The 57671-nt window shown below is 39.9% G+C and carries 55 protein-coding genes (1 of these 55 running past the window's edge); 31 read left to right on the top strand and 24 right to left on the bottom strand.

Annotation, left to right across the window (positions count from 1 at the left end; translation table 11 throughout):
• The 3 genes from ACRD64_RS08550 to ACRD64_RS08540 all read right to left on the bottom strand — a co-directional run.
• Positions 1-543: the 5' portion of a DUF4097 family beta strand repeat-containing protein gene (locus ACRD64_RS08550; RefSeq protein ID WP_430932891.1), read on the bottom strand. 501 nt of this gene lie to the left of the window's left edge; only the first 543 of its 1044 coding nucleotides appear in the window; the start codon lies at positions 541-543; the stop codon falls past the left edge of the window.
• Between the two features lie 171 nt (positions 544-714).
• Positions 715-2112, bottom strand: coding sequence for a NupC/NupG family nucleoside CNT transporter (locus ACRD64_RS08545; RefSeq protein WP_430932890.1), 1398 nt, complete (start codon positions 2110-2112; stop codon positions 715-717).
• Between the two features lie 33 nt (positions 2113-2145).
• The gene (locus ACRD64_RS08540) at positions 2146-2742 is read right to left on the bottom strand and encodes a bifunctional nuclease domain-containing protein (RefSeq protein WP_430932889.1); all 597 of its coding nucleotides are present in this window, start codon (positions 2740-2742) and stop codon (positions 2146-2148) included.
• 659 nt (positions 2743-3401) lie between these two features.
• On the opposite strand from ACRD64_RS08540, the gene rplU reads away from it, so the two are divergent.
• From rplU to ruvC, 5 genes are all read left to right on the top strand, one after another.
• Positions 3402-3716, top strand: a complete 315-nt coding sequence (rplU, locus tag ACRD64_RS08535; protein ID WP_430932888.1) for a 50S ribosomal protein L21 — start codon at positions 3402-3404, stop codon at positions 3714-3716.
• Positions 3717-3733: 17 nt separating this feature from the next.
• Positions 3734-3997, top strand: a complete 264-nt coding sequence (rpmA, locus tag ACRD64_RS08530) for a 50S ribosomal protein L27 (RefSeq protein WP_430932886.1) — start codon at positions 3734-3736, stop codon at positions 3995-3997.
• Positions 3998-4104: 107 nt separating this feature from the next.
• Complete coding sequence (gene serS / locus ACRD64_RS08525; RefSeq protein WP_430932885.1) at positions 4105-5379, top strand: serine--tRNA ligase; 1275 nt, start codon at positions 4105-4107, stop codon at positions 5377-5379.
• Positions 5380-5436: 57 nt separating this feature from the next.
• Positions 5437-5745, top strand: a complete 309-nt coding sequence (locus ACRD64_RS08520) for a DUF4286 family protein (RefSeq protein ID WP_430932884.1) — start codon at positions 5437-5439, stop codon at positions 5743-5745.
• An 8-nt stretch (positions 5746-5753) separates the two neighbouring features.
• A complete protein-coding gene (ruvC, locus tag ACRD64_RS08515) occupies positions 5754-6308 on the top strand; it encodes a crossover junction endodeoxyribonuclease RuvC (RefSeq protein WP_430932883.1) in 555 nt (184 codons plus the stop codon).
• A gap of 9 nt (positions 6309-6317) precedes the next feature.
• Here the strand turns inward: ruvC and ACRD64_RS08510 are convergent, their stop codons facing one another.
• The 3 genes from ACRD64_RS08510 to ACRD64_RS08500 form a co-directional block, all read right to left on the bottom strand.
• On the bottom strand, positions 6318-6740 hold the full coding sequence (locus ACRD64_RS08510; RefSeq protein ID WP_430932882.1) for an acyl-CoA thioesterase: 423 nt from the start codon (positions 6738-6740) through the stop codon (positions 6318-6320).
• 42 nt (positions 6741-6782) lie between these two features.
• The gene (locus ACRD64_RS08505) at positions 6783-7346 is read right to left on the bottom strand and encodes an L-threonylcarbamoyladenylate synthase (RefSeq protein WP_430932881.1); all 564 of its coding nucleotides are present in this window, start codon (positions 7344-7346) and stop codon (positions 6783-6785) included.
• A 214-nt stretch (positions 7347-7560) separates the two neighbouring features.
• Complete coding sequence (locus tag ACRD64_RS08500; RefSeq protein ID WP_430932880.1) at positions 7561-8379, bottom strand: 2,3,4,5-tetrahydropyridine-2,6-dicarboxylate N-succinyltransferase; 819 nt, start codon at positions 8377-8379, stop codon at positions 7561-7563.
• A gap of 231 nt (positions 8380-8610) precedes the next feature.
• On the opposite strand from ACRD64_RS08500, the gene ACRD64_RS08495 reads away from it, so the two are divergent.
• The 13 genes from ACRD64_RS08495 to leuB all read left to right on the top strand — a co-directional run bounded on the left by ACRD64_RS08495 (position 8611) and on the right by leuB (position 26895).
• Complete coding sequence (locus ACRD64_RS08495) at positions 8611-9372, top strand: hypothetical protein (protein WP_430932879.1); 762 nt, start codon at positions 8611-8613, stop codon at positions 9370-9372.
• A gap of 7 nt (positions 9373-9379) precedes the next feature.
• Complete coding sequence (locus tag ACRD64_RS08490) at positions 9380-10192, top strand: hypothetical protein (RefSeq protein ID WP_430932878.1); 813 nt, start codon at positions 9380-9382, stop codon at positions 10190-10192.
• A 167-nt stretch (positions 10193-10359) separates the two neighbouring features.
• Positions 10360-12591, top strand: coding sequence for a helix-turn-helix domain-containing protein (locus tag ACRD64_RS08485; protein WP_430932877.1), 2232 nt, complete (start codon positions 10360-10362; stop codon positions 12589-12591).
• A gap of 58 nt (positions 12592-12649) precedes the next feature.
• Complete coding sequence (locus tag ACRD64_RS08480) at positions 12650-13537, top strand: AraC family transcriptional regulator (protein ID WP_430932876.1); 888 nt, start codon at positions 12650-12652, stop codon at positions 13535-13537.
• Between the two features lie 202 nt (positions 13538-13739).
• The gene (ilvC, locus tag ACRD64_RS08475; protein ID WP_430932875.1) at positions 13740-15215 is read left to right on the top strand and encodes a ketol-acid reductoisomerase; all 1476 of its coding nucleotides are present in this window, start codon (positions 13740-13742) and stop codon (positions 15213-15215) included.
• Between the two features lie 682 nt (positions 15216-15897).
• On the top strand, positions 15898-17724 hold the full coding sequence (gene ilvD / locus ACRD64_RS08470) for a dihydroxy-acid dehydratase (protein WP_430932874.1): 1827 nt from the start codon (positions 15898-15900) through the stop codon (positions 17722-17724).
• A 104-nt stretch (positions 17725-17828) separates the two neighbouring features.
• Positions 17829-19538 (top strand): biosynthetic-type acetolactate synthase large subunit, encoded by a 1710-nt coding sequence (gene ilvB, locus ACRD64_RS08465; protein WP_430932873.1) that lies wholly within the window; start codon positions 17829-17831, stop codon positions 19536-19538.
• A gap of 32 nt (positions 19539-19570) precedes the next feature.
• Positions 19571-20125 carry an acetolactate synthase small subunit gene (gene ilvN / locus ACRD64_RS08460; protein ID WP_430932872.1) on the top strand — a complete coding sequence of 185 codons (555 nt, stop codon included), beginning with the start codon at positions 19571-19573 and terminating at the stop codon, positions 20123-20125.
• Positions 20126-20315: 190 nt separating this feature from the next.
• Positions 20316-21812 (top strand): 2-isopropylmalate synthase, encoded by a 1497-nt coding sequence (locus ACRD64_RS08455; RefSeq protein WP_430932871.1) that lies wholly within the window; start codon positions 20316-20318, stop codon positions 21810-21812.
• A gap of 111 nt (positions 21813-21923) precedes the next feature.
• Positions 21924-23321 carry a 3-isopropylmalate dehydratase large subunit gene (gene leuC, locus ACRD64_RS08450; RefSeq protein ID WP_430932870.1) on the top strand — a complete coding sequence of 466 codons (1398 nt, stop codon included), beginning with the start codon at positions 21924-21926 and terminating at the stop codon, positions 23319-23321.
• An 18-nt stretch (positions 23322-23339) separates the two neighbouring features.
• Positions 23340-23924 carry a 3-isopropylmalate dehydratase small subunit gene (gene leuD, locus ACRD64_RS08445; protein ID WP_430932869.1) on the top strand — a complete coding sequence of 195 codons (585 nt, stop codon included), beginning with the start codon at positions 23340-23342 and terminating at the stop codon, positions 23922-23924.
• A 171-nt stretch (positions 23925-24095) separates the two neighbouring features.
• Positions 24096-25652 carry an alpha-isopropylmalate synthase regulatory domain-containing protein gene (locus ACRD64_RS08440; protein ID WP_430932868.1) on the top strand — a complete coding sequence of 519 codons (1557 nt, stop codon included), beginning with the start codon at positions 24096-24098 and terminating at the stop codon, positions 25650-25652.
• Positions 25653-25836: 184 nt separating this feature from the next.
• Positions 25837-26895 carry a 3-isopropylmalate dehydrogenase gene (gene leuB / locus ACRD64_RS08435; protein ID WP_430932866.1) on the top strand — a complete coding sequence of 353 codons (1059 nt, stop codon included), beginning with the start codon at positions 25837-25839 and terminating at the stop codon, positions 26893-26895.
• Between the two features lie 196 nt (positions 26896-27091).
• Here leuB and gnd read toward each other — a convergent pair whose 3' ends face one another.
• Positions 27092-28543, bottom strand: a complete 1452-nt coding sequence (gene gnd, locus ACRD64_RS08430; protein ID WP_430932864.1) for a decarboxylating NADP(+)-dependent phosphogluconate dehydrogenase — start codon at positions 28541-28543, stop codon at positions 27092-27094.
• 115 nt (positions 28544-28658) lie between these two features.
• Positions 28659-29795, bottom strand: coding sequence for a 4-phosphoerythronate dehydrogenase PdxB (gene pdxB / locus ACRD64_RS08425; RefSeq protein ID WP_430932863.1), 1137 nt, complete (start codon positions 29793-29795; stop codon positions 28659-28661).
• Positions 29796-29947: 152 nt separating this feature from the next.
• Here pdxB and ACRD64_RS08420 point away from each other — a divergent pair, with 152 nt between their 5' ends.
• The gene (locus tag ACRD64_RS08420) at positions 29948-32128 is read left to right on the top strand and encodes a TlpA family protein disulfide reductase (RefSeq protein ID WP_430932862.1); all 2181 of its coding nucleotides are present in this window, start codon (positions 29948-29950) and stop codon (positions 32126-32128) included.
• 134 nt (positions 32129-32262) lie between these two features.
• Here ACRD64_RS08420 and ACRD64_RS08415 read toward each other — a convergent pair whose 3' ends face one another.
• On the bottom strand, positions 32263-32934 hold the full coding sequence (locus ACRD64_RS08415) for a DNA alkylation repair protein (protein WP_430932861.1): 672 nt from the start codon (positions 32932-32934) through the stop codon (positions 32263-32265).
• A gap of 47 nt (positions 32935-32981) precedes the next feature.
• Between ACRD64_RS08415 and ACRD64_RS08410 the strand changes: the two genes are divergently transcribed.
• On the top strand, positions 32982-33674 hold the full coding sequence (locus ACRD64_RS08410) for an SIR2 family NAD-dependent protein deacylase (RefSeq protein ID WP_430932860.1): 693 nt from the start codon (positions 32982-32984) through the stop codon (positions 33672-33674).
• Between the two features lie 62 nt (positions 33675-33736).
• On the top strand, positions 33737-34378 hold the full coding sequence (locus ACRD64_RS08405; protein WP_430932859.1) for a porin family protein: 642 nt from the start codon (positions 33737-33739) through the stop codon (positions 34376-34378).
• A gap of 54 nt (positions 34379-34432) precedes the next feature.
• Here ACRD64_RS08405 and ACRD64_RS08400 read toward each other — a convergent pair whose 3' ends face one another.
• Complete coding sequence (locus tag ACRD64_RS08400) at positions 34433-34948, bottom strand: ComF family protein (protein ID WP_430932858.1); 516 nt, start codon at positions 34946-34948, stop codon at positions 34433-34435.
• Positions 34949-35356: 408 nt separating this feature from the next.
• Here ACRD64_RS08400 and ACRD64_RS08395 point away from each other — a divergent pair, with 408 nt between their 5' ends.
• The 4 genes from ACRD64_RS08395 to ACRD64_RS08380 all read left to right on the top strand — a co-directional run bounded on the left by ACRD64_RS08395 (position 35357) and on the right by ACRD64_RS08380 (position 39111).
• Positions 35357-35710 carry a carboxypeptidase-like regulatory domain-containing protein gene (locus ACRD64_RS08395; protein ID WP_430932857.1) on the top strand — a complete coding sequence of 118 codons (354 nt, stop codon included), beginning with the start codon at positions 35357-35359 and terminating at the stop codon, positions 35708-35710.
• A 251-nt stretch (positions 35711-35961) separates the two neighbouring features.
• Positions 35962-36423: a toxin-antitoxin system YwqK family antitoxin gene (locus tag ACRD64_RS08390; RefSeq protein ID WP_430932856.1), complete on the top strand. Its 462-nt coding sequence runs from the start codon at positions 35962-35964 to the stop codon at positions 36421-36423.
• Positions 36424-36580: 157 nt separating this feature from the next.
• The gene (locus tag ACRD64_RS08385) at positions 36581-37495 is read left to right on the top strand and encodes a DUF362 domain-containing protein (RefSeq protein WP_430932855.1); all 915 of its coding nucleotides are present in this window, start codon (positions 36581-36583) and stop codon (positions 37493-37495) included.
• A gap of 5 nt (positions 37496-37500) precedes the next feature.
• Positions 37501-39111, top strand: a complete 1611-nt coding sequence (locus tag ACRD64_RS08380; protein WP_430932854.1) for a 4Fe-4S binding protein — start codon at positions 37501-37503, stop codon at positions 39109-39111.
• Positions 39112-39170: 59 nt separating this feature from the next.
• On the opposite strand, the gene ACRD64_RS08375 is transcribed toward ACRD64_RS08380, so the two are convergent.
• Entirely contained in the window at positions 39171-39839 is a 669-nt protein-coding gene (locus ACRD64_RS08375) for a DUF2461 domain-containing protein (protein WP_430932853.1), read from the bottom strand.
• 170 nt (positions 39840-40009) lie between these two features.
• Between ACRD64_RS08375 and ACRD64_RS08370 the strand changes: the two genes are divergently transcribed.
• Complete coding sequence (locus ACRD64_RS08370; RefSeq protein WP_430932852.1) at positions 40010-40681, top strand: 2-C-methyl-D-erythritol 4-phosphate cytidylyltransferase; 672 nt, start codon at positions 40010-40012, stop codon at positions 40679-40681.
• Here ACRD64_RS08370 and ACRD64_RS08365 read toward each other — a convergent pair.
• Genes ACRD64_RS08365 through ACRD64_RS08350 form a run of 4 tightly spaced genes read right to left on the bottom strand, consistent with a single transcriptional unit; the run spans position 40662 to position 43557 of the window.
• Positions 40662-41492, bottom strand: coding sequence for a metal ABC transporter permease (locus ACRD64_RS08365; RefSeq protein ID WP_430932851.1), 831 nt, complete (start codon positions 41490-41492; stop codon positions 40662-40664). The two genes, ACRD64_RS08370 and ACRD64_RS08365, sit on opposite strands and share 20 nt — an antisense overlap.
• 10 nt (positions 41493-41502) lie before the next feature.
• Positions 41503-42243: a metal ABC transporter ATP-binding protein gene (locus ACRD64_RS08360; protein WP_430932850.1), complete on the bottom strand. Its 741-nt coding sequence runs from the start codon at positions 42241-42243 to the stop codon at positions 41503-41505.
• A gap of 2 nt (positions 42244-42245) precedes the next feature.
• Positions 42246-43130: a metal ABC transporter solute-binding protein, Zn/Mn family gene (locus ACRD64_RS08355; RefSeq protein ID WP_430932849.1), complete on the bottom strand. Its 885-nt coding sequence runs from the start codon at positions 43128-43130 to the stop codon at positions 42246-42248.
• Positions 43131-43134: 4 nt separating this feature from the next.
• Complete coding sequence (locus tag ACRD64_RS08350; RefSeq protein ID WP_430932848.1) at positions 43135-43557, bottom strand: Fur family transcriptional regulator; 423 nt, start codon at positions 43555-43557, stop codon at positions 43135-43137.
• Between the two features lie 169 nt (positions 43558-43726).
• On the opposite strand from ACRD64_RS08350, the gene ACRD64_RS08345 reads away from it, so the two are divergent.
• Positions 43727-44164 carry a DUF4395 domain-containing protein gene (locus tag ACRD64_RS08345; protein ID WP_430932847.1) on the top strand — a complete coding sequence of 146 codons (438 nt, stop codon included), beginning with the start codon at positions 43727-43729 and terminating at the stop codon, positions 44162-44164.
• Here ACRD64_RS08345 and ACRD64_RS08340 read toward each other — a convergent pair.
• The 7 genes from ACRD64_RS08340 to ACRD64_RS08310 all read right to left on the bottom strand — a co-directional run bounded on the left by ACRD64_RS08340 (position 44161) and on the right by ACRD64_RS08310 (position 51822).
• On the bottom strand, positions 44161-45018 hold the full coding sequence (locus ACRD64_RS08340) for a LytR/AlgR family response regulator transcription factor (protein WP_430932846.1): 858 nt from the start codon (positions 45016-45018) through the stop codon (positions 44161-44163). The two genes, ACRD64_RS08345 and ACRD64_RS08340, sit on opposite strands and share 4 nt — an antisense overlap.
• A gap of 531 nt (positions 45019-45549) precedes the next feature.
• The gene (locus ACRD64_RS08335; RefSeq protein ID WP_430932845.1) at positions 45550-46023 is read right to left on the bottom strand and encodes an aminoacyl-tRNA deacylase; all 474 of its coding nucleotides are present in this window, start codon (positions 46021-46023) and stop codon (positions 45550-45552) included.
• Between the two features lie 222 nt (positions 46024-46245).
• Positions 46246-46932 carry an inorganic pyrophosphatase gene (locus ACRD64_RS08330; protein ID WP_430932844.1) on the bottom strand — a complete coding sequence of 229 codons (687 nt, stop codon included), beginning with the start codon at positions 46930-46932 and terminating at the stop codon, positions 46246-46248.
• 141 nt (positions 46933-47073) lie between these two features.
• Positions 47074-48615 carry a YifB family Mg chelatase-like AAA ATPase gene (locus ACRD64_RS08325; protein WP_430932843.1) on the bottom strand — a complete coding sequence of 514 codons (1542 nt, stop codon included), beginning with the start codon at positions 48613-48615 and terminating at the stop codon, positions 47074-47076.
• Positions 48616-48737: 122 nt separating this feature from the next.
• The gene (locus ACRD64_RS08320) at positions 48738-49457 is read right to left on the bottom strand and encodes a DUF6261 family protein (protein WP_430932842.1); all 720 of its coding nucleotides are present in this window, start codon (positions 49455-49457) and stop codon (positions 48738-48740) included.
• A gap of 591 nt (positions 49458-50048) precedes the next feature.
• A complete protein-coding gene (locus ACRD64_RS08315) occupies positions 50049-51356 on the bottom strand; it encodes an acetyl-CoA hydrolase/transferase family protein (protein ID WP_430932841.1) in 1308 nt (435 codons plus the stop codon).
• A gap of 139 nt (positions 51357-51495) precedes the next feature.
• Positions 51496-51822, bottom strand: a complete 327-nt coding sequence (locus ACRD64_RS08310; RefSeq protein ID WP_430932840.1) for a TraR/DksA family transcriptional regulator — start codon at positions 51820-51822, stop codon at positions 51496-51498.
• 393 nt (positions 51823-52215) lie between these two features.
• Between ACRD64_RS08310 and rluF the strand changes: the two genes are divergently transcribed.
• Together rluF and larC are read left to right on the top strand one after the other, a co-directional pair.
• The gene (rluF, locus tag ACRD64_RS08305) at positions 52216-52947 is read left to right on the top strand and encodes a 23S rRNA pseudouridine(2604) synthase RluF (protein WP_430932839.1); all 732 of its coding nucleotides are present in this window, start codon (positions 52216-52218) and stop codon (positions 52945-52947) included.
• A gap of 316 nt (positions 52948-53263) precedes the next feature.
• Positions 53264-54070 (top strand): nickel insertion protein, encoded by an 807-nt coding sequence (larC, locus tag ACRD64_RS08300; RefSeq protein ID WP_430932838.1) that lies wholly within the window; start codon positions 53264-53266, stop codon positions 54068-54070.
• Positions 54071-54130: 60 nt separating this feature from the next.
• On the opposite strand, the gene ACRD64_RS08295 is transcribed toward larC, so the two are convergent.
• Positions 54131-54838 carry a Crp/Fnr family transcriptional regulator gene (locus ACRD64_RS08295; protein ID WP_430932837.1) on the bottom strand — a complete coding sequence of 236 codons (708 nt, stop codon included), beginning with the start codon at positions 54836-54838 and terminating at the stop codon, positions 54131-54133.
• Positions 54839-55137: 299 nt separating this feature from the next.
• On the opposite strand from ACRD64_RS08295, the gene ACRD64_RS08290 reads away from it, so the two are divergent.
• Complete coding sequence (locus tag ACRD64_RS08290; RefSeq protein WP_430932836.1) at positions 55138-55557, top strand: OsmC family protein; 420 nt, start codon at positions 55138-55140, stop codon at positions 55555-55557.
• Positions 55558-55608: 51 nt separating this feature from the next.
• On the opposite strand, the gene ACRD64_RS08285 is transcribed toward ACRD64_RS08290, so the two are convergent.
• Entirely contained in the window at positions 55609-56679 is a 1071-nt protein-coding gene (locus tag ACRD64_RS08285; RefSeq protein ID WP_430932835.1) for a cupin domain-containing protein, read from the bottom strand.
• A 118-nt stretch (positions 56680-56797) separates the two neighbouring features.
• Here ACRD64_RS08285 and ACRD64_RS08280 point away from each other — a divergent pair, with 118 nt between their 5' ends.
• Positions 56798-57604 (top strand): hypothetical protein, encoded by an 807-nt coding sequence (locus ACRD64_RS08280; RefSeq protein WP_430932834.1) that lies wholly within the window; start codon positions 56798-56800, stop codon positions 57602-57604.
• The last annotated feature ends 67 nt before the right edge of the window (positions 57605-57671 follow it).

The following is a 57671-nucleotide window of genomic DNA, read 5'->3' as shown; positions in this document are numbered from 1 at the left end:
GCCTGACGAGGATATGCAAGTCAGGTCACCCCTTATATTATTAATTTTTAAACTTCCTGAGCTGGTTTTAGCTTCGAGATGGCTGTCAACATTTTCGACCCTAATGCTTCCGGAGCTTGCCTTGAGTTCAATCGTGCTTTGCCCGATATTGGCCACATACATGCTTCCCGATGAATTGTCGACATCTATATTGGTGTTGGTGGGCACCTTGAAATCAAGTACTCCTTTAAAAGAGCCTCTTAGCGTTTTGGGTCTTTCGATCCACACCACTAGTTTAGCGCCATTTTGTTTGTACTTGATTTTAATGTCATCACGCTGTTTGCTGGATTTAATTTCACCCTTAAAAAGAAGGTTGTCTGAGCTGTGGCTATCAATGTTTACGTTACAAAACGAACCGTTCACAACAAGGCTTGCCACGTTTTCAAAGTCTATTTCAGCTTGGTCGATAACTATATTCGCATGCCCGCTTACTTCATTGATTATGCAATTGTTCATACTTAAAAGCACAGCAGCAACGACAAAATAAATTTTTAGTTTTTGCATGATTATGAAAGTTATACTATTTGAATATTATAATGATTAAGGTATGCCGATAGATATTAGGTGAGACGCTTGTGAGTGAAGATAAGTTACAAGTACGCAAAAAAAAGTGACGGGGAAAATATTTGCACGTTGTAAATAATCTCCCTGTCGCTAAGAAAAATTTAAATGTCTTTAACCCAATATCATTCCAACAATAGTAGCAGAAAGAAGCGATGCCAACGTTCCTGCCAATAAGGCCCGAACACCTAACTGAGTTAATGTAACGCGCTGGCTTGGGGCTATTGCGCCAATACCTCCTATCTGAATACCGATGGATGCGAAATTAGCAAAGCCGCAAAGTACATAGGTAGCTATGTAAACCGATTTTTGTTGGGCAAAGGCTCCCGCCTCTTTCAATTCTCCCAGGCTCACATAACCAATAAACTCGGTCATAATCAGTTTCTCGCCCAAAACACGTCCTACCAGGTCTATATCCTCTTTGCAAACACCTATCAGCCACATCAAAGGAGAAAATAGATATCCCAGGATAAATTGCAGGTTCAATTCGGAATATTCACCATTAGTGCCATTCGCAATTATCTCGTTTAAACCGGAGTAATGACCTATTTTCAGGAAAATATAATTGGCCATTGCAATAAATGCAATAAATACCAATAGCATGGCACCTACGTTAACAGCCAGTTTTAGTCCTTCTGTGGTTCCGTTGGATATGGCATCCAGTACGTTTTTACCTATTTTCTCTTTGCCAACAATTACCTCGTTGTCAATTTTTTCTGTCTGAGGAAGCAGTATTTTTGAAATGACAACTACACCGGGTGCCGCCATAATGGAAGCAGCCAGCAGGTGTTTGGCATACATCACCTCCTGAGCAGGGTCTCCTCCGCCCAAAATTTTAATATAAACGGCCAGTACGCCTCCTGCCAGGGTAGCCATTCCTCCCGACATTACCAATAGCATCTCCGAACGGTTCATTTTATCGAGATAGGCTTTGATCATCAGTGGGGATTCTGTCTGGCCAAGAAAAATATTTCCTGCCACGGATAGGCTCTCGGCACCCGATAAGCGCATTAATTTGGTCATTGCCAAGGCTAAAACATATACCACCTTTTGAATGATACCGAAATAAAACAGAAGGCTTGTCAAAGCAGAGAAAAATACAATGGTAGGCAGAATAGTTACGGCGAAGTTCAATAGGGGAGACTCAATTTCTCCGGAACCAAAACTTTTAAATAAAAAGGCAGTACCGGCTTCTGTAAAGTTTAATACCTGAACAAAACCTCTACTAACAAACTCAAAAAAGGATTGAACAAAGGGGATGTTTAAAATAGAAATGGCCAATATCAGTTGAATAGAAACCCCGATACCAACCACCTTCCAGTTTATTGCTTTTTTATTAGTGCTGAAAACCCAGGCTATGCCAATTAAAACAATCATTCCAATAACCCCCCTGGCAACACCTGGAAAGGATATGCCACTGCCATGCGTTGTTTCAACAACCGAATTGGCCCAGGCGGGTTGTGTCACCGCCAGTAAAAGCATAGCAATGACCAGAATAAATTTTTTACTCATGAATCCCTGATGTATGAGGTTTATAATTGAATGTTAGGATGCACTTCTTTTTTGAATTTCGTCCCTTATTTCTGAAGCTTTTTCGTAATCTTCGTTACCAATGGCCTCATCCAATAGCTTATGAAGGTCGTCCAACGATTTTTTTGAATATTTTGACTCTCCTCCTTTGGCGGCATGCTCATCAACATCTAACTCCAACTCCTTGTCTTTGCTAACATCGAGCACGATACCCGCCGATTCGATAATTGTTTCGTACGTATAAATTGGACAATTGAAGCGTAAAGACAGTGCCACCGCGTCAGAAGTTCTGGAGTCAATTCTTAATTGTTCCCCATCCTTTTTGCAAACCAGCTCGGAGTAAAAAATACCTTCTTCCAGTTTATAAATAACTACCTCAATAATTTCGATGCCAAAAGCACGCGAGAAGTTTAAAAACAGATCGTGGGTGAGCGGACGGGGTGGTTCAAGTCCTTCTAATTTAATAGCAATAGATTGTGCTTCTACCCCTCCAATAATAATAGGAATTCTTCTTTCTCCTTCTTCTTCGGCCAAAACCAAAGCATACGCTCCCGATTGGGTTTGGCTATAGGACAAGCCAAGTATATTTAGTTTAATTTTCTTTTTGCTCATAGACTAACTTCGATATAGCGAAGACACGTAATGTTTATAATATTAAAACAAATATAACAAAATGTTTTTAACAAAGTTCGAACTTATATCAGCAGTTCAACAAAGCATATTGGTCAGTAGTCAAAAGTGGATTGTGATTTTGGGACAACTAACTTTTTGTAACATGGATAATGGTATAGTCAATTAAACCCGCAATATGCATTAGAAAATCTATTACACATTGAAATTGTTTTCAAAACAAGACACTCCGCTGCTTCGCTTCAACTCACCATAACGATGCGATGCCTCGTTTCAGTAAAGCCTTGTTTTATTGCACTTTCAATGTTCACGACGAAGTTCTAATGCATAATCCGGGTTAAAAGAAATATCTCATTTGTTATTATGCAGTCTTGTATGTTTTAACACGAAAGCGAATGTATCGACTAATGATACTTACAGCATTATCAGTTTTAGTATAGCCTAATTAGGTAATTTTAAGCGCTATTGGCCAATCAACTATTAACTAATCGTATTGAAATTCATGCTTTTAAATAAAATATTTTTGCAGGAATAAAATTAATGTGTACTTTTGCACTCCAATGTTTCTTGTGGGGCATGGTAAAGTGGCTGATTATGAGAGAGAAGCCCGCCTCCTGGATTAAATTTTTAAACAATTTGTGATGTACGCGATTGTAGATATTGCAGGACAGCAATTTAAAGTAGAAAAAGACAGCAAGATTTATGTACACCGTCTGGCTCAAGAAGAAGGAGCTGCTGTTGAATTTGAAAAAGTGATGCTAATCGACAACGATGGAACTGTTCAGGTAGGAGCACCAGTTGTAGAGGGGGCTAAAGTTACCGCTAAGGTACTTACACACGTTAAAGGTGATAAGGTAATCGTTTTCAAAAAGAAAAGAAGAAAAGGTTACAAGAAGAAAAACGGTCACCGTCAACAATTTTCTCAAATTCAAATTGAAGACATTTTAGTTGGATAATAAAAAATTAGAATAAGATGGCACATAAAAAAGGAGTCGGTAGTTCGAAAAACGGTAGGGAGTCCGAAAGTAAACGTTTAGGTGTTAAAATTTTTGGTGGCCAGTCTGCCAGAGCCGGTAACATCATCGTTCGCCAAAGAGGCACTCAGCATCACCCAGGTGACAATGTAGGTATGGGAAAAGACCATACTTTATTTGCACTTATTGATGGAACAGTAACATTCCGTAAAAAAAGAAACGACAGATCTTATGTTTCAGTTGAGCCTTTTGCTGCTGAATAAAAAAGATTTGTAATGATTTTAAGAGTCTCCTGTTTTTGTTACTTTCGTAACGGATTCAGGAGATTTTTTTTATCCGTAGACTAACAAACCAGAATACACGAAATATAATGCTTACGCTTAAATTTATCCGCGAGAACAAGGACGAAGTGATAAATCGTCTTAAAATAAAGCGCTTTGATGCTGCCCAGATAGTTGAATCTATCGTTGAACTTGACGATAACCGTAAGGCTACCCAAAGTGCGGTTGATCAAAAACAGGCCGAAATGAACACCTTATCCAAAGAGATTGGGATGTTGTTTAAGCAGGGGAAGGCGCAGGAAGCAAATGAGGCAAAATCAAAAACAGCCAATCTAAAAGAAGCCATCAAGGAATTAAACAGCCAGTTGAATGATACAACGGCTGCTTTAGATATTGAGTTGGTTAAGCTTCCAAATGTTCCGCATCCATCCGTACCTCAGGGAAATAGCGATGAGGATAACGAGATGGTGAAAGAAGGCGGTGTAATAAAAGAAATTGTAGGCGAGAAACTTCCGCACTGGGAGTTGATCGAGAAATATGATATTATAGATTTCAAGCTGGGTACTAAGATCACAGGGGCAGGTTTTCCCGTATATAAAGGTAAGGGCGCCCGGTTGCAACGCGCATTAATCAGTTTCTTTTTAGATGAAGGTGAAAAGGCAGGTTATTTGGAAGTGCTGCCTCCGATTGTTGTGAACGAAGATTCGGGTTTTGGTACTGGTCAGTTACCCGACAAAGAAGGTATGATGTATCATGCTACGGCCGATAATTTGTATCTAATACCAACGGCGGAGGTTCCGGTTACCAATATTTATCGCGATGAGGTTGTGAAAGAAGAGGATTTGCCCATTAAAAATATGGCCTACACGCCATGTTTTCGCCGCGAGGCTGGTTCATGGGGCGCACATGTCCGCGGATTAAACCGCCTGCACCAGTTCGATAAGGTGGAGATCGTGCAAATCTCCCATCCCGAAAAATCGTATGAAGCATTAAATAATATGGTAGCTCATGTTGAAGGATTGGTGAACAAACTAGGATTACCCTACCGTATTTTGCGTTTGTGTGGTGGCGATATCAGCTTTACGTCGGCATTAACATTTGATTTTGAAGTATATTCGGCGGCTCAAGAACGCTGGTTAGAGGTTAGTTCGGTATCCAATTTTGAAAGTTATCAGGCCAATCGTTTAAAATGCAGATATAAGGGCAAAGACATGAAAAAGCCGGAATTGGCGCATACCTTAAACGGAAGTGCTTTGGCATTACCTCGTATTGTGGCTGCTATTCTTGAAAACAACCAAACTCCTGAAGGAATTAAAATACCAGATGTATTGGTTCCGTATTGTGGGTTTGATAACATAAAATAGTAGACAATTTTATTTTTGTTCCCTGCCTGGACGGCAGGGGCAACATTCCTTAATTGAATGAATTATATGTTTATATTCAACACAACTTTTGTAATCAACATAAGCAAATTCGAAATGTGGGATAAGTGGGTCAGGGACACCTACAAGCCATTGATCAAGAACCTGATTCCTATGAGTGAGATAGGGATTTATGAAGTGATGGCAGCCGAAAAAAAAGAGGAGCGAACTGTTTCTGTGCAATGTAAGGTGGCGACACCGTCGGATCTGGAGGCTATTAACAAACAATCCCTTGTCGTACTTGGACAAATGAGCTCGGAATTTGGGCAGGATGCTTTATATTTCAGCACTATATTAAAATCTTTATAGTTAATTGAGTGGTCAAAGAACGCATTATATTAGGTGTTGATCCCGGTACAACGGTGATGGGCTATGGCGTTCTAAAGGTGCTGGGTAATAAAGCCACGTTGGTTTCAATGGGCGTCCTGGAACTGCAAAAATACGACAACCATTATATCAAACTCAAAAAAATATACGAAACAATTATCCGGCTTTGTGATAATTACCATCCCGACGAACTGGCGATAGAAGCCCCTTTTTTCGGTAAAAATGTGCAATCCATGCTTAAGCTTGGGCGTGCACAAGGGGTGGCTATGGCGGCCGCCCTTTCCCGCGACCTTCCCGTATTTGAATATGCCCCTCTAAAAATCAAACAGGCTATTACCGGCAATGGTGGCGCAAGTAAAGAGCAGGTGGCTAATTTCCTTTCGCGCTATCTTAAAATAGAATCAGAGCCTAAGTATCTCGATGCCACCGATGGTGTTGCTGCGGCACTTTGCCATTTCTTCCAGAATCAGAATCTAAAGACCGGGAAGTCGGTTAAAAGCTGGAAAGAATTCATCGGCAAAAACCCCGGAAGGATTAAAAAGTAGGGCATGGTTTTACCACCCCTCAACTTTCGCAATACTTAGTCTCCAAGTTTCCGGTATAACCCTGGAGGTATGAGTTTTAGGGTCATAGCCCACCATAACCGAACTGCATGTGGCTTTTATGGTACCCTTCTTGTCAACAATATGCTGTACCAGTTGCATACTTTTGTCACCAATCATTTTTATCTTGGTTTTTACAAACAACGTCTCATTTAAGAATATGGGCGCTAAAAAATCTGTTTTGATAGAAGCTACTACAGCACCAAATTCATTCCAGTTTACATGGTTGTCAAATACTTTATTAAAATAGCCTAATCGACCTAAATCAAAGTATTCCTGAACGGTAGCGTTATTTACATGCCCCAGGCCGTCAATATCATTAAAACGGATTTGAACCGGATCTTTGTGGTGGAATTCTATATTTTCTGTGCTCATTGAATAGTAATCCTTCGTGTTTTTTAGTGCCTTGGTGTTTTTTTATTCCCTAATAATTCTTACCTGACCATCCACTTCAAGTTTTACAATGCTTGATGGAGCAGGATTGTTGGTTTCATCCTGCCTGAACTCAACAATGTAGTCAACCCCATTTTTAACATCGTCAGAAATCTCACCAAAATGCTTAGGCGAAGGTTCCCCACTAATATTTGCTGAAGTTGAAACAATGGGTTTTTTAAATCTTTCGCACAATTTCTTTGAGAACTCTTCCTTGGTGATTCTTATCCCTACACTTTTATCTTCTGCCAATAAGTTAGCGGCCAGGTTTTTGGCATTGGGGTAGATAACGGTAATAGGTTTGGTGCTTAATTCAATCAAATCCCATGCGATCTCCGGAACTTCAGTTACATACGAATTCAGCCTGGCATCGTTATCCAACAATACCAACATGCTTTTGCTGTCTTCGCGCTTTTTGAGTTCGTACACTTTTTTAACAGCCTCTGCATTGGAGGCATCACAACCGATACCCCAGATCGTGTCGGTAGGATAAAGTATCAATCCACCCTGTTGTAAAACCTCAACGGCTTTTTTGATATCGTCTTGCATAAATGGGTCATTAGTATATTGGTTAATGGTCATTAGTACCTATTGACTAATGACCATTGACCAATTTTCTTTTTGTATAAGATGCACTGATTTCTTTGATAATAAAGTGTTAAAGACAAGGCTTATGAAGCCAGAAAAAACGTAGTTTAACATGTGTAAATGAGTATTTTCTGGCAAGCGTAACGCTGTATTTGACGCTTTATTGCAAAAAGATTTAGACTGCTACGTTGTTCTCACGCAGGGCATCATTCAACGAAGTCTTCTTGTCCGTCGATTCCTTGCGCTTTCCTATGATAAGTGCAGCAGGTACCTGGAAATCTCCAGCCGGGAATTTCTTGGTATAGCTTCCAGGTATAACTACCGAGCGTGGAGGAACGTAACCTTTGTATTCCACAGGCTCGTCACCGGTGACATCAATGATTTTGGTAGAACCAGTCAGTACTACATTGGCACCTAATACGGCCTCTTTTCCTACTCTACATCCTTCAACAACAATACAACGGGAACCAATAAAAGCGTCATCCTCAATAATTACAGGAGCGGCTTGTATAGGTTCCAATACACCACCAATACCTACACCACCACTAAGGTGAACGTTTTTGCCGATTTGGGCACAGCTACCAACAGTTGCCCAGGTATCTACCATGGTACCACCCTCAACATATGCACCAATGTTAACGTATGAAGGCATAAGCACAACCCCACTTGAAATATAAGCACCATAACGGGCTACAGCATGGGGAACCACACGTATACCTAGTTCGGCATAGTTCTTTTTAAGTGCCATCTTATCGTGGAATTCCATGGGGCCAGCCTCGATGGTTTCCATCTTTTGAATTGGGAAATAAAGGATGACGGCTTTCTTTACCCACTCATTTACTTTCCAATCATCACCGTTTGGCTCCGCAACCCTGATTTTGCCCTTGTCCAACATTTCCATTAACTCGCGGATAACGTCTTGCGTTTCAGTCTTGCTTAATAGATCCCTGTTTTCCCAGGCTTGCTCAACAACTTCTTTGTATTGTTCTAACATGATAGTACTTAATTTATAATTTGCTGCAAAAATATAATGAAAGCAACCTAATTGCAAATCATATGTGCCTATTGTATGATAATGTACAGGTAATATGTCTTCTGTTTTAAAATATGCTACCAATAGGTACGGTTGTTGTAACAATCCAATTAGGTTAAAGTTTTGTTAATCCCGTCTAATAAATATGTGTTGTTCCCCATTTGTTTCTATTTTTCGCTCGATTTCTGTTTTATGATGCGTTTGACTGTATTGGTTTTATTGATGCTGCCTTTTTGCTGGGCACATGCTCAAGATAGCCTGAATAACGAAGTTTGGGTGAAGCTATTTGTTTTTGACAAAACGGATGACAGGCCCATTGAGAACGCGCAGGTCATCAGTTATGAAACCATGCAGGTATTTGCTACCGATTCGATGGGTACTTTCAGGAATGTTTTTAATCCTTCAGATTCGTTAAAAGTATTTGGTTTAGGGTACGAAGCAAGGGTAGTAAAAGTGGCCAGGTTTAAAACAATGAGCGAAGGAATGGAGTTGAAATTGGCTCGGCGTACATATATGATTCGCTCGGTGGATGTTCCAGCAAAGCAAGAATTACATTTGCACTTACCCGAGGACATAAAAATGCGAAAGAAAAGTGAAACACCGATGGCGCTGCGAAGTAATGCTTTCGCGAGTAAGCCGCCAGTGTTGGCAGCGGTTATTAACCCAGTTAGTTATGTGCATTATTACACCAGCAAAAAAGAACGAAGAAAAAGAAACGCTATCAAAGAAATATCTAAAGCCAAGGATCAGGAGAAGATAAATGTTTTTTTTAATAGGGATGTTATAAAGGACGTTTCACGATACGTTGAAGGAGAAAAGCTCAACCGCTTTATTGTGTATTGTAATGTTAATCTTAAAGTGACATCAAGAGATAATCCTATGATTGTAAAGCAACGTATTCATGATTTATTGAAAAAATTTGAGTCGGAGCTACAAGCCCGAAAAAATAGATAATATTAAAATGAAAACTAAATATTTTATATCAATAATTGCTTTGTTGCTAATCGTTTCTGTTTCTTTTTCGCAGGATAGGGAAGAAAAAACGTTTGGTGTTTATTTAAATGAATCGAATTCTAAAGATGCGGTGCAATACGGAGCAGTAAAAAATATAAAGACAGGGGAGGTTACCTTGTCGGATGATGAAGGATATTTTGAAATCTCAGGCACGGTTGGGGATACTTTACGTTTTCATAGTTTAGGGTACAAAGACGCCACTTGGGTAGTCCCAGGTATTTGGTTCTCAATGGAAGGGACCATAGAGTTAAAGGTGCACCCCAATATATACTCTTTGGGTGAGGTAGAAGTGGTCCGATACTACTCCTATGCGCATTTCAAGCAGGCTTTTAAAGATTTAAAGCTGGAAAAAACGGACACTGAAAAGGCGAAGGAAAAAATAGATGCCTGGCAGGATAGCTTTGCCGAAGCCGTTGCCTGGGGTAAGTCAGATGCCAAAGCAGCAAACGGTACTTTTGGTGTTGGTATTTCGTTGGGAGGCAAGGATAAGGTAGTAGAACAACGTAACTTGGTACACAGATTGGAAGATATTCAGTATAAAAGCAAGCGCTTTAATTATTTTGTTTCCCGTGAAAACATTATGCATCTGACCGATTACCAGGGTACCTGTCTGGATTCTTTTATGGTGTTTTTAAATACGGGATATAATTTAGACTATCAAATGCCCGAATATGATTTGTTGGCCTCTATTCTTCGGGCTTCTACCGATTTTAAAAATCTTAAGGGCAACGAAGAGTGGTTTCTATTTTCTGAAGATTGAGTTTTGTGTATACATGGATTTTAAAACAAGATCTACAAGAAATAATATAGCATGTCAATCCTGTCAATGAAAAGATGGATGTATATATCTGCCATACTCTTTGAGAAATTCTGTTGACCTCTCCAAAATCTTTGCTTATTTTGCGAATTGAACAAATGTAATCCAAGATGAGCCAGCAGTACGATTCGTTACCACAATTGGTGGCAAAATTTATCAATAATACCAGCCAAAATATATTTTTAACGGGTAAGGCGGGTACAGGAAAAACCACCTTTTTAAGAAACATTAAAAATCATACGCACAAAAGTGTTATTGTTGCTGCACCCACCGGAATTGCTGCCATCAATGCAGGGGGTGTTACATTGCATTCGCTTTTTCAACTACCCTTTGGTGCTTTTGTGCCAGACAACAATGGGCTGGCAAATCAAACTATTAATACACAAGTAAATACGCCTCGTACTTTGTTAAGCTCTTTTCAGATGCATAAAACCAAGCGCAATATGCTCAAGAAAATGGAGCTGTTGATTATTGATGAGGTAAGTATGTTGCGTTCTGATTTGCTGGATGCTATTGATTTGATTCTAAGGAGTGTCCGGCGACAAAGAGATGAACCGTTTGGTGGGGTTCAGGTCTTGTTTATCGGCGATTTGTTGCAGCTGCCTCCAGTGGTTAAAGATGACGAGTGGAGGGTTATTGGGGCTTATTACCCGAGTGCATTCTTTTTCCATTCGCAAGTATTAAGGCAGATGCCACCCCTGTACGTAGAACTGGAGAAAATATATCGTCAGTCCGACAATACTTTTATTGGCTTATTGAATAACCTTCGTAACAACGTAATGACAGATGCGGATGCGCAACTGCTAAACAAATTTTACAAACCCAATTACCAACAAAAAAGCGATGAGGGTGTAATATTGTTGACAACACATAATCGAATAGCCAACGACAAAAACTTAAAGGCGCTTCAAAGCATTAAAGAGAAGTCCGTTTATTTTAAAGCGGAGGTGATTGGCGATTTTAAAGAATACAGTTATCCTATAGAGCCTCAATTAGAATTTAAAAAGGGAGCGCAGGTCATGTTCACTAAAAACGATTATTCGGGCCAGCAAAAATATTTCAACGGTAAAATAGGAACAATTACCAGATTACACAAAGATGAAATAGAGGTCAGTTTTAACAACGGAGATGAACCTGCTATTGCCGAACCTTACATCTGGGAAAACAAGAAATACTCCATAGATAAAGATTCTAACGAAATTGAGGAGAGTATTGTAGGAACATTTAAGCAATACCCCTTAAAGCTGGCTTGGGCAATAACAGTGCATAAAAGTCAGGGCTTGACCTTTGATAAAGCCATAATAGATGTACAGAATGCTTTTGCACCTGGTCAGATTTACGTGGCGCTTTCAAGACTTAGAAGTCTGGATGGACTGATACTTACATCTCCCGTTCCCAAGGAAGGTTTTCAGGTGGATCCGTCTTTAAAAACATTTTCGACTTTAAAGAAAAAGCAAGCGGAGCTGGAGCCCATTCTTCAGCAAGAATCCAGAAAGTATTTTAACAGTTTTGTGATGCGAGCCTTCGATTTTTCGGGTTTAATGCAAGATTTAAGTTTTCATGTTTCTTCCTACACCAAGGATGCCAAGCGCTCTGTCAAGCAGCAATATCATTTCAAGGCATTGGAATGGATGAAAGCATCGGAACCATTGCGCACAGTAGCTGATTCTTTCAGGGCAGAGGTAAATCGTATTGTTAATTCGGGACATGCCAATTATCTTCCCCATCTGCACGAAAGGGTTAGCAGGGCAGCTGGGTACTTTGAGCCCTTGATCAAAGCCATTCACGATAACATCAGGGATCTATGTGCTGAGCTAAAAGGTGTAAAAGGGGCCAAAGCATACCACACGGAACTGGTTGATCTTTCCAATTTATTCTACGGACAATTGCAGGTAATCTATAAGGCACAATCTTTAATTAACACAGCTATTGACGGAACAGATTTTGACAGAAATGCCATTAGAAAGCCTGACTTTGCAGAATCGAGAGATAACCTGAATCCCAATAAAAAGAAAAAACTACCCAAGGATAAAAAGGAAAAAGCAGACACCAAGTTGGTGTCCTACGAAATGTACAAAGACGGTAAAAACATTCAAGCCATTGCCAAAGAAAGGTCACTAACCGAAGGAACCGTGGAAGGACATCTTGCCCACTATGTTCAGTTGGGAGAATTGGATGCGTTGGATTTTATAGGCCAGGGAAAACTGGCCATGATCGAAAAGGTTATTCATAAACTGGATACTTTTGCTCTGACTCCACTTAAAAAAGAGTTAGGGAATGGGTTTTCCTATGGTGAGCTGAGACTTGGCGTAGCTTATATGATTTCGCAGCGGAAGGATTGAAATATTACAACGAGGTATGGTTCAAATTTCCTATCTTTAGCCATAACTTTTTCTCTACGTGCCAACAACAAAACAAAACATACCAACCTACGGGTTAAGATCCTTTAGTCATCCGCAGCATGCCAGCCGGCATTTTCATGTGGAGCCTTTTGATGCCAACCGTCATTTTAGGGTGAGCTATCCGCACCGCCACGATTTTTTTGAGGTATTGTATCTCACAAAAGGTTCAGGATTTCATGTGATTGATAGTAGTGAGTACAAAATTGAGCCGCCCTGTGTATTTTATATGTCGCCCGGGCAGGCCCATAAAATCGAATTTTCAAGCGATATTGAAGGCTACCTTTTTATTTTTGCCGCCGAATTTTATCTGTTCGATAAAAACAACCAGAATCGTTTGCTCGAATTTCCTTTCTTTTTTAATATTCATCAGGACAATCCGCCGTTGCAATTGGTAGACCGATCAGATTGTGAATTTTTAAAACAATTGTTTGTTAAAGGAATTGATGAAGTGGGCAGAAAGGATGGCGGCGACATTAACCTGCTTCGTTCTCTGTTAGATACTATATTAAACTATACGGCCAGATTATATCCTACCGAAGAAGAAGGGGTGTCATCAGGGAAAGGGCATCTGATTGTGAAGCGGTTTTTTCAGTTAGTAGAGGAAAATTACCACAACAATTTAAACGTGAACCAATATGCAGAGTTATTGGCCATCACTCCCAACCATCTAACCCAAACCCTTAAGCAATTAACGGGGCGTACTTCTAACGAAATCATCCAATCGAAACAAATACTGGAAATAAAAAGGTTATTGGTCCATACTAACCTCACGGTTACCCAAATTTCCGACCAGCTTAATTTTACCGATCAATCGTATTTTACCAAGTTTTTCAAAAAGCAAACCGGTGTTACACCCATTGTTTTTAGAAGCGAATTTGAACGGTAATTTTTTATTCATTGTTTCTGTATATTTATAAATCCATGAAAAGTACCTAATAAAAGTGCTTTTTTACGATATTTGTTAATGTTTTTATCTGTTGATTTGTAATGTGAAGTTCTGTAACTTGCTAATCCGTTAAAGGGAAGCTGGTTATTTTACTCGTTTTCAGTGTTTATTCTAAAAATATTTAATATCTAAATTTATTAAAATGGCTAATTATTTTAATACTTTACCGTTGCGTGAGCAGTTGAATCAATTGGGAGTTTGCGAATTCATGGACAGCTCGGAATTTGCGGATGGAGTTAAGAAGCTTAAAGGCAAAAAAGTTGTAATCGTAGGATGTGGGGCGCAAGGTTTAAACCAGGGGCTTAACATGAGGGATTCTGGCCTGGATGTTTCATACACTTTGCGTGAAGCAGCTATCAAGGAGCAGCGACAATCGTGGAAAAATGCTACTGAAAACAATTTTGCCGTTGGAACTTACGAAGAAATGATTCCAACCGCCGATATGGTAGTAAACCTTACTCCTGATAAGCAACACACGAACGTGGTAACTGAGGTAATGCCATTGATGAAACAGGGCGCCACACTTTCTTATTCGCATGGTTTCAATATTGTTGAGGAAGGAATGCAAATCCGTAAAGACCTTACGGTTGTTATGGTTGCTCCTAAATCCCCGGGTTCGGAGGTACGTGAAGAGTACAAAAGAGGATTTGGTGTTCCAACCCTAATCGCTGTTCACCCCGAGAATGACCCGAACGGTGATGGACTTGAAATTGCAAAAGCATATGCCGTGGCAACCGGAGGTCACAGGGCTGGTGTGCTTCGCTCATCTTTCGTAGCAGAGGTTAAATCAGACTTGATGGGAGAGCAAACCATTCTTTGTGGTTTGTTACAAACTGGTTCTATTCTTTCTTTCAACAAAATGGTTGAAAAAGGAATTGAAAAAGGATATGCCTCTAAATTGATCCAGTATGGATGGGAAGTAATTACCGAAGCTTTAAAAATCGGTGGTATCACTAACATGATGGATCGTCTTTCAAATCCTGCTAAGATTGAAGCATTTAAAATTGCCGAAGAGTTGAAAGTTATCATGCGTCCATTATTTCAAAAGCATATGGATGACATCATGAGCGGAGAGTTTTCTTCTACCATGATGGAGGACTGGGCTAACGGAGATAAAAACCTATTGGGTTGGAGAGCAGAAACGGGTGAAACTGATTTCGAAAAAACGCCTGCTGGTGATGTGGAAATCAGCGAGCAAGAGTATTTCGACAATGGTACTTTGTTGGTAGCATTTGTGAAGTCTGGTGTTGAACTTGCTTTTGAAACGATGACCGAGGCAGGTATCAAAGAAGAGAGTGCGTATTACGAATCATTGCACGAAACGCCCTTGATTGCCAATACTATCGCACGTAAAAAACTTTTCGAAATGAACCGTGTAATCTCTGATACGGCAGAATACGGATGTTACCTGTTCGATCACGCTTGTAAGCCATTGTTAACCGACTTTATGAAAAAAGTGGAGACTAACATAATTGGCAAAAACTTTAACGAAGGCGTTGAGGGCAGTGTGAGCAACAAAGAGTTGGTAGATGTTAACGAAGCGATACGATTCCACGATGTGGAAATTGTGGGTGCTGAGTTGCGCGATGCTATGACTGCCATGAAAGCTATTATCTAAAATTGATAATTCATTAATGATATAAACCCTGTTTTGATGATGAATTTAAAACGGGGTTTTCCTTTATCCAAACTATTGAAAAACGATAGGAGTTTTTCATACAAAGAATGAGTGAATAATAAAAATAATAGATTCGGATTATCTATTTAATTATTCGATGATCGAATAAGTTAACAATCTGCGTCGCAATGATTTTGTCTTATGTAAACGACCACACAATCAGGTGTTTAAAAGAAGATTGGAAGGTATTGTATAAACATGCAGTTGACTTGTTTGAAAATGAAAAAATATACGTTTTGGAATTGATGTTGCGTTGAAAGCCTTGCTATTAGATGAAAGGTAAACGCATAATTTTGCGTTTATTCTTTTGGGGATTGAAAAAAAACTCTACATTTGTAATCGTTGGTTTCAACAAAAGCAAAGCGAAATGAATAATATTTTTTCACTCATTCTCATTGACGTCATTCTCTTGGTCATTACCAAGCGAACGTGAGAATGCTGTGCAAAAAATAATCATATAGGATATTTTGTATAGGCCTTTCTCACAGTGTTGAGAAAGGCTTTTTTTTTGCTAAATTTTTATGGGCATAGTTTGATTTTAAAAGTGTAAAAAGGTTGAATAGACATTAGTAAAGATGTGATGATCTTGTGTCTGGATACTTGCGATTTGATACTAAAAGAAATGAAGAATAAATTAAGAAGTGCAACAACTACCGAAGGCCGAAGAATGGCTGGCGCACGGAGCTTGTGGCGGGCAAACGGGGTTAAAGAGGAGCAATTCGGTAAACCGATGATTGCCATTGTTAACTCATTTACCCAATTTGTTCCTGGTCACGTTCACTTACATGAGATTGGGCAGGAGGTAAAAAAAATGATTGAAGCCCAGGGGTGTTTTGCTGCGGAGTTTAATACCATTGCGGTGGATGACGGAATTGCCATGGGACATGACGGTATGTTGTACTCATTGCCTTCGCGCGATGTTATTGCTGACAGTGTGGAGTATATGTGCAATGCTCACCGGGCCGATGCCATGGTTTGTATTAGTAATTGCGATAAAATAACACCCGGAATGTTGATGGCGGCTATGCGATTAAACATTCCGGCCATATTTGTTTCAGGTGGCCCTATGGAAGCGGGTAAAGTGGGCGATAGGGCGCTTGATCTGGTAGATGCCATGGTGATGGCGGCGGACGATTCGGTTTCCGATGCCGAGGTAAGTGCGGTCGAAGAAAACGCATGTCCTACTTGTGGTTCTTGTTCAGGTATGTTTACAGCCAATTCCATGAATTGTTTAAACGAGGCCATTGGTTTGGCTTTGCCAGGAAACGGTACTATAGTGGCAACGCATGCCAACAGAAAACAATTATTCGAAAAAGCGGCCAAAATAATCGTTGAAAATACGTACAAATATTATAGAGATGGCGACGAATCTGTTTTGCCAAGAAATATTGGAACATTCAACGCGTTTAAAAATGCGATGACCTTAGATGTGGCCATGGGAGGATCTACCAATACCGTACTGCACATTTTAGCCATCGCACATGAGGCAGGCGTTAATTTTACGATGGACGATATCGACCAGATTTCAAGGAACACACCCGTTCTTTCAAAGGTTGCACCAAACTCGCATTACCATATCGAGGATGTGAACCGGGCTGGCGGTATTTTGGGTATTCTTGCAGAGTTGGATAAAGCCGGTTTGTTGGAGAATTCTGTTTCCAGGGCGGATGGACTTACCTTAAAAGAAGCAGTTGCCAAATACGATGTAACTAATCCAAACGTTTCGGATGAAGCTAAGGATATTTATACGAGTGCCCCGGCAGGTATAAGAAACCTGACTATGGGATCGCAAAAAACACATTATGCCAAGCTGGATTTGGATAGGGAAAACGGTTGTATCCGTTCTGTTGAAAAAGCTTACAACAAAGATGGTGGTCTGGCTGTTCTTAAAGGAAATATTGCCGCAGACGGGTGTGTAGTAAAAACCGCAGGTGTTGATGAATCAATTTTTATATTTAAAGGAAAAGCCAGAGTTTACCAATCACAGGATGATGCTTGTGAAGGTATACTCTCAGGGGAAGTACAGGCGGGTGAAGTTGTCGTAATCATATACGAAGGGCCCAAAGGAGGGCCTGGTATGCAAGAAATGCTTTACCCGACATCTTATATCAAATCGCGTCACATGGGTGAGAAATGTGCCTTGATTACCGATGGCAGATTCTCAGGGGGAACCTCAGGATTATCCATCGGGCATATCTCACCGGAAGCAGCAGCAGGTGGTGCAATAGGGTTAGTTCAGACCGGCGATGAAATAGAAATCAATATTCCGGAACGCTCCATCAACGTGCTTGTTTCGGATGAGGAATTATCTGTAAGAAGAAAAGCCGAGGAAGCAAAAGGTGATACTGCATTTATGCCGGAGCCGCGCGAACGCCAAGTGTCAAAAGCACTTAAGGCATATGCACATTTGGTAAGCTCAGCGGATAAAGGAGCAGTAAGATTAATTTAGAAATTAGACGATTATACATCAGATAAGAGTCAGAGAAGTCGATGATCTCTTATCTCAAAGTCAATCAATCTATAAATATTATGGAACCACAAAGCCAATTACTCATGGAAAAGAACAACAAGGGAAAAGAGAGAATTTCCGGTTCGGAAGCATTGCTTCGGTCATTATTATGTGAGGGTGTGGATTTAATTTTTGGATATCCCGGAGGCGCCATCATGCCGGTGTATGATGCCCTTTACGATTATCAAGACAAACTTCACCATGTACTCACCCGCCATGAACAGGGCGCTGTTCATGCCGCACAAGGATTCGCTAGAGTTACAGGCAAGGTGGGTGTCTGTTTTGCAACTTCGGGTCCCGGAGCCACAAACACGGTAACAGGTATTGCAGATGCGATGATCGATTCTACCCCGTTAGTAGTTATCACTGGTCAAGTCGCCTCGCCATTGCTGGGTACCGATGCTTTCCAGGAGATTGATGTGGTTGGTATCACCCAGCCTATTACCAAGTGGAACTATTTGGTGAAAACTGCGGAAGAAATCCCGGAAGCTATTGCAAGAGCTTTTTTTATAGCCTCGACCGGCCGCCCGGGCCCGGTAGTAATTGATATAGCTAAAGATGCTCAGTTTGGAGAGGTGGAGTTCAACTATAAAAAGGTGAACCACATTAGAAGCTATACTCCGGTTCCACTGACCAAACCGGAATCAATACACGATGCGGTCGACATCATCAATTCTGCCAAGAAACCGCTTGCGTTGATTGGTCAGGGAGTAATCTTAGGGCATGCGGAAGAAGAGCTGAAGGCATTCCTGGACAAAACGGGTATACCTGCCGCTTGGACATTGTTAGGTCTGTCCGCTATGCCTTCCGACTATGAATTGAATGTAGGTATGTTAGGCATGCACGGTAATTATGGGCCAAACGTTAAAACCAACGAATGCGATGTGTTAATCGCCATCGGAATGCGTTTTGATGATAGGGTGACCGGTGATGTTAGTACCTATGCCAAACAGGCGAAAGTTATTCACTTAGAGATTGACCCGGCAGAGGTAAATAAAATAATAAGGGCGGATGTTGCCGTATTAGGAAGTGTAAAAGATACTTTGCCTGCCTTAACAAAGGAGGTGAATGGTAATGCATACCCGGAATGGTTGGCAGAGTTTAAAACTTGCGACAAGATAGAAAATGAAAAAGTCATTGCCAACGAGGTTTTCCCAACACAGGAAGGTTTAACCATGGGCGAGGTGGTTCATAAAGTATCCAAGGCTTTTAATGATGATGCTGTATTGGTAACAGATGTAGGTCAACATCAAATGATGGGCTCACGCTATTTTAAATTTAAGCAATCCAGAAGTAACGTAACTTCTGGCGGTTTAGGAACCATGGGATTTGGCCTTCCGGCTGCTTTGGGTGCTAAACTGGGTGCCCCGGAACGTGATGTGTGCGTTTTTATCGGCGACGGAGGTTTTCAAATGACTATCCAGGAGCTGGGAACTATTTTCCAGACTAAAGCAGCGGTTAAAATCATCGTACTGAACAATAACTTTTTAGGTATGGTACGTCAATGGCAGGAACTTTTCTTCGATAGCCGATACGCTTCAACTGAGTTGCTGAATCCTAATTTCCAGATGATTGCCAACGGATTTGGAATTGATAGTGCGTTAGTTGAATCCAGGGATAACCTGGATGAGGCGATTGACAAAATGGTAAAACATGATGGCCCGTTTTTCTTGGAAGTAAAGGTTGAGAAGGAGGGTAACGTTTTTCCAATGGTACCATCGGGTAGTTCAGTTTCAGATATTCGTTTAGAATAGTAGTATTTATTTCAGCTTAAAAAGATTGAAACATGCAACAAGAATTCACAATTACCATATTTTCCGAAAACCATGTCGGGCTACTCAATCAGGTTACTACGGCTTTTACCCGTCGTAGTATCAACATTGAAAGTTTAAATACCTCGGAATCGGCCCTTGAAGGAGTACATAAGTTTACTATCGTAGTGTTTACAACCCGCGAGCAAATGGATAAACTGGTTGGCCAACTGGAGAAAAAGTTGGATGTGCTTAAAGTGTTTGTATTTACAACCGATGAAATAATCCATCAGGAGTTGGCTTTATACAAAGTGGCTACAGCAGCTCTGCTTAATGGCAATGAGATAGAAGAAATCGTACGTAAGTATGGTGCGCAAATTATGGAGGTAACACCTGAATATACCGTAATTCAGAAAACAGGCCATAAAGCCGAAACGCAAGAATTGTTTGTGAAGCTCGATAAGTATGGCGTATTGCAATTTGTGCGTTCGGGCAGAATTGCTATCACAAAACTAAGGACGGAATTGCTGGAAAAGTATCTCAAGAAATTGAGAACTGAAAATAAAATTAGAGGAATCGAGACATATTAAAAGTTTTTATATATTGGCTTTGATCAGATGGCTTCAAAGACCTGGTTTGACAATGTTATGTAACAAGGGGTCTGGCAGCCACCGGATAAATGTTTAAAAAGGTAACGCAGTAATCGGGGTCTGGTCACAAAGTTTTAATAATAGGCAAGAGGTCTTCCCGGCTTCTTCCATTAAATACGATAATAAAGTTATGGACAATAAAATTTATATTTTCGACACCACTTTGAGGGACGGGGAACAGGTCCCGGGTTGCCAGTTAAATACTATTGAAAAGATAGAAGTAGCTAAGCAACTGGAAAAACTGGGTGTTGATGTTATAGAGGCCGGGTTTCCGATCTCCAGTCCTGGAGATTTTAATTCGGTCGTCGAAATTTCTAAGGCGGTTACCAATCCAACTATTTGTGCTTTAACACGTGCGGTAAAAAAGGATATTGAGGTAGCTGCCGATGCACTTAAATTTGCAAGAAGAGGTCGTATCCATACCGGAATAGGAACTTCGCCTTACCATATCTACCAAAAATTAAATTCTAATCCCGACGAAATTATCGAACGCGCCATTGCAGCCGTTAAATATGCCCGTCAGTTTGTGGATGATGTGGAGTTTTATGCCGAGGATGCCGGGCGTAGCGACAACGAATATTTGGCCCGGGTAATAGAAGCCGTGATAGGTGCAGGTGCTACAGTGGTAAATATTCCGGATACAACCGGTTATTGTTTGCCTAAGGAATATGGAGAAAAAATTGCCTATCTGGCAAACAACGTGCCTAACATCGACAAAGCAATTATATCAACGCACTGTCATAACGATTTGGGCATGGCAACGGCAAACTCTTTAGCGGGTATTGTGAACGGTGCTCGCCAGGTGGAAGTAACACTGAACGGACTTGGTGAACGTGCCGGCAACACCGCATTGGAAGAGGTGGTTATGGCTATCCGTAGTCATAAAGATCTTAACTTTAGGACGGATGTTGATACAAAGCAAATCATAAGAACCAGTAAGTTAGTATCTACCTTAATGCGTATGCCGGTTCAGGCTAACAAGGCTATTGTAGGCCGTAATGCGTTTGCGCACTCTTCAGGTATTCACCAGGATGGTGTGTTAAAAAACCGCGAAACATACGAAATTATCGATCCGGCTGATGTAGGTGTTAAAGAATCAAGTATTGTACTTACCGCTCGCAGTGGACGTGCAGCTCTGAAGCACCGATTAGAGGTGCTGGGATATAAACTGGAAAAAGAAAAGTTGGATCACGTTTATAAGAACTTTCTGGTACTGGCCGATTCTAAAAAAGATATCAGCGATGAAGATATCGAGGTTTTGGTGGGGCATGAGAAGAAGGAAAAACGAGTGCTGAAGTTGGATAAATTCCAGGTGATATGTGGAAAATCATGCATTCCGTCAGCGACCGTTACGATTAACCACAACGGAAAAGTGATGACGCAAAACGCCATAGGTAATGGGCCTGTTGATGCGGCATATTCGGCCATAAAAAAAATGCTTAAGGTAGAAGATGTTGTATTGGAAGAATATTTGGTTCAGGCCGTTACACGTGGCACATCAGAAATTGGCAAAGTGCACGTTCAGTTATCTCATGATGGAAGAACAGTGCATGGTTTTGGCGCGAATGTAGATATCCTTACCGCATCGGTTTGGGCATATCTGGACGCACTATCGAAGATAGTTTAACAGAGACAAAAGTATAAAGGCGAAAGTATAAAGATTACTGTTTCTGATATCTTTTGTCTTTATTCTTAATGCTTTATAATAGAATAGTAATAACATATAAATATTAGAAAATTGGCAGGGAAAACGCTTTTCGACAAGATTTGGGATATGCACGAAGTGAAGACTATCGAGGATGGTCCTTCCGTATTGTATATCGACCGCCACTTGGTTCATGAAGTAACCAGCCCACAGGCATTTGCTGGGCTAAAGGCAAGAGGAATTAAAGTATTCAGACCGCAAAATACATTTGCTACACCTGATCACAACATTCCAACGATCAACCAACACCTACCCATCGCAGATGAGATTTCACGCTTTCAAGTGGATACCTTAACGAAAAACTGCGAAGACAATAATGTAACCTTGTTTGGTTTAGGACATCCTAAAAACGGGGTTGTTCATGTTATCGGACCGGAAAATGGGATCACTCAACCGGGTATGACCATCGTATGTGGTGATAGCCATACTTCCACACATGGTGCCTTTGGTAGTATCGCTTTTGGTATCGGCACTTCGGAAGTGGAAATGGTGCTTTCTACCCAGTGCATTATGCAACCACGTCCTAAAACCATGAAAATTAACATCGATGGTGAAATGGGTAAAGGCGTCACAGCCAAAGACCTGGTGCTTTACGTTATATCAAAATTAACTACCGGAGGAGGTACGGGTTACTTTGTTGAGTTTGCAGGTTCTGCAATTCGCAGCTTAAGCATGGAAGGCCGCATGACCGTATGTAACATGAGTATCGAGATGGGTGCCCGTGGAGGATTGATTGCGCCCGACGAGAAAACCATTGAATACGTTAAAGGCCGTGAGTATGCTCCCAAAGGCAAAGACTGGGATATAGCAGTAGCCAAATGGAAAGAGCTGGTGACTGATGCAGATGCCGAATTTGATAAGGTATACAACTTTGATGCGGCAGATATCGAGCCTATGATTACCTACGGAACAAACCCAGGAATGGGAGTGGGTATCACGCAAAGTATCCCAACTTTGGATACGGTTGAAGAGTCTTCTCAAAAAACTTATTTGAAATCGCTTGACTATATGGGGTATGCTCCTGGTGAAGCTATGTTAGGTAAAAAAATAGATTGGATTTTCGTGGGTAGTTGTACCAACGGACGTATCGAGGATTTAAGAGTTTTTGCCAATGCCGTTAAAGGCAAGAAAAAAGCTGAAGGCGTTACCGCATGGATTGTTCCCGGTTCCCATCAGGTTGAAGAGCAGGCTATTGCTGAAGGGTTAAAAGATATTCTTGAAGAAGCCGGTTTTGAATTGCGTCAGCCCGGGTGTTCTGCTTGTTTGGCAATGAACGACGATAAGGTTCCTGCAGGAAAATACTCTGTGGCCACAAGTAACCGTAACTTCGAAGGTCGTCAGGGCCCGGGTGCCAGAACATTGTTGGCAAGTCCGTTGACTGCTGCGGCGTGTGCTGTTACGGGAGTAATTACCGATCCTCGAACTTTATAATTTAAAAATCAGAAGAAAATGCCAATAGATAAATTTGTAACAATAGAGTCGACTTATGTGCCACTACCCATCGAGAATGTGGATACCGACCAAATTATTCCGGCCCGTTTCTTAAAAGCTACTACCAAAGAAGGATTTGGGGATAACTTGTTTGCCGACTGGAGATACAATAAAGACGGTTCCCCTAAGGCTGATTTCGTGTTGAACAATCCAAAGTATTCCGGTGAAGTATTGGTGGCTGGCAAGAACTTCGGTTCTGGCTCAAGTCGCGAACATGCCGCATGGGCAGTTCATGGATATGGTTTTAAAGTGGTAGTATCCAGTTTTTTTGCCGATATCTTTAAAAACAACTCACTCAATAACGGTGTGTTACCGGTAGTTGTTTCGGAAAGTTTCCTTGCCGAATTATTTGCAGCCGACGAAACCAATAAGGTGGTGGTTAATCTTCAAGCACAAACCATTACCAATACTGCCTCGGGAAAAACGGAATCTTTTGAAATAAATAGCTACAAGAAAAACTGCTTGTTGAACGGTTATGATGATATCGATTATCTGATCAATTCAAAAGATGAAATAGAAGCCTACGAGCAAAGCTTAGCTTAAATTAATATAGACGGCATAAACTTTATAGGGTTTATGCCGTTTCTATACAAATTTGGCATTTTGGCCTTTAAATAATTTATTAAACACAGGTTCGTCGTTTTCGGAAGCATTACTTGTTATTATCCTCTGTGCCTCTGCGATTCTGTGTTCATCATTCTATTAAGTGCAAACATGAAGATTGAAGTAATGGATACGACGCTCCGTGACGGGGAGCAAACTACCGGAGTATCGTTTAACGAAGGAGAAAAACTGGCCATGGCCGGTTTGTTGCTTGAAGAGGTAAAAGTAGATCGGATTGAAGTGGCTTCGGCTCGGGTTTCTGAAGGTGAATTTGCAGCTGTTAAGCGAATTACCGAATGGGCAAAAAAACATAATTGCCTGGAGAAAATTGAGGTCTTGGGTTTTGTGGATGGCGATGTCTCCTTAAAATGGATTCAAGATGCTGGCGGCCAGGTTATCAACCTGCTTACCAAGGGTTCGTTAAAGCATGTTCAAAGCCAGCTCCGAAAAACACCGGAAGAGCATATGGCCGATGTGGCCAAGGTGGTTCAAACTGCCAGCGAAATGGGCATCGTTGTAAATGTTTATCTCGAGGATTGGAGTAACGGAATGCTGACTTCGCCGGAATATGTGTACTTTGTAATTGGCGAAATCAAAAAGATGAACGTGAAAAGAATTATGCTGCCGGATACCTTGGGTGTGCTGAATCCTGATCAAACCTATCAGTTTTGCTCCGACATTGTTACTCGCTTCCCGGATACGCATTTCGATTTTCATGCACATAACGATTACGACATGGCTGTGGCCAATGTTTTCTCATCATTAAAAACAGGTATTAAGGGCATACATACCACGGTAAACGGTTTAGGCGAAAGAGCCGGGAATGCGCCATTGGCCAGCGTTATCGGAATATTGAATGATCATCTTAAATTGGAAAACAATCTCGACGAATCCAATATCACGAACGTGAGTAAGGTAGTCGAACAACTTTCAGGCCTGCGAATTCCGGAGAACCAGCCTATAACCGGATATAATGTGTTTACCCAATGTAGTGGTATTCACGCAGATGGAGACAGTAAAGATAACCTGTATTTCAATAACCTCATGCCGGAACGATTTGGCCGCAATCGTAAATATGCGTTGGGAAAAACCTCGGGCAAGGCCAATATTAAAAAGAACCTGGAGGAACTGGGCATTGAGCTGGAGCCAGAGGCGATGAAAAAAGTGACCGAAAGGGTGATTGCACTGGGTGATAAAAAAGAGGTAGTAACCATTGAGGATTTACCGTTTATTATTGCCGATGTATTAAAGAGTTCATCTGTAAAAGATGCCATCAAAATAAGAAATTATAACCTTTCTTTAGCCCATGATTTGCGCCCCTTAGCATCTATTAGTGTGGAAATTAACGGTAAGCGATATGATGAAACCGCGGTAGGTGACGGTCAGTACGATGCTTTTATGAAAGCCTTATGGCGTATTTATAACAAGCTAAAAAAAGTACATCCGGTGTTGTTGGATTACTGGGTGAGTATCCCTCCGGGAGGGAAAACGGACGCCTTGGTAGAAACCATGATTACCTGGGATTACAAAGGGGTTGAAATTAAATCGAGAGGGCTTTCTGCTGACCAGACTGAAGCTGCCATCGAAGCCACTATTAAAGTGCTAAACGTAATTGAGGAAGGCACCCTAACGCGCCAGGCCGACTGGAAAGAGAAATTGGAGAAGTAAGAAACGAACACAGAGACAAAAAAGACACAGAAAAATTTTAAAGTAATGTGTTTAGTTTCTGCTAAATTGAAATATAAATTCAAAATAAATAAACGAATAAAGTAATAAACATAAAAAAGCTCAGAGCCTCCGTGCTTCTGTGTTTTTTGTCAGTTTATAATACTTTGTGATTAATTTTTAGGAAATGAAATTGAATATTGCTGTATTAGCCGGTGACGGAATTGGTCCCGAGATTGTAGCGCAAGCACAAAAAGTGATTGATGCCATTGCTACCAAGTACAACCACGAAGTAACTTACACGCCAGCTTTGGTTGGTGCTACTGCCATCGATCAGGTGGGTGATCCTTACCCTGAAGCAACGCACGAAGTTTGTATGAATTCGGATGCCGTTTTATTTGGGGCCATCGGTGACCCAAAATTCGATAACGATCCCAAAGCCAAGGTTCGTCCGGAGCAAGGTCTTTTGGCCATGCGTAAAAAGTTAGGCTTGTATGCTAACATACGTCCGGTAGCTACATTTCCTTCCTTGTTGGATAAGAGTCCATTGCGTTTAGATATTGTGGAAGGTGCCGATTTGGTGGTGGTACGTGAGTTAACCGGGGGTATCTATTTTGGCGAAAAAGGCCGTTCGGAGGACTTAAAAAAGGCTTTCGATACTTGTACCTATACCACGGAGGAAATTGAGCGTATCCTAAAACTGGCGTTTTCATATGCAGGTAAAAGAGACAAGCGTTTAACGGTTGTGGATAAAGCTAACGTATTGGCAACTTCTCGTCTTTGGAGAGAGACCGCCCAGGCAATGGAACCAGAATATAAAGATATTGCCGTAGATTACATGTTCGTTGACAATGCGGCTATGCAGTTGATCCAGTGGCCTAAAAAATTCGACGTGATGGTTACCGAAAATATGTTTGGTGATATCATTAGCGATGAGGCTTCTGTAATCACAGGTTCTTTAGGATTATTGCCATCAGCTTCTGTTGGTGTGCATACCTCCGTATTTGAGCCTATTCACGGTTCTTACCCACAAGCTGCGGGTAAGGATATTGCCAACCCGGTTGCAACGGTTCTCTCGGCTGCTATGTTACTGGAATCTTTGGATTTATTGGAGGAAGCGCAATTGGTGCGTGACGCGGTTAATAAGTCATTGGAAGAAGGAGTGGTAACAGAAGATATCAGCAAGGAAAAATCGTACAAAACATCTGAAGTAGGTGATTGGTTAGCAAAGTATATTGCGGGTTAATTGTTGAAGTTTAAATAGATATAAACCTTGATTATTAATTTAGTCAAGGTTTTTTTATGCATTTTACCCTGAAAAATTCAAATTGTATTTGAGCTATTCAGAGTAAAAAATTGTTGTTGATATAGCTGACACAACAAAGGCTGCTCAAATCAATGAACAGCCTTGTATATAAGTATCTTATCTAATGCCTGACAATCTATACATCATAAGTCGTAGAAGCCGTATCTCCACCTCGTCCGGTCCAGTTGGTATGGAAATACTCTCCTCTTGGTTTATCTACTCTTTCGTAGGTATGCGCTCCAAAATAATCGCGCTGCGCTTGCAATAAGTTAGCTGGCAAGGTCTCTGTTCTGTAACCATCAAAATAACTCAATGCACTTGAGAATGTTGGAACAGGAATACCGTTCATAACAGCTTGTCCAACTACCTGACGCCATCCTTCCAGTGCTTCCGATACCTTACCTTTAAAATAAGGGTCGAGCAATAAGTTGGGTAATTCAGGATTGTTATCGAAAGCCTCTTTTATATTCTTTAAAAATACGGAACGGATAATACATCCACCACGCCACATCAAAGCGATGCCTCCATAATTTAAATCCCAGTTGTTCTCTTTGGCTGCTTCGCGCATCAATACATAACCCTGTGCGTAAGAAACAATCTTGGAAGCAAAAAGGGCATCCTTGATATACTTGATAAATTGCGCTTTGTCACCCTCGAATTTCTTGATAGGCGAGCCCAATAATTTGGCGGCTTCAACGCGCTCTGCTTTTTGCGCTGACAGGCAACGAGCGAATACCGATTCGCCAATCAAGGTCAATGGTACTCCAAGATCCAGGGCAGAAATGCCTGTCCATTTACCGGTTCCTTTTTGTCCCGCAGCATCCAGTATTTTCTCCACCAACGGCTCACCGTTTTCTTTGTAGGCCATGATGTCGCGCGTGATCTCGATCAGGTAACTGTCCAGGTCGCCTTTGTTCCACTCTTTAAAAATATCGTGCATCTCATCATGCGACAGCCCTACATATTCCTTCATGATATGATAAGCCTCACAGATCAGCTGCATATCGCCATACTCAATGCCATTGTGCACCATTTTCACAAAGTGGCCGGCACCGTCTTGTCCCACCCAGTCGCAGCATGGTACGTTGTTTTCTACCTTGGCAGATATGTTTTGAAAGATATCTTTAATAAAAGGCCATGCTTTATCAGAGCCTCCGGGCATTATTGATGGTCCCTTTAAGGCTCCCTCTTCGCCACCTGAAACACCGGTGCCTACATATAGCAATCCTTTTTCTTCCACATATTTGGTTCTGCGGATGGAATCAGGGAAATGGGAATTGCCACCGTCGATGATGATATCGCCCTCCTCAAGATAAGGAATGATTTGGTCGATGAGTGCATCAACAGGCCCACCGGCTTTTACCAGCATCATGACTTTACGTGGGCGTTCCAGCGAGGCCACCAGTTCTTCGATAGAATGGGTTCCGATAAAGTTTTTGCCGGCACCGCGACCGTTCACAAATTTGTCGACTTTTTCGGTGGTTCTGTTGTAAACAGCTACAGTATAGCCTTTGCTTTCCATGTTTAAAACCAGGTTCTCGCCCATTACGGCTAAACCAATTAATCCTATATCTGCTTTTTTGCTCATATCAGTAAATTATTTGTAGAAGCTCAAATTTAACGTTTTAACCTGATTATTTCATAAACTTTTGTAATAGAATAATTGATGAATAGATCAGGTTAGGCCTTATTATCTAATTTATTTAAACCAATTCAATATGTTCGAAACCTATTTTGTTCAGCATTTCTTTTAATTCTTCCGTTCCGTTTTTTAAAATTACCTGGTACGCCTGAAACTCCCTCCGAATTGGATAAGATCCTCTTAGCTGTTCGAAAGTTTCTGGATGATGCCGGAAACGTGTATCATCTTCCTTGATAATGTAGGTGTGCAACACGGCTTTCGTCCAAACATCCTGATGGCTTAGGCCATACGCATCTATGTGAATAGTTGGGTTACCAGGAGCCGGAATATTATCTGGATACCAATCCTTTAACGGTAAATCAAAAGACCGACTAATAGCCTGAACACTCATGGAAGTTCCATTAGCCTTCCCGTCGGCAGAATATCCTGCTATATGCGGCGTGGCGATAAAGCTTTTGTTCAGCAAGTCAATATTCATGTCCGGTTCGTTTTCCCATACATCCAGAATAACTTGCCCAATTAACTGATTATTTAAAGCAACTAACAAATCATTATTATTCGTAACCTCTCCTCTTGAACTATTAATAATGATCACACCTTTTTTACATCTCGAAAACAATTGTGTATTCCCCAAATGGAATGTTTTGTATTTACCCTCTCTTTGTAATGGAACATGAAAGGTGATAATATCCGATTTTGTGATCAGTTCGTCGAGTCCCACAAAATTCCCATTTCCTTCTTTTTCTGCTCTGGGCGGATCGTTCAGAAGTACTTTCATGCCTATGGCTTTCGCAAAATCAGCTACTTTACTACCTACATTACCTACGCCAACGATTCCCAAAGTTTTATCTTCCAGATCAATGTTCTGTTGGCTTGCAATGGTGGCCAAGGTAGCGGCTACATATTGTTTAACAGAGCCAGAGTTGCAACCCGGTGCATTCGTCCATTCAATTCCACTTTTTTCGCAATAGTTCGTATCAATATGATCAAACCCGATAGTGGCCGTGGCTATCATTTTGACTTTGCTTCCTTTCAGGTTTTCCGAATTACATTTTGTTCTGGTGCGAGTTATCAGAGCATCGGCATTTTTTACAACATTGGCATCCGTTTTTGCTCCCGGTAGATAAGTAACATTCGCATATGGTTCAAGTACTCCTTCCAGAAAAGGAATTTTATTATCGGCAATAATGTTGATCATAAATAATAGTTTACACAAATGTAAAAATTATTGCCGATTACCTATTTACGCATTGCAACTAAATTTCATCCATAATTTTAAGGAAATTGAGCTGTTTTGACTAATAGACTTTGTATATTTATTGTTCAAATTGTCAAATAATATTTTAAACTATGAAGAACCTATTTTTATCAGCCTTGGTTTTGCTAATCTCGGCAAGTATGCTTGCCCAAAAAGCCAAAGTAATCAATAACCCTTATTATGAGTTCAGAAACACTGGTCTCAATACGATTTCTAAAATAGAAACAAGCCCGGAAGAAACCCGTGTCTATATACATTCAACTTTTATACCGAATTGGTGGGTCGACTTTAGCAATGAAGAAAAACTTATAGATTGCGATACAAAGAAGGAATATAAAATAAAAGAAGTTGTTGGGGTAAAATTCGGTCAAAAAGTAAGAATGCCAAGTTCGAGTGACAGCACCTTTGTATTGGTTTTTCCTCCGCTCGATCAAACAACCCAAAGCTTTGATTTTAACGATCAAATTTTTGGTGTTTCGCTCGATGAAGGCAAAGCGGGACTGAAACCACACAATTTAACATTGCCCATTGAAATAAACGAATGGCTTAACAAAGAAGTGGATAAATGTAAGAAAGAACCTTTAAAGGATTATAACTCCAGGGATTTCTTTTTGGAAGAAGAAGGAAGGATTGTAGGTTATATAAAAGGTTACTCCGCTAAATCTGGTATAACCACTGGAATGGTATATTTGAGCAACTATTTAACAGGAGAGGATTACCCTATTGTAGTTGAAATACAACCAGATGGACGTTTTGATGTAATGCTTCCGCTCATCTCCCCATTATATTCATCCATGAAAATCGGTAAAACCTGGATTCCTTTTTACCTGGAACCTGGCCTCACTTTAGGTATGATTTTGAATTGGGAGGATTTTTTATACGCCGACCGCTATAGACATATAAACTACAAAATGTGGGATACCGGTTTCAAAGGCAAACTGGCAAAGATTAACCAACAGTTGTTGGACTTTGAGTTTGAAGACAGGAGTTACTTTAAACACAGAGAGCAGCAGAAAAAAATGACCGAGGATGAATTGGCAGAACTATATACACGTAAGAAGGAAATGGAACTGGCCAAGGTCGAGTATTATATTAAAGCATGGCGAATAAACGCTGACAAGGTTTATCCTATATTAAAAAATAAGATTATCCTAACACATGCGCAAGAATTGTATTCGTTGGCCAGGCAAAGAAAATATATAGCCAGACAAGATACGACTAATAAGGAATTACAAAAACCACTTCCCGATTCGTTTTACAATTTCTTAAGGGATATTCCATTGGGCGATCATGCTTTGTTTATCAATACTGAATTTAGATCATTTGTAAACGCTTATGAATTCAGCGAGTTGATAACCAAACACACAAGAAACATAAAAATCCAACCCCCTGTTAATGTATATCAATATTTAATCGATAATGAACCATTGTTATCCAAAGAGGACAAGGAATACGCTTTACTTGCCTCAAAAAAAGGAAAAACACCCGAAGAAATTGAGCAAATGAAAGATATGCAGTTAAGCTATAAGGTATTTAGTGAACGGTATGGCAGCACTATCCAAAAATGGCAAGAACTGGCATCGGCTCACAGATATAAAGCAGAAGTGCCAACATGGGATGATGCAGAAAAAGAACTGGCCGAAAAATATAACATCGAAAATAACCTCACGTTGGATGTTGCTAAAGTGAGGTCATTAAAGTACAAATTCGAAAATGTAGACAAGGGAGTTGCTGAGGAATTTTGGCAGGATTTAAAAGAAGGTATCGAGCATCCGTACCTAATTGCGACAGGTGATAAACTGTTTGAAAAAGTCTATGGAGATAATGCCAACCGAGCGTACGAACTGCCGGAAGGAACAGCCGCTGAAATTTTCAACAACATTATTAAACCCCACAAAGGCAAAATATTGTTTGTGGACTTTTGGGCTACCTCATGTGGTCCTTGTGTTGGAGGTATCAAGCGAATGAAAGAGACCCGAAAGGAGTATGAAAACAGCAAGGAAATCGACTTTGTATTTATCACAGATGAACAAAGCTCTCCCGAAAAAAACTACAATGAGTTTATTAAAGATCAGGAGTTAAGAAACACCTATCGCATTTCGGGCAACGATTATTTATACCTACGCCAGCTATTTAAATTCAATGGTATCCCGCGATATGTTGTTATCGACAAAGAGGGGAAAGTGATGGATGATAATTTTCGCATGTATAATTTTAAGACGGAATTAGACCATATAATGAAATCGCGAAGTGATAAATTAACCAAACAGTAGGATGAAGACTACCATAAAGTGAACGATGAATGTCAATTCCTGTTTCCAGAAGAAAGAAAGAGTTTGTGTTGGGTCAACTGAAATACAGCTAACAGGTGATACCATGTCACGTCGTTTCTAGCTCTAAAGTTCTTCTACTTTATCAATCTTAGGGCCTCTCTTTTGCTAAGTGGATGTAGAACAGTACTTTTTGAGTACTGTTCTACCCATTGCGGGTTTGTTCTGCTATATTGCCTTAGGATCCATCCAATAGCCTTGTTGATAAAGAACTCTTTCGACCCTAAAAGGTGTTTGATTACATAAGTAAGGAACTCTGTGTCCAATTGCTCTTTATAAAACAATTGACAGATAAGGCATGAACGTTTTAACCAAATATGGTCAGAGTTTAGCCATTTCTCAGTATACACATCTCTTTGTTCAGGGAATTTTAGAAAGTAATCTCCCACAAGTTTTGGGCCAATACCGTCAACGCTATCCCACCACGACTTGTTAACGATGAGGTGTTCAAACAACTTGATGTCGTCAAATTCTATTTGTTTCCGGTATTTATATAAAAGATGTATGCCGAAATATTGGTACTCTCGCTGAGGCTTGTTCCATAGCGATTTTGCTAAATTTTCGATATCCGTTTTTGGAGGTAAGAAATCTTTTTGGAGGAAAGGCTTTTCTATTTCTTTTAGCTTAGGTGCCCTGATACCATAAAACTCAAATTTGTTTTTCATATAATTCTTTTGCCATTGGGCAGTACTTGCATCGGCAAACCTTAGAAATTCAATTTCCAAAGTGTTGATGAAATCATGTACCATTTGTCACCTCATTTTTGTATTTTCACTAAAGTAAAAATATTAATTTAATGAGTAAAACTAAGATTGCAGTATTTTCGGGTGCCGGCATGAGCCAGGAAAGCGGTATCATGACCTTTCGGGATATGGGCGGGCTTTGGGAGCAATACGATATAACTGAAGTTGCAAGCCCAATTGCCTGGGCCAACACCCCTCAGCTGGTGATGGATTTTTATAATCAGCGACGAAAACAACTTTTCGAGTGTGAGCCCAATAAAGGGCACTTGTTGATTGCGCAATTAGAAAAGAAGTATGACGTACAAGTGATCACTCAAAATGTGGATGATTTGCACGAAAGGGCTGGTTCAACAAATGTGCTGCATTTACACGGTGAACTCAAAAAAGTACGAAGTACTATTGACACATCGTTGGTTTATGAAATGAAGGATTGGGAATTGAAGTTGGGTGACTTGTGCGAAAAAGGAAGCCAGTTACGGCCCCATATTGTTTGGTTTGGCGAGGCTGTTTGGGCAATGCACGAAGCGGTTGAGCTTATTCAGGAAGCTGAAATGGTGCTTGTGGTGGGGACTTCGTTAAACGTGTATCCGGCAGCAGGGCTAATGAACTACATTAAAGATACAATACCAATTTATGTAATTGATCCCGGATCGCCTGCTTTTACTCCACAAGAGAATATTACTTTCATTCAAAAAAAGGCTTCGCACGGAATGGAAGAGTTAATAGATATATTGATGTCAAATTAATAGCATGTGGTTGAATTGTTCAGTTAGTTGTGCTATCTTGACTTAAAATCGAATTCTGTTACATGTTAAGGTTTAAAATTGTCATATTATTTTTATTTCTGGTTGGGTTTTCCTCGTTTTCACAGGAGTTTAAAGCCGGTGCTATTGGAGGTGCTACCTTTAGTCAGGTGCATGGCGATAATTATGTAGGCTTCAACAAAATCGGATTGGTAGGGGGCCTGTATGTATCCAGGCAGTTTGCCGATATATGGGCAGGCCAACTCGAAATTGTATATAAGCAAAAGGGAAGCAGGCACAATCCTAATGAATCTAAAGGAGATTTTAACTTGTATAAGTTAAACTTCGATTATATGGAAGTTCCCTTGCTGGTTAAAGTAGATGTTAATGATTTTTCGTTTGAGGCAGGAGCGGCTTTTGGTGTGTTAATTAATTCCAAAGAGGAGGATCAATATGGAACATTAATCTCCGATTACCCCTTCGAGGACTATGAATTGTCAGGACTGCTGGGTGTCAATTACCAGTTTCATCCGCGTATGTTTGTGAATTTACGTTGGTCGTATGCTTTTACCAGGGTTCGTAAAGCTTATGGAGGAGCTTTTGACAACCAAAAACCACCACATTGGATGGATGGTAAATATGGTCAGTATAATCATCTGGTCAGTCTTTCATTGTACTATGAATTTGAGAGTCTCTTTGGTAATTAACCCTGGTGCAACCGTAGCTTGTTGCGTTTTTATCAACATTCATGATAAAATGAGTTAATTGGTGGCATATGCTAATGTGGCCACAAAAATCCTGGTTCCTTTAATTTTTGCCAGGTTTGAGGCACAGGCTTCAAGGGTCGCACCGGTTGTTAATACATCATCCACTAATAACACCTTTTTGTTTTCTAATATCGAAGGATTCCTAACGTCAAAACTATTCGCAATATTTTCCCACCTTTTATATCTTCCTTTATTGGTTTGGCTGGTGGTATAAATACGCTTGTAAAGGTTGTCGGGCATTACTTTGCCCGATATGTTTTCTGCCAACCCCTTAGCTATCCATTCGCTTTGGTTATAGCCGCGCTTAGCAAGCTTTTTGGGATGTAAAGGAACGGGTATTAAATAATCAATATTATTAAAATAGTTCACTTCAAGTAGTTCCTGGCTATATAACTTGCCCAATTCATAACCCAGTTCTTTTTTATTTCCATATTTTATGGCATGCAAGATGTACTTGACCATACTTCCTTTGGTGTAAAGCATAAACGATACAACTTTTTCAATGTCCACTCTGCCCCAAAATATTTTGTTTAAAGGATTATCGTCCGCTAAATGAAAATACGAACGTGGTAATTTTTTTAAGCATTTAATACATATATTTTTTTCGTGCTTATATAAAGCTGAATTGCAAATGGGGCATATTCGGGGAAAGAACAATTGAAAAAAATCGGAGAAATAATTCATGAGGAATTAAGTTTGTTTGAACTTTAATTTAAGAAAAAATACAATCAAACAAAAAATTAATGGCGTAAGACTTACGATTTGTTAACGTACATGTAAACAGGCGGTAAGATTCTGGTAATATTAAAAATATATTTTTGTTGTGACAGAAATATAGGAATGACAAATAAAATATCATATCCAATACTCTAAAAAAGAGAACCTGTGATGACTGACTATACCACTAAAAAGAGAAAAATGAAATTCATAGTATTATTAACAGCAGTTGTAGCTATTTTATCACTGAATAGTTTTAAAGGAGAAAAGTCAAGTAAGGTAAAGGTCAAAGCGGCCGCAACAACCCATATCTGTGGTTCAGTTATCGATGAGGTCACAGGAGAAACACTTGTAGGTGTTGAAGTAGCGTTGGAAGGTACCGATTTGAAAACTTACACTGATTTTGATGGCAATTTTACTTTTGATAATGTAAAAGTAGGAACCTACAAGATGGTAGCTAAGTTGGTGTCATATAGTGAAATAAAAGGTGAAGAAGTAATAGCAAGCGCGAATGGTGAAAACACTGTTCATGTCAGGATGAAAACAGTGAATTAAAAAATATTTAACATACGAGTAAAAAAAGCCATCTTATATCCGGATGGCTTTTTTGTTGTCTATTAATAAGATAAGGTGTATATGGTTATTTCGCTTTAAAACTTAATATAGAAAATTTGCATTTAATGTAACTTTAATATTAATTTGAGGTTAAGATTACGGTACACATGAGGATTTGACCTACAAGGTGGTGCACAGCTACTTTAAATCCGGGAGGCTTTTTGATTATAAACAATTTAAAATTGAAAGCCATGAGAATATTGATGACATTATTGCTTTTTATGGGTCTGGTGACCTTCGGCCAAGCGCAGTTGATACTGAGTGAAGAGGATGGTTTGTATTACAACCAAAACGGTGAGCTTTACACCGGCACTTATGTGGAACTGTACCCAAGCGGGAATAAACGTGTTGAAATGAAAGTTGTTGAGGGGAATAAACAAGGTATTTCAACCTATTATTTCGACAATAAATTAACACAGGGAATTCGTTCATATGACAAAAACAAAATGGACGGCCTATGGGAAACATGGAACGAAGAGGGAGTTAAATTAGGAGTGGCCAGTTACAAGAAAGGTGTAAAGCATGGTGAGTGGAAAATATTCGACGAAAATGGAACCTTAAGGTACGATATGTTATATGTAAAGGGTAAAAAGTCGGGGGTTTGGAAAATTTATGACGAAAAAGGGAAACTGACGTCAAAGAAAGAGTTCTAAAAGTTTTTTGAAAAAATTATAAAAAAAAGGGAGATACTATTGTAGCGTCTCCTTTTTTTATTTATACGCTTTTTAAATTGCCGTATGCATGTAAAACAAAACCATAAAAATTATAACTTTGGTTGTGATAGCGAAATGGTTTAAATGATAGATAGATATGGAACGAAGAGACTTTTTAAGGACAGGTGTAGGATTGGGGTTGTTGACGGGTGTAGGTCCCCTTTTTGGTGGATTAGATTCCCTAATGGCAAATAATGCGGCAGTAAAATCCGATTTGGCTGCTGTAAGAGGGGGTGAACCTGAAGAGATGTTTGATAAGGCCATGGAAGCGCTTGGCGGATTGGATAAGTTCGTGTCTAAAGGACAGTCTGTTCTGGTTAAACCAAATATTGGTTGGGATGCGCCACCGGAAAGGGCTGCAAACACAAACCCCAAATTAGTGGGACATATTGTGAAGCGTTGTTTCGAGGCTGGAGCTGCCGAAGTTAATGTGTTCGATAAAACATGTAACAAATGGGACAGGTGTTACAGCAACAGCGAAATACAAAAATATGTAAAAGAGGCTGGCGGAAAAATGGTGCCAGGCAATACCGAGAGTTATTACAAAGAGGTTAGTATTGCTAAAGGTGTGAGCCTTAAAAATTCAAAGGTGCATGATCTGGTTCAGAGTTCCGATGTATTTATAAATGTCCCCGTGCTCAAACATCATGCTTCCACAAAACTTTCGTTGGGAATGAAAAACCTGATGGGTGTTGTATGGGACCGGAAATTCTACCATAGCAACGATCTGCATCAATGTATTGCTGATTTTGTTACATTCCGCAAGCCGGATCTAACGATTATAGACGGTTACAACATGATGACAAAAAACGGACCGCGTGGTGTTTCCACTGCGGATGTTGTTAATTTAAAAGCATTGATTGCTTCTGCTGATATTGTCGCAACAGATGCGGCAGCTGCAAAAATGTTCGGACTTGAGCCTGATGAGGTTGGGCACATTAAAATTGCCCATGAAATGGGGTTAGGAAATAAAAACCTGAATGAGATAAACATTCATCGTATTAAAATTTGATAGGAATGCAACATTCTAATCTTAAAAAAACAAGAGTGGCTGTGGCGCTCTTGTTTTTTTCGCTCACACTCTTTTCGTTTATTGATATTTATGAGATGATGCCAGAAGCCTTTACCTCAAATATCATTTTTTTGCAATTTGTTCCTTCCGTACTTAAATTTATTCAAGTAGTATCGCTGTCGGCTGCAGGCTTTCTTATAGTTGTTGTAGTAACGTTTTTGTTGGGGCGAATTTATTGTTCAGCCGTCTGTCCGTTAGGCATATTGCAGGATATTTTTACTTTTATTGCAAGAAAAAGAATCAAAAAGAAGGTATTCTTTAAATTTAAAAAAGCATATCCTGTTGTTCGTTACGGATTGTTAGGAATTGCGATATTGAGTTTTATTGTCGGCACTTCGTTAATCATCAACCTATTGGACCCATATAGTAATGCCGGGCGTATATTTACTTATAGTATTAAGCCAGTATTTGTTTGGGGGAATAATGTAATAGCCGGAATACTTCAGGGACAAAAGATTTACAGCTTACACGTTATCGAGTTGGTTCATGCTTCTTGGACAATAACAATTTATGTAAGCTTGTTTTTTGTTCTGATTGCTTATTTATCGTACAAACGAGGTCGTTTGTTTTGTAATTTGATTTGTCCGGTAGGTACTTTGTTGGGATTGATCTCGAAAAAGGCCTTGGTTAAGGTTCGGATATCAAGTGAAAGCTGCACTAAATGCGGAAAGTGCGCCAGTGCTTGTAAAAGTGAGTGTATCGATTTAAAAACACAAAATATTGATTATTCGAGATGTGTGGCTTGTTACGATTGCTTGCCGGTTTGTAACGACGATGCCATCAAATACACATTGTCATCTAAAAAAAAGAAAACCCAAGTTAAGGTTGTGAAGGGTGAAAAAACCGTGGATAGAAGAGGGGCTATAGCCACTTTGCTGGCCATAACGGCAAGCTCAACAATTTTAGCACAACATGGTCATGGACAAGGGCATGGTCACGGCAGAGGTAACGGAGGCTTTGGGAACCGACCACCATATAAATTATCTGAAAGGGAATATCCGGTTACTCCACCGGGATCAAAAAGTATAGAAAGGTTCAATAGTCTTTGTACCGCTTGCGGTCTTTGTATTTCGGCATGTCCTACGAATGTCCTGCAGCCTGCCGTAACCGAATATGGATTGGTGGGTTTTATGCAGCCACATATGGATTATGCCCATGCCGGCTTCTGTAATTTCGACTGTACAAGATGTAGTGATATCTGTCCTACAGGTGCCATATTGCCATTGTCATTGGAGGAAAAACAATTAACTCAACTAGGTAAGGCAGTTTTCGTGAAGCGCAATTGTGTGGTGCACCGTGATGGAACCGATTGTGGTGCATGTTCCGAACATTGTCCTACCAAAGCTGTATCTATGGTACCTTATCGGAATGGTTTGGTGATTCCGGAAGTTAACCAGGATTTGTGTATTGGGTGCGGGGCGTGTGAACATCCTTGTCCGGTAGATTATCCGCACAAGGCAATTTATATAGAGGGTAACCCGGTTCATCAAATAGCCCAAAAACCTAAGGAGGAAGAAAGTCAGCATAAGGCTTTGGATGAAGATTTTCCGTTTTAGCATAAAAAAGGCCTCGTATCATATGAGGCCTTTTTTTTCATGATCTTGTTTGACATTACTTACGATAAGGCCTTTTTAACTCCGTGGTTGATGAAATCGTTAAACGGTTTCATAATGGTAAATATCTTTTCGATTTTCTTGTCCATGTTTTTTGCTTGAATTTCTTTGTCAGAAACATTTGTCACAGCCGTGTACGATTTATTTTTGATAAGATCGATATTAGGGTCTGTCTTGTCAAAGCCTTTCGGTGCTGTTTTTAGTTTCTCCCCCCATATTTCAGGAAATACTTTTTTGAATTTAGCATCTTCAATAATTGCTCTGTATTCTTCGGGATTTTCGATAATTGACTCCCTTACTGATTTTAAAATTTTGGCTTCAGGGCAGTAGATACCCCCGCCAATGAAACTGTTGTCCGGTTCAAGGTGTAAATAGTATCCTGCGTACGGGCTTTTTCTGCCTCCATGAGAAATATATGCGCCAAAGTTATTTTTATAAGGTTCTTTGTTCTTTGAAAACCTAACATCTCTAAATATTCTAAAAATACAATCCTTTGCATGCGGATGACCAATACTTGGGTCGATGTTGTGAACTACTCCGATTAGTTGATTGATATATTCTTCAAAAGCTTCTTTAGCGGTTTGATATTTAGGTTTGTTTTCCTGGAACCATTCTCTGTTATTGTTAACACTCAGTTCAACTAAAAAATCAAATATCTCTTTGGGTATCATGATGAAGTAATGTTTAAGAATTTATACCAATTTAAAGCGAAAAGATAGCAATTGCAATAGTTTAGACCCTAAATCCCCATAAGTTGTGGTACTTTAAACCAATACTCTACCTTTTTTTGGTAATATTGGGATAAGTTAGCGTATAAATATCTATTTGTTATTTTTGCGATATGAATAAAGCTGTAATTGTAGTGGCCGGGGGAAGCGGCTCCCGGATGAAAAGCGAACTGCCTAAGCAATTTATCAGGTGGTGCGGTAAACCGATATTGATGCATACGATAGAACGATTTGCTGCCTATGATAAGCAAATGAAAATTGTATTGGTGTTACCAAAGCATCAAATTAGTTTATGGGATGAGCTTTGTGAGCAATATAGTTTTCAAATAGGATTACAAATTGCTTTTGGTGGAAAAACCCGGTTTGATAGTGTAAAGAATGGATTAGAAAAATTAACAGATGATTGTTTGGTGGGGGTTCATGATGGTGTTCGACCTCTGGTTTCGAGAGAAACGTTGGATAATTGTTATAACACCGCTGAAAAGCTGGGAAGTGCCATTCCTGTAACTGATGTGATTGAATCTATCAGAGAAGTCGGGAATTTCGGGAGTAAATCAGTTCATCGGGAGCTTTACAAAATGGTCCAGACACCGCAAGTGTTTGTTCTTTCAAAACTTAAAGAGGCATATCGTTTGCCTTATCGGGAGTTCTTTACCGATGATGCAAGCGTGTTCGAAAGTGCAGGAAACGATATAGAGTTAACAGCGGGAAATCGGGAGAATATAAAAATAACAACACCTATCGACCTGGTAATAGGAGAGGCGCTTAGGAATGTGATTTTATGAGGTTGATGGTTTTTAATAGACTTTTTAATAAAGCCCAAATCAATATTAAGGTAAAGATAATGATAGCGCCTGAAGGAAGGTTAAAGTAATAAGAGCCGATTAGTCCCGCCATAATACCCAAAAAACCAAAGCCGATAGAATAATATATCATTGTTTTGAAATCGTGGGTGAATATGCCGGCAATAGCTTGAGGGATGGTAAATAATGATAATACAAGTATTATACCGGCAATTCTAATGCTAAATACAATAGTTAATGCAATTATGGCAGCAGTTGCATACTTTATCAACTTGATATTTAAACCGGTTGTTTTGGCATACTCCGGGTCAAAAGCGGTGTAAAGAATAGGCCGATAGAAAATGGCCATACAAGCGCTAATAATTATTGCTAAACCGAACATCTGATATATATCCGTTTGGGTTACGGTTAGGATGTTACCGAATAGGAAACTCATTAAGTTAGGAGCATAACCCGGGGTTAAAAAAACAAAGATAATACCGATGGCCATGCCCAGCGACCAAAGAATGGCAATGGCACTGTCTTCCCTTATGTTGGCCTTGGAAGTAGTCCATTCTATGCCCAGCGCGGATAATACCGCAAAAACGGCAGCGCCTAAAAAAGGGTTGAGCCCTAAAAAGTAGGCCAGGCCAATACCACCAAAGGATGCGTGTGTAATTCCACCACTGATAAAAACTATTTTTCTCGAAACAATATAGGTACCGGCAATACCGGCTAGTATGCTGGTTAAGAAACCTGCGATCAGTGCATTGATAAAAAAGGAATATTGAAATATGTTAATGATGTCTTGCATTGGTTTGATATTAGTGATTGTGTAATACCCGGTGTGGTACCTTGCCATGGGTGATTAACTCAATAGGGCAATTGTACGTTTGCAATACTTGGTCGCTTATTTTATTGGAATTGTGATAATGCAGCTCTTCGTTAACACAAGCAATGGTTTTGATAAACGAAGATATGGTTCCAATATCATGCGATACCAATAAAATGGCCATTTTTTTGTTGAGTTCCTGAAGCAGTTCGTACAATTCACCCTCAAAATGTTTGTCCACAAAATTATTGGGTTCGTCAAGTATCAGTACCTGCGGGTTGTTGATAATTGCTCTGCATAGGTAGATGCGTTGCATTTGACCGCCAGACAGCTTGCCAATGGCATTGTGCGCATGGTCTTGTAGATTTACAAAACGCAACAAATCCAAAGCTTTGTTTTTCTCATTTTTAGTATATCGCTTGAATAAACCTTTTTTTCCCATTAATCCTGATAATACCACATCAACCACCTTAATCGGAAAAAATTTGTCTATTGAATTGATCTGAGGCAGGTAACCGATGTCGGCCGTGGATTTTAAATGGTAGGTCAGCTTACCCGAAAAAGGTTCCAGAATTCCCAATATAACTTTTAGAAGGGTTGATTTGCCCCCTCCATTAGGGCCGATGATGCCGATGAAATCATGAGGTTTCACCTCGAAATTCACCTTTTTAAGTACAGGTTTATTCGGCGCATATCCCGCATAGATATCCCGGAGGCTTATTAATGGTTCCATGTTTATCGAAGTGTTTTTTCTAACTTGCTTAAAAGGTGGTTCATTTCAACAAACCAATCTTCGGATAGCGGATTGACCTGAATTATTGGAATGTTAAGCTCAGATGAAATAACCTCCGCATTCCGTTTGTCGAATTCCTCTTGAACAAAGATAGCCTTGATGTTCTGCTCCCTTCCATCATCTATTAGTTTTTTTATCCACTGCGCACTCGGTTCCTTGCCTTTGTGTTCAACTGAGATTTGCTCCAGGCCATAATCCCGCGCCAAATAGGTGTAGGCAGGATGAAAGATATAAAACTTACTGTTTTTAAAAGAATCGCAGGTCTGGAAAAAGGTATTGTCTAAATCACTTATCTGCCTTTTTAGTTTTTTGCTATTGCTAATAATAAGCTCTTTTTTATGAGGAAAAGCCTTTGATAATGCTTCCTCGGTATTTTTTAATACTATCATCATTGTTTTTGGCGATGTCCAGATATGTGGATCTATGCCTCCTTTATGGATGTGATCGCCGTGCACGTGATCCTCGTCCCTGATTAATGCAATACCCTTTGAGGTATCTTCTATTTTTAAATCCGGGTTTATTTCGGCAATTCTTTTGGTCCATGCTTGCTCAAAACCTATATGCCCTATTTTTAAATATAGCAACGACTGGCTTAGGTTTTTAATTTGTGACGGACTGGGGGAATAGGTCGCAGGACTTGCTCCTTTGGGTATCATTACATTAACAGGAGTAGAGTCTCCCAACAATTGCTCCACTAAATATTTTTGAGGTAAGATACTTACACTAATGTTATTTTTAGAGATTGGTTTTGATTGGCAGCTGGCTATACAAAAAATGATGAGTGTAATAACCGCAGCATTAACAATTGTTCTTGAATAGTATTTCATATATTTACTTTTGGTTTTTAAGGTTGCAAAGGTTGCAGATGCCATTAACAATCAGTTTACTGCTTTGTTGAATAAAACCAGCTGGTAAATCGTATTTCGCAATCTCACATTGCGGCATACATGTTACCCGGTTGCATATATTGCAATGAAAGTGTAGGTGTTCGGCATTATATTCTTCGTTAAAAATTTTTCGGTTAATACTATACGATGTTACCGAACCGTTCACCTCAATTTTATGTATGATTTCGTTGCCAACAAGCGATTTGAGATTCCGATAAAGGGTAACTCTGTCTGTTTGTTCGGAAAGAGCATTTTCAATATCCTTTTGGTTTAAAGGATGACTGGCCTCCCCCAATGCCTCAAGCAATTCAAGTCTTTGTTGCGTTATTTTAAGTCCTTTTTGTTTTAGTATATCCGTAGTATTCATTGACTGATATAATGGTTGATCTGTATGGCAAATATAATAATAATATATCAAATGCAACACTGTTGCATTTGATATAATAAATATAAAAAAGATAGGAAAAATATGTAGTTAAGGCAGAACATTCCGTTTTGTTACGGGTTTATTCCCTAAATAGAAAGAATAAAAAGATATGAAAAATATTGTATGTCCTTTGTCAACAGAGCGTATTGACGAAAATATCCCAAGGGTTATCGGATTTTTTGTCGTAATCCTATCTATATTATATGTAATAAGTGGATTGTGGGTGATCCCCACTTTATTAGTGGTTGATTTTTATGTAAGAGCCTTTGGAAACGGGAAATATAGTTTGTTGGCCGGCATTGCCAGGGTAGTGAATACTAGTTACTTGAATAACGGAAGAAAAACTGACAAAGCGCCGAAAGTGTTCGCTGCCCGTTTGGGGCTTGTTTTTACCGTTTTAATATTGGTGCTGAATTTGGCAGGCTTTCAAATGGTGTCCAATTCTTTGGCAATTTTGCTAATAGTGTTTGCCACATTGGAATGTGTGGCTAATTTTTGTGTGGGCTGCATTGTATTTAGCTGGTTTGTAAAGCCTTATACCCGTTAATAATTGCCAAATAACTGGAAAATTTCGTTCATATATGTTTTCGAAAGAGGTACCTCTATCGGCGGGTCTGTATCCATTTCAAGCACGTGTTTGTCTCTGTCCCTGCGGACAAGCTTAATCTTTTCGAAGTTTACCATGTAGGATCGATGGCAACGTGTAATCGGTAGGTCCTTTATTTGATTTTCCAAATTTTTTATCGTGTTGCGAAGCAAGAATTTTGAGACAGTGGTTTTGCCTTTATAGTATATTGATACGTAATTGTCCGTGCTTTTTAGATAAAGAATATCGTCCAGTATCAACGAAATGCGCATGGTTCCTTTTTCATCCTTAAAGGGAACCATTCTTTTTTTATCAACCATAGGCGATTCTTCCGATTCCGTAAGCTCTTTTATCTTATGGTTCTTATCTTGCCAGGAAAAATATAGCCATAATACCGCATAGGGCAACAAAAGTACCAGGGCCGTATTTTGCAGCGAAGCATTAAAAACCTCAATGAAACTCCGATTGTCGTTTTTAATAAATGCCGATTCGTAAATTGTGTAAAACAACGACATCGAAATAACTTCTAGCCCAATAACCAAGAGAAATGCCCAAAGCTTGGTTCGTATTTCTTTTTTATTGTATTGATAAAGGATCACCCGGGAAATTACTGCCACCAGTACACCGGTTAGGATGATCAAGCTCGAATAAAACAGGAGCTCCTGGGACTTTAATTGAAGCCCAAACCAATTTCTAACATCAAAGGGGGAATATAGATTGATAAACAACAGGGCAAAACCTGCGGTAAAAAGAATTAATCTGACAATATTCTTTTTTGATATTAAATAAGCCGGTATTTTTTGGTTTAAATCCATTTCTCACGAAAGTACTTATAAAATCAAAATCTTGAAATAATATCATGTTTAATTTAATTAAAAAATTAACACGCTTCCTGATATACGTTTTTCATCCCGTATATGCGTTTTTCACCCCTTAATATCCATTTTAAGCCCGATTGAGTGGGTATTGTACCATTTATTTGTAGAATGCTTCCAAGTTTTGTTGGTTTGTATCGCAATCAGGCAAACATACTTGGTTGGTTTTTGTTGAACGGTTGTATTTTTTTGGATATAACCGGGACATGATGAGAATGATATTTAAAAAATAACTACTATTTTTTACCCTTTTCGATTTTGCTAGTGCAAAAGAGCTGTTACCAAAACGTTGGAACAGCTTTTTTAATTTTAGCACCTTACAATTCATATTTTGTCTCTTTTGACTTGCCCGAGCTAGGGATTTCACATAAAAAATGCCCACCTAACAGAGATGGACATTATTTACTTAAATACGACAATTTATGAGCAAACCAGAACTAAAGAGTTAACAGCACTACTATGGGCAGTTTTTCAATAGCTGGTATGATAGGCTATTTTCATGATGGTTGGCTGAACCAGTCTCTCAAAATCAGCATACTTCATTTGTATCAAAAGGCTGTGAGAGCCGGCATTAAAGGCTATGAAAACATCTTTGGACAATGATTCGGCAACATAAACAGGCATATCGTACAAATTACCAAACGGCGGCATAGCACCCACTTCGCAATTCTCGAAAAGATCCTTGAACTCTATTTCGGTGGCCAACCGAATTTCTTTAGCCCCGGTTGCTTCTTTTAACAGGTTAAAATCGATTTGCATATCGCCGGGTAACACAACCATGCACATTTGACCATCCAGTTTCATGATAACTGTTTTGGCAATTTCCTTGCCTGAAATGTGCGCATCGGCCGCTGTTCGTTGGGCTGTATACGTTTTGTGATGAACAATTTTATTAAAAGAAACATCCGCATTTCTTAAAAATGATTCCAGTCGTGATAGTGGCATAATAATTTCCTCCTTTTTTCAATTTTTCAGTGGTATATAAGATAAGGAATTATTAAAACAAAGTAAAGAGCCGAGGTAATTTTATTGGCTGAAAAAAACCTGCATGTTTAATGGGGGAAGAGGTGGTTGATCCTAATGGCAGCAAAAACAATTTGGAAATGGAAGAACATCTTTAAGCACATCCCTGTAAAGCACATGCTTAAAGAATAAGATGTTGTGCTGTTAGTATTTTGAAAGAGCGTTCCTTAAGTTATCGAACCTTGAATCGTAATCAAGAGCGGATAATTTAATGACTTCTTTAGCTTCTTCCGCATTATAGATGTGGGTTATCTCACAATCTGCATCTAAGCCTGGCATGTCCTTGTATGTTAAAAAGTAATGTTTAAGACGGTTAACAACCAATTCGGGTAGTTCGGTGATATCTTTCATGTTACCGTATACGATATCGCCCTTAAGTACGGCAATAATTTTATCGTCGGCCTGGTTGCCGTCAATCATTCTGAAACCTCCGATTGGCCTTACATGGGCAATAATATCCCCATGAGGCACTTCCTTTTCGGTTAGGACACAAATATCCAATGGATCACCATCTCCCTGTATTTCGTCCCTGCCGGATTTCTCTGCACAAAACTTTCCGATTCTTGGCCCGCAAAATGTTTGAGGAATAAAACCGTAAAGAGCGGGAACCACGTTGGAATACTTCTGAGGGCGATCGATTTTTAAATAGCCGGTTTCCTTGTCAATTTCGTATTTGATGGTATCGGTAGGAACAACTTCGATAAAGGTAGTTACTATTTCAGGCGCTTCTGCACCTATGTTTATGCCGTGCCATGGATGCGATTTATATCGCAATCCCATTAACCGACCAATAGGGTCCATCAAGCTGTTGGTTGTAAACTCATCTGCCATATTATAAATGTATGTTATTATTCAGGTTTTAAAGGTGGCTGCAAAAATAGGTAAGTAATCAACATCTACAGCACAATTCATGAATTTTAATCGTAAATTAAATGCATATCTACCATTTTAACTGATAAACCGTTAATTTGTTTACCCCACCCAGCCTGCTTTATCTAAATTTCGGTATTGCACGGCTTCCGAAATATGGTCGGCTTGTACCTGTTCTTGCCCATCCAAATCGGCAATGGTGCGGCCTACTTTTAGGATTCTGTCGTACGCCCTGGCTGACAAATCCAGTTTTTCCATGGCATTTTTTAAGATTTCCATACCATCCGCTGTGGGCGTAGCATATTTGCGCTGCAGCTTTGTGGTCATTTGCGCGTTGCAAAATACTTTCCGGAAATCTTTGTACCGCTCACCCTGAATCTTACGTGCTTTGATCACCCTATTCCTGATATCGCTGCTTTTTTCTGATGAAACTGCCGTGCTCAGCTCCTTAAATGGAACGGGTACCACTTCTATTTGCAGATCGATGCGGTCCAGGAGTGGCCCGGAAATTCGGCTCAGATACCGCTGAACGACACCTGGGCTGCAAACACATTTTTTTTCGGGGTGATTATAGTAACCGCATGGACACGGGTTCATGCTGGAGATAAGCATAAAACTTGCTGGATAATCCACACTAAACCTGGCCCTGGAGATACTGATAATCCTATCTTCCAAAGGTTGGCGCATTACTTCCAGGACGGTTCGTTTAAATTCAGGAAGTTCGTCTAAGAAAAGCACCCCATGATGTGCCAGGGATATTTCTCCGGGTTGGGGGAAACTGCCACCGCCAACAAGGGCAACATCGCTAATAGTGTGGTGGGGGCTCCTAAAGGGTCGCTGTGTCAGCAGGGCAGTGTTATTTTGTATTTTCCCGGCAACGGAATGTATTTTGGTTGTTTCTAATGCTTCGTCAAGCGTTAATGGCGGTAATATGGATGGAAGACGTTTCGCAATCATTGATTTTCCCGCACCCGGCGGGCCAATCATCAGCAGGTTGTGCCCGCCGGCGGCGGCTATTTCCAAGGCGCGCTTGACCGATTCCTGTCCTTTAACATCCAAAAAATCAATATCGTCGTGGAGCAGTTGGTCGTAAAATTCTTTTTCTGTATCTACCTGGGTTGGTTCTATATCAATGTCGCCGTTTAAAAATGAACCCACCTCGGTAATGTTAGCGGCACCATAAACTTCTAGGCCTTTCACCACAGCCGCTTCTCTGGCGTTTTGAACGGGTAGAATCAATCCTTTGAACCCTTCTTCCTTGGCCCTGACAGCAATGGGTAATGCTCCTTTCACAGGCTGAAGACTTCCGTCCAGGGAGAGTTCCCCCATCATGATGTAATGTGATAAATTATCGGAGGATATTTGTTTGGAGGCAGCCAGGATTCCCATGGTCAAAGGCAGGTCGTAGGCCGAACCTTCTTTGCGGATATCGGCCGGAGCCATATTGATGACGATTTTTTTTCCGGGCCATTTATAGTTGTGGGATACATTAAGGGCCGCCTGCATGCGTTGTTCGCTTTCTTTGACAGCGCTATCGGGTAATCCTACCATAAAAAATTTGATCCCTTGCGAAAAATTGACTTCAATGGTAATGGTTACTGCATCTATTCCGCTTACGGCTGCTCCAAATGTTTTTACTAGCATAGTAAATTGTTAGGATTAGAAATTTCAACTCAATTTACATAAACTATTTTAAAAAAGAAACACCCGGTTTTGTTAAAGCCGGGTGTTTGCTATCTGTTCAATTATTGCTGATGCATATTTCCTTACCACATGGCTTCATGTATATTGTCACTTGTTTTTCTGGAACGCACTTCGCTGTTAAATTCGTATATTACTGCGTTGATATCGTGAATGACACTGGAATATACCGGGTTGGGTTGGATCAGTTGCATAAGATCGATAAATTTGAATATGAGTTCAAAGGAATTTCTGATTTCGGTACAGGAACAGTTTTCATTCGACGGAATGTCCTCAATGCTGTTTCGTAAAGCGACCTCGAATTTGTTTTGAGCTTCGGATAATTCATCGATCCATTTCTTCATATTGAGTGTTTTGACGGCCTCGCTTAATTGCGGTAAATTCTGAATGTCTTTTAACAAACTTCTGATTTTTATTGTTTTTTGATCATTGCTTTCCAATTCTAAATGCCAATTGTATTTTCTAACAGCTTCGATTAATAATCGTGCATTGACTTTCCATTCGGGATTTATTTTTTTCTGGCATGCTAATAAATAGTTTTTAATACCTGCTATTGCGTCGCTCCGGATTGCATCGGAATTCACTAATCCCGAATTGCAGGCCGCATGTTTTTTTGACAGGATGTTGTCCTGAAGTTTGTAGAAAGCTTTTTGAGCCGTTGACATGGGCTTTGCTAACCCCAGTTTTTCCACGTCGAGCTGTTCCAGGATAGGAAACAGACGTTTGCTGAATTTTAAGTAATCGTTGGCCTGATACTTATAAAAGTAAGGATTTTCAATAGTCATAATAAATTGTGTTGTTTTGGCTTTATTAATATACGAAAAATTGAGATATTGTCAAGTAAAATTTTGTATGTACTTACTTTTATTTTAACATAACGCCTCTGGATGATGCATGCGTTGGAGTGTTGCGTTAAGGATTGGCGCGGCTACCCCACGCCAAAATTTAACGGGTGATTATAAGGATTTATTCACGAAAAATTTTGATCTTTAAAGAAGGACAAGGAAAGGGCGTTGAGTAATAGCAGAAAGCCTGTCCCGATTACATATGTTTAGGAAGGATTGGATTGTGGAGGGGAACGCCCAAGGTAATTTTACGGGATTGCTTATTTATGTTAAAATTGAGACCCGGCGCAATGGAGTGTAATTTAATATAATGGATATGAATTAGTTGCCAATAAAAAAGCCGTTCACAATTGAACGGCCCTTGAAATATAATAGCGTTTGAATATACAATCCGGAAAATTCCGGGAGTTTTTTGCGACTCCGACCGAGATTAAGTTTCATCATCAAATTTGTAAACGAAATTGAGTTCAACTTAGTCGGGATGACCAGCTTTTAATATTCGCCTCCATTAAAAAAGGCAAATAAGTCAGCTTAGATATTCTTGTTTACGTAATGGAAGTGTGGCCCAAAACGATCGAAAGCAGCTTTGTCTAGTTCTTCCTGGTGATCGGGGTGCGCAACGGAAATAATTAGCTTAGCTCTTTCCTGCATTGTTTTTCCGTATAGGTTAACAGCTCCGTGCTCGGTTACAAACCAGTGCATGTTGGCGCGAGTGGTAACCACACCTGAACCGGGTAACAAGATAGGTGAGATTTTTGACAATCCTTTTGCAGTTACCGATGGCATTGCAATGATTGGCAAACCGCCTTTTGAGTAGCCCGCTCCCCGTATAAAGTCGATTTGTCCACCTACGCCCGAGTAGTGTGTTGTTCCGATTGAGTCGGCACAAACCTGACCGGTGATGTCGATAGCCAAAGCGGAATTGATAGCGGTTACCTTATCGTTCTGGCGGATAACGTTTACGCTGTTGGTGTGCTTAACGTCCATCATGGCAACCATTGGGTTGTCGTCGATAAAATCGTACAGTTTCTGAGAACCCATCAAGAAAGAAGCCACCATTTTACCTGGATCGATTTGCTTGCGCTTACCGTTTACAACTCCTTTTTCAACCAAAGGAAGGATTCCGTCAGCAAACATCTCTGTGTGTACACCTAAATCTTTGTGATTTTCTAATTGAGCCAATACTGCGTTTGGAATACCACCGATACCCATCTGAAGACATGCGCCATCCTCGATAAGTTCAGCTACGTTTTTACCAATGGCGATATCAGTATCGGTAAGTGTACCCATGTCGTGCGTGTAAAGCGGGCTGTCGTCTTCTACAAAGTAATCGATTTCGTTCGTGTGGAAAATAGCGTCGCCCCATGCACGTGGAACGTTAGGGTTCACCAAGGCAATAACTACATCGGCACATTCTATAGCTGCTTTTGTGGCATCTACCGATGTTCCTAAAGAAACAAATCCATGCTTGTCCGGTTTAGAAACCATCACCATGGCTACGTTAACTTTTAAATATCCTTCACGGATTAGTTTTTGCGTCTCGCTCAGGAAAGCCGGGATGTAGTCGGCATACCCTGCTTGTGTTTGTTTACGCAAGTTTCCGCCTACAAAAAACTGCTCCGAAACGAAAACTCCTTCGAACTCAGGATCGGCGAAGTCTACTTTGTTTTCGATGTGGATGTGCTGGATTTTTACGTCGTAAAACTCCTTTTTGCGGCCACGCTCAACCATGGCCTTAATAAGTTTGTGGGGTGTTACGGCCACACTGCTTAAATGGACCCTGTCTCCCGTTTTAATTACTTTTACAGCTTCTTCTGCACTTACACTTTTATACTGCATTTTATATTATTTAGAGATATTTTTCTTTAATTCGATTGTCGAGCTGCAAAACTATAACAATTTGCTCAAAATGTCGGGGTTGAAAAATGTATTCTACAACATATTAAAACAGTTAATGGACAACATGCCAATGACCATATTATTTTTGCGCACATTTGATGCATTTTCTGCTTTCGGGCATTAATACCAGCCGGCCGGTTTGAATGGCTCCTTTGCAATCGGTGCAAATTCCAAAATCAGGGTCGTTGATATGGTCCAACGCGTACTGCAGGTTTTTTAGTTTGGACTCGGTTTGACGCAATGCAGCGTCATTCACGCTTTTGTTGTTAATGGCGTCCATTCTGCTAATGCGACCTATAGCGTCATCGGGAGCAACAGCTTGGGTAAGTTCTTTTAACGATTCAACCTTTCGCTCAACAATAGATATTTGTTTTAAGATAAGTTGTTTTATCTCTTGTTTATCCATATTCATAGCAATTTAACAATGGTTTGGAACATATTGATAATGATTCGTAAACCTACAAGGTTGTAAAAACTATTGAATCTGTCAAATGCACGGGCATGGTATTAGGGCTTTTGTTTTTCACTCTCGGGGTATAGTTTTACTAAGTAAGATATTATGCAATAAAATTTTATCGATGTCAACTCGTGACGCTCTCGGCCAGCGTTTGACAAGCTGTGCTTTGTCATCACCCTGCGGATGACAGATTTGCGGACCAAGTTTTATATAGGCAACAATTCCGTTTTGGCGATATTTATCTTTTAATGTCGATTTCCCCATGTATGGCATATATGGAAAGCAGATATTCAAAATAGTATTACTTTTGTGTGGTCTACAAATTACACAAGCGAATAAAACATGGCGAAGAAAGAGCCTACAAGGATAAACAAGTATTTAAGCGAAGTTGGGTATTGTTCGCGACGTGAGGCGGATAAGTTGATCGAGGCCCGAAAAGTAACCATTAACGGCAAAGTGCCCGAGATGGGAACGAAAGTGTGCGATGGCGATGAGGTGAGGGTTAAGGGTAAACTGATTTCGGAGCCTAAAGACAAGTTTGTTTATATTGCATTTAATAAACCTGTGGGTATTGTTTGCACTACGGATACACGTGTGGAGAAAAATAATATTATCGATTACATCCATTATCCGAAACGGATTTTCCCAATTGGTAGATTGGACAAACCAAGTGAAGGTTTGATTTTTCTTACCAACGATGGCGATATAGTCAATAAAATTTTGCGGGCACGAAATAATCATGAGAAAGAATATATCGTTAAAGTCGACAAGCCTGTTACAGATGATTTTGTGCGAAAGATGAGCAGCGGTGTTCCTATTTTGGATACCGTTACTCGCAGCTGTGTTGTGGAACGGACCGGGAAGTTTGAGTTTAGGATTGTACTAACACAGGGGCTTAACCGCCAAATCAGAAGGATGAGCGAATATTTGGGTTACGAAGTGAAAAAGCTCAAACGTGTTAGGATAATGAACGTGAAATTAGATACTCCTGTTGGTAAATGGCGGTATTTGAGTAAAAAGGAGCTCAATGAAATTAACCGGCTAGTTTCGGAATCGGCCAAGACACATGACTAGATAAGTCAAAAGCGAATTTGTCACAGGTTAATAGTAAACAATCAGCGGTCAACAACCAGTGACGTAGCGTAAAGGGCTGAGAGTAATGATCGGCGAGTTTTGAGTATTATAATCTACAATGACAAACCGCCACACAAACAGCAAACATAACGGAGCAAATGAGGTTGATGGCACTTGAGCCGGCGAGATTAAGGGTTGTTTGTGAATAAAAAAATATGGAGGTCGGTATTATAAGATCGGATAATAAGGTTATTAAGTGTTCAATGCAGCGGTAGTTTTCAAAATTTGTATATTCACTGCAATTAAAATTATAACTATGAAATTAATATTAGATCCTACTGGCGGAATGGCAGGCGATATGTTTGCCGCTGTGCTGATTTCAGCGGGTGCGGATGAACAGAAAATGGTGGAAGCTATGTTGACTGCTGCAAATAAAATAGGTAGATCAACTATAAATACCGTAAAAACTCACGACAATGCAACCAGGTTGATCATGGATATCAACCATAATCATGGCCATCTGGCGGCTTCAAAAGCCAGATTGCTTTTGAAAGAATTGTGCGAGGATTTAAAGATTGAAGGTGAGTATTGCCATTTTGCATTAAAGGTACTTGAAGTTCTTATTGCCGCAGAGAAACAAGCTCATGCCGAAAATACTTTTTTAACAGACCATCACCATGGGCATAGTCATGACCACCATCATGATCACCACGGTCACCATCATCACCATCACGAACACGAAGAGGAAGCGTGGTTACATGAAGCTCAGGATATATTGATTGATATTATTGGAGCGGCTATAGGATTACAGTTGTTAAGCGCACCCGTGGAGGCAGATATTGTGAAGCCTGTTTCGTTAGGAGGGGGAAGGATTAAATTCTCGCACGGAGAAATGGCGGTTCCGGCACCTGCCACAAAGATAATTATGGACAAATACAAAATTGCCAATACAATGGGGCCTGTGGATATTGAACTTTGTACCCCGACGGGTTCGGCAATATTAGCGGCACTTGGCAGTAAATTAATATCTGATGAAATCGCAAAAGGAGTTGTTTTTGAAGGAACTTCGAGGGGAGGTAAGGATTTGGAGATTCCTCCATTGAAAGTATATCTTAGAAAATAAGAAACGAACGAAAAAAATGGCTGCTCTTTGGGGCAGCCATTTGTATATTTTCAGCAGATACTACACGTAAACATTCCCTATCTTGATCAACTTGGGAATGTTAAGCAGCTTAATTTTTCTACCGTTAAGCTCAATCAATTTGTCGGATTTAAATTCCGATAGCAACCTGATAACCGATTCTGTAGCTGTACCTACCATATTGGCTAACTCTTCGCGGGTTAGTGAAATTTGTAAGGTGTGGTCCTGGTCCAGTTCAAAAGTGTCCATTAATAACAACAACACCTCGGCCAATCTTTCCCGTACTGTTTTCTGCGCGATGTCGGTCAGAAATTTGTTAGACTCACCGAGCTCTTTGCAGGTTAGTTTCATTAACGACATGGAGAAGTTTGGATTGGACTTTAACAAAGAAGCCAATACCTCCCCCGGGAAATAACAAAGAATGGTGTCTTGAATCACTTTTGTCGTGCTACAGGCCAACTCATCACTAATCACCGATCTAAATCCGATTAGGTCTCCGCCTTTGGCAAATCGAATTATCTGTTCCTTACCGTCAAAACCAGTTTTAAAGATCTTTAATATCCCATCAACGACTAAAAATGTGCCGTTAATTCTACTGCCTTCATGGTAAATAGTACTTCCCCTTTTATGGATGGTACTGCTCATCGATTGATTTACCTTTTCAACCTCTTCTTCAGATAATCCTTTAAATATATCAAAAGCACGAAGATCCACAGGCTCGTTGTATGGAACACTTTGAATATTCTTCATTCCTTAAGTTTTAATTTTTTTCAGACTGCAAAAATAATGTTAATTCACGATAAAGCTAATGTTTTATTATAATGTTGAATACATTAAATTTTATTATTTAGACTTTTGTTAAAGCAATTTCTTATTTTGTGCAGTTATTTTGCTTATTTATCTACAAATATATAAATAATGATGTATATTTATTGAAAACACGTATCTAAATATATAGCTATGAAACGAGCTTTAAAAGTGTTTCTTATATAAAGAATCATACCGTAGCGAGTTCCATGGAATGCAAGTGAAATTTAAATGATAATGAGATGAAAACTACAATTGATCTTGAGTGGATAGAAAACATGACCTTCCAGTCTGAAGTAAATGGTCACACTATTAAAATTGATGCAGGCGAAGAAAACGGAGGGAATGACTCCGGGCCACGTCCCAAACCTTTGATGCTGTTGGCCCTGGCAGGTTGTACAGGGATGGATGTGGTATCTATTCTAAAGAAGATGAGAGTGCGATATGATGGTTTAAAGATTATGGTGGAAGCTAATATGAGGGAAGAGCACCCCAAGTATTATGACACGATGAAGGTTATTTTTAAATTTAAAGGTGCTGACTTACCTATGGATAAGTTAGAAAGGGCCGTTCAGCTTTCAGAAGAACAATATTGTGGTGTTTCGGCTTTATACAAAATGGCTATCCCGGTTACCTTTGAGATAAAAGTAAACGAGGATTGATGGTTTAATTCCTCGTACAAAGCGTGAAACTTTGAAAAAGGTCAGGCGTCATTATTTGGAAAGCCTTTCCACTATCTTTTTGTGATTTGGAAATTTAGCTTGCAATGTGTTCGCTTCGCCCATTTCAAAATCGGCAAAGTCAAAACCTGGGGCGACAGCACAACTAACGAGAGAATATCCGTAGCCTTCTTTTATTTCTGCGGCAAACCAAGCCCCGGGCTCCACGGTATATTGAAGTCTGCCATTCATATGGTCAGATAATTCAATATGCTTGTAATGCCCATTATTGTTTATCGTATGGATGATCAAAGGCATTCCCTGGTGAAAATACCATGTTTCAGGTGATTTTATACGATGAAAGGCTGAATACTGCTCGTTGGCCAAGAGGTAATAGATGGAGGTCAGCGCATTTCTATCCCCCTCAAAACTATCATTTAACCCATTATTAGGTATGACCATGCTTGAGCGGTAAACCTCTTTAAACCATCCGCCTTCCGGATGTCTTTCCAATTTTAAATGGTCGATATGTTGTTGCGCCTCATTGCTTATGTGATATTCCGAGACTGATAGATGGTTGTTGTCAACGAAATTTTGGAGGATAGCTTGGGCTTCTGCCAATTTTTCTTCCCAGTGTTTTATGGAGTTTTGTCCAATAACGTCGGTAACACATTTGACACCTACAAACGGGAGGTTGTGCATTCTGCAAACACGGGCAACAGCAAACGATTCCATATCGAAAATATCCCCCGTGCCATCGGCAGAAGTAAGAAAGGTATCACCGGTATTACAAACACTGTCGAATAGCCAACTATTAAAAAAGCCGCATTTTTCCACCTCATCGGTAAAATCTTCTTCAAAAGAAACTCCAAAATGGCTTAATTTCTCCATATCCCTATCCACAAATCTCTTGCATAAGTGTACCGAACCTATTTTGTAATTTACGGTTCCGGCAGTTCCAATATTTATTACCACATCGGGATTATGTATGGCAATGCCTCTCTCAACGGCTATTGCCGCATTCACTTTTCCCACTCCTGTGCGGCAATAATGGAATTTACAATGGGGCATATCTACATGTACCCGTTCTTCTTCTACTGCATATACAATTAAAACATTGAGCATCGTTCTATTCTTTTACACAAAAGTAGATAATAATTAAAATCAATGGTCTGTTTTTTGCTAATTCGCAACCGATTTAATTATTGATTAAGAAATAGAACCAAACTAAACTGAATTTTTGATGATTACGAAAAAGGTGTTTTTGTGTGCCACTGTCCTTTTTTTCCTTTCTAACCATGTGCTTTTTTCGCAGGAAAATAAACCTCAAAAACATTATTTTGGGGTTAATGCGGGCATTGATCCCGCTAACCTGATAAAAATTGCACTTGAATCTGCATTTAATTCAGATGACGATGATCTTTACGAAAATGAGGAGGATAAAAATTATTTTGGCGTTTTAATACTGGGGGTTTATTATAAATATAAACCTTTTGGTAAACTGGATTTTGATGCTGGTTATAAACTATGTGCCTCTTCGCTAGAAGATTTAAACCGTTCGGATAACAACTATAATTATCAATATCAATCAGGAGCCGATCATTTGTTGTATAGTCGTATGAATTATAACATCCGAAACATACATCAAGAAGGAGAAGGCCACCTGTCCTCTTCTTTTGAGATAGGTAGCTTATGGACACCTGGTATACTGAAATTACAGGACAGGCAAACTCAAAATTCGGAAACAATAAAAATTAGAGGAGCAAATTTGTTTTATGAGTTTAAACTTGGATATAAGTATGGATTGCAAAATGGAGCAATTGGATTTAATATTGGAATAAATAATGCGCCATATCAACAAGCGGTACTGAAGGATATTGAAAAAAGAGGATTTAATAGCGAAATTACCGGGGGACCTGGAATTGTAATAGGTGTTGACTATGAATTTGGATTTAAAAGAAACAAATCCAAAGTAAAACAAAATAAACGAAAGCGGAGAAATAGAGCTATAATTGAAACGTTTGAAAATAAGTCTCAAGTTTTTTCTTGACTTCCGCACTTTTTGTGGGACACCCTCCGTATCCCTTGCTATTGCTGACTTTCTTTTTTAACTTGGG

Source organism: Saccharicrinis sp. 156 (genome assembly GCF_050589685.1).
Lineage (GTDB): Bacteria > Bacteroidota > Bacteroidia > Bacteroidales > Marinilabiliaceae > Saccharicrinis.
This window is presented reverse-complemented; position numbering and strand designations above follow the sequence as displayed.

Coding starts and splice junctions, on each gene's coding strand:
- ACRD64_RS08545 (WP_430932890.1), bottom strand. CDS start 2,112: ATGAGTAAAAAATTTATTCTGGTCATTGCTATGCTTTTACTGGCGGTG.
- ACRD64_RS08540 (WP_430932889.1), bottom strand. CDS start 2,742: ATGAGCAAAAAGAAAATTAAACTAAATATACTTGGCTTGTCCTATAGC.
- rplU (WP_430932888.1), top strand. CDS start 3,402: ATGTACGCGATTGTAGATATTGCAGGACAGCAATTTAAAGTAGAAAAA.
- rpmA (WP_430932886.1), top strand. CDS start 3,734: ATGGCACATAAAAAAGGAGTCGGTAGTTCGAAAAACGGTAGGGAGTCC.
- serS (WP_430932885.1), top strand. CDS start 4,105: ATGCTTACGCTTAAATTTATCCGCGAGAACAAGGACGAAGTGATAAAT.
- ACRD64_RS08520 (WP_430932884.1), top strand. CDS start 5,437: ATGAATTATATGTTTATATTCAACACAACTTTTGTAATCAACATAAGC.
- ACRD64_RS08510 (WP_430932882.1), bottom strand. CDS start 6,740: ATGAGCACAGAAAATATAGAATTCCACCACAAAGATCCGGTTCAAATC.
- ACRD64_RS08505 (WP_430932881.1), bottom strand. CDS start 7,346: ATGCAAGACGATATCAAAAAAGCCGTTGAGGTTTTACAACAGGGTGGA.
- ACRD64_RS08500 (WP_430932880.1), bottom strand. CDS start 8,379: ATGTTAGAACAATACAAAGAAGTTGTTGAGCAAGCCTGGGAAAACAGG.
- ACRD64_RS08495 (WP_430932879.1), top strand. CDS start 8,611: ATGATGCGTTTGACTGTATTGGTTTTATTGATGCTGCCTTTTTGCTGG.
- ACRD64_RS08490 (WP_430932878.1), top strand. CDS start 9,380: ATGAAAACTAAATATTTTATATCAATAATTGCTTTGTTGCTAATCGTT.
- ACRD64_RS08485 (WP_430932877.1), top strand. CDS start 10,360: ATGAGCCAGCAGTACGATTCGTTACCACAATTGGTGGCAAAATTTATC.
- ilvC (WP_430932875.1), top strand. CDS start 13,740: ATGGCTAATTATTTTAATACTTTACCGTTGCGTGAGCAGTTGAATCAA.
- ilvD (WP_430932874.1), top strand. CDS start 15,898: ATGAAGAATAAATTAAGAAGTGCAACAACTACCGAAGGCCGAAGAATG.
- ilvB (WP_430932873.1), top strand. CDS start 17,829: ATGGAAAAGAACAACAAGGGAAAAGAGAGAATTTCCGGTTCGGAAGCA.
- ilvN (WP_430932872.1), top strand. CDS start 19,571: ATGCAACAAGAATTCACAATTACCATATTTTCCGAAAACCATGTCGGG.
- ACRD64_RS08455 (WP_430932871.1), top strand. CDS start 20,316: ATGGACAATAAAATTTATATTTTCGACACCACTTTGAGGGACGGGGAA.
- leuD (WP_430932869.1), top strand. CDS start 23,340: ATGCCAATAGATAAATTTGTAACAATAGAGTCGACTTATGTGCCACTA.
- ACRD64_RS08440 (WP_430932868.1), top strand. CDS start 24,096: ATGAAGATTGAAGTAATGGATACGACGCTCCGTGACGGGGAGCAAACT.
- leuB (WP_430932866.1), top strand. CDS start 25,837: ATGAAATTGAATATTGCTGTATTAGCCGGTGACGGAATTGGTCCCGAG.
- gnd (WP_430932864.1), bottom strand. CDS start 28,543: ATGAGCAAAAAAGCAGATATAGGATTAATTGGTTTAGCCGTAATGGGC.
- pdxB (WP_430932863.1), bottom strand. CDS start 29,795: ATGATCAACATTATTGCCGATAATAAAATTCCTTTTCTGGAAGGAGTA.
- ACRD64_RS08420 (WP_430932862.1), top strand. CDS start 29,948: ATGAAGAACCTATTTTTATCAGCCTTGGTTTTGCTAATCTCGGCAAGT.
- ACRD64_RS08415 (WP_430932861.1), bottom strand. CDS start 32,934: ATGGTACATGATTTCATCAACACTTTGGAAATTGAATTTCTAAGGTTT.
- ACRD64_RS08410 (WP_430932860.1), top strand. CDS start 32,982: ATGAGTAAAACTAAGATTGCAGTATTTTCGGGTGCCGGCATGAGCCAG.
- ACRD64_RS08405 (WP_430932859.1), top strand. CDS start 33,737: ATGTTAAGGTTTAAAATTGTCATATTATTTTTATTTCTGGTTGGGTTT.
- ACRD64_RS08395 (WP_430932857.1), top strand. CDS start 35,357: ATGAAATTCATAGTATTATTAACAGCAGTTGTAGCTATTTTATCACTG.
- ACRD64_RS08390 (WP_430932856.1), top strand. CDS start 35,962: ATGAGAATATTGATGACATTATTGCTTTTTATGGGTCTGGTGACCTTC.
- ACRD64_RS08385 (WP_430932855.1), top strand. CDS start 36,581: ATGGAACGAAGAGACTTTTTAAGGACAGGTGTAGGATTGGGGTTGTTG.
- ACRD64_RS08380 (WP_430932854.1), top strand. CDS start 37,501: ATGCAACATTCTAATCTTAAAAAAACAAGAGTGGCTGTGGCGCTCTTG.
- ACRD64_RS08375 (WP_430932853.1), bottom strand. CDS start 39,839: ATGATACCCAAAGAGATATTTGATTTTTTAGTTGAACTGAGTGTTAAC.
- ACRD64_RS08370 (WP_430932852.1), top strand. CDS start 40,010: ATGAATAAAGCTGTAATTGTAGTGGCCGGGGGAAGCGGCTCCCGGATG.
- ACRD64_RS08365 (WP_430932851.1), bottom strand. CDS start 41,492: ATGCAAGACATCATTAACATATTTCAATATTCCTTTTTTATCAATGCA.
- ACRD64_RS08360 (WP_430932850.1), bottom strand. CDS start 42,243: ATGGAACCATTAATAAGCCTCCGGGATATCTATGCGGGATATGCGCCG.
- ACRD64_RS08355 (WP_430932849.1), bottom strand. CDS start 43,130: ATGAAATACTATTCAAGAACAATTGTTAATGCTGCGGTTATTACACTC.
- ACRD64_RS08350 (WP_430932848.1), bottom strand. CDS start 43,557: ATGAATACTACGGATATACTAAAACAAAAAGGACTTAAAATAACGCAA.
- ACRD64_RS08345 (WP_430932847.1), top strand. CDS start 43,727: ATGAAAAATATTGTATGTCCTTTGTCAACAGAGCGTATTGACGAAAAT.
- ACRD64_RS08340 (WP_430932846.1), bottom strand. CDS start 45,018: ATGGATTTAAACCAAAAAATACCGGCTTATTTAATATCAAAAAAGAAT.
- ACRD64_RS08335 (WP_430932845.1), bottom strand. CDS start 46,023: ATGCCACTATCACGACTGGAATCATTTTTAAGAAATGCGGATGTTTCT.
- ACRD64_RS08330 (WP_430932844.1), bottom strand. CDS start 46,932: ATGGCAGATGAGTTTACAACCAACAGCTTGATGGACCCTATTGGTCGG.
- ACRD64_RS08325 (WP_430932843.1), bottom strand. CDS start 48,615: ATGCTAGTAAAAACATTTGGAGCAGCCGTAAGCGGAATAGATGCAGTA.
- ACRD64_RS08320 (WP_430932842.1), bottom strand. CDS start 49,457: ATGACTATTGAAAATCCTTACTTTTATAAGTATCAGGCCAACGATTAC.
- ACRD64_RS08315 (WP_430932841.1), bottom strand. CDS start 51,356: ATGCAGTATAAAAGTGTAAGTGCAGAAGAAGCTGTAAAAGTAATTAAA.
- ACRD64_RS08310 (WP_430932840.1), bottom strand. CDS start 51,822: ATGGATAAACAAGAGATAAAACAACTTATCTTAAAACAAATATCTATT.
- rluF (WP_430932839.1), top strand. CDS start 52,216: ATGGCGAAGAAAGAGCCTACAAGGATAAACAAGTATTTAAGCGAAGTT.
- larC (WP_430932838.1), top strand. CDS start 53,264: ATGAAATTAATATTAGATCCTACTGGCGGAATGGCAGGCGATATGTTT.
- ACRD64_RS08295 (WP_430932837.1), bottom strand. CDS start 54,838: ATGAAGAATATTCAAAGTGTTCCATACAACGAGCCTGTGGATCTTCGT.
- ACRD64_RS08290 (WP_430932836.1), top strand. CDS start 55,138: ATGAAAACTACAATTGATCTTGAGTGGATAGAAAACATGACCTTCCAG.
- ACRD64_RS08285 (WP_430932835.1), bottom strand. CDS start 56,679: ATGCTCAATGTTTTAATTGTATATGCAGTAGAAGAAGAACGGGTACAT.
- ACRD64_RS08280 (WP_430932834.1), top strand. CDS start 56,798: ATGATTACGAAAAAGGTGTTTTTGTGTGCCACTGTCCTTTTTTTCCTT.